Consider the following 55623-nt stretch of genomic DNA (forward strand, 5'->3'; position numbering starts at 1 on the left):
AACATTAACTACTGTCAAAAGTACAAAGATTTAATCAATAAAAAAACCACTCACTTTCGTGAATGGTTTTAATAAAATTTGAACTACTAAAAAATAAATTATTTTGCTTTTTTAGCGTATTTGCTGTTGAATTTATCAATACGTCCAGCAGTATCGATAAGTTTTGATTTACCTGTGTAAAATGGGTGAGATGTTCTAGAAATCTCCATTTTGTAAACTGGATATTCAACTCCTTCGTGAGTAATAGTTTCTTTTGTTTCTACTGTAGATTTAGTAATAAAAACATCTTCGTTTGACATGTCTTTAAAAGCAACTAATCTGTAATTTTCTGGGTGAATTCCTTTTTTCATGATAAATCTTTTATTTTATTGAAGTAGTTTGTTTTGAAGCTTTCTTTTTGAAAGGTGTAAACTAGCTACAACTTTTTGTTATTGTTCTTTTTTAATTTGAGAGTGCAAAAATACAACTTTTTTGCAATAATCAAAGCGAAGTGTAACTTTTTTTAAATAAAGCCAACTTACTGTTAAGTAATAATGGAATTACTATATTTGTTGTTTAATTTAAATCAAAACTAAAATGGATGCAATAATCAAGAAAAACGCTATTAACTTTGGAATAATCTCTGGTTTAATTGGAATTTTGTCAACTACAATCATGTATATAACTGATTTGAAGTTGTTTGTAAATATGTGGGTTGGATTTGGAATGTTGGCTATATGGATTATCATAGGCTGTGTTTTATTATCTAAAACAAAAAATGAGAAACAAGGTATTTTAAGTTTTAAAGAAGGTTTTACAGCTTACTTTGTTTCGGCTTTAGTTGGAATTTTAATGTCAACTGTTTTCAATATTTTTCTTTTTAACTTTTTTGATACAGCAGCAAGAGATACAGTAACTGAGCATTTAATAGAAATGCAAGTTGAGATGCTACAAAAGTTTAATACTCCACAAGAAAAGATTAATGAAGCAATTATTTCAATCAAAGAAAGTTCTCAGTTTTCAATAAAAGGTCAATTATTCGGAATTGCTCAAGCTTTAGTTGGTGCAATAATATTTGGGTTGATTTTAGCAGCATTCTTCAAAAGCAAACCAAAAGAACAGTTTTAATGAATTTATCCATAGTTATTCCGCTTTTAAACGAGCAGGAATCGTTACCCGAATTACACCAATGGATTGTCAAAGTAATGACAACTCATAACTATTCCTATGAAGTTATTTTTATTGATGATGGAAGTACTGATGATTCATGGGGAATAATCGAGCAGCTTTCCGCTGAAAATCCTAATGTAAAAGGAATTAAGTTTTTAAGAAATTATGGAAAATCCCAGGCGTTGCATGCTGGTTTTGCCAAAGCGCAAGGCGATGTTATCATCACGATGGACGCCGATTTGCAAGATAGTCCAGATGAAATTCCTGATTTGTACAACATGATTATAAACCAAAAATTTGATTTGGTTTCAGGATGGAAAAAGAAACGTTATGATAATGCCGTAACAAAAAATTTACCATCCAAATTATTCAATTGGGCTGCGAGAAAAACTTCGGGAGTTTATTTGAATGATTTTAATTGTGGATTAAAAGCTTATAAAAATGTTGTCATTAAGAATATCGAAGTTTCTGGAGAAATGCATCGTTATATTCCGGTTTTGGCAAAAAATGCTGGTTTTGGAAAAATTGGCGAAAAAGTAGTTATTCATCAAGCTCGAAAATATGGTGAATCAAAATTTGGTATTGACCGTTTTGTAAATGGTTTTTTGGATTTGATAACGATTTGGTTTTTATCAAAATATGGAAAAAGACCAATGCATTTGTTTGGAGCATTTGGTGTTTTGATGTTTTTAGTTGGATTTATTTCTACAGGAATCATCATTGCTTTGAAATTGATAAAATTGTATTCGGGTTATCAAACGATATTGGTTACCGATAATCCACTGTTTTATATCGCTTTAACAACAATGATTATTGGAACGCAGTTGTTTTTAGCTGGTTTTCTTGGCGAAATTATTTTGCGTACAAAGAATAATGAAGAACGTTATAAAGTTTCGGAAACGACGAATTGATGTTTTTTTAGTAAACAAAAAGAAACTAGTTTTAGTTTAAAAAAATAAGATTACTGATAAGTTTAGCCCTGATAGTAGCGGCATCCTTTTTATCTCGTTTTGAAAAACGAGATGAAAAGATAGAGCGAATAGCAGGATTAGCTTCTGAAAAAATAATAAGAATATGCATATTGAACAATCGATTTTAGATAAAGTAAACGAATGGTTAACGCCAACATTTGACGATAAAACGCAAGAAGCTATCAAGGAAATGATGACTTCTTCTCCGAAGGATTTGGAGGAAAGTTTTTATAAAAATCTGGAGTTTGGAACGGGAGGAATGCGAGGAATTATGGGCGTTGGAACCAATCGTATCAACAAATATACGTTAGGTAAAAACACGCAAGGTTTATCGGATTATTTAAAAAAATCATTCCCAAAGGAGCAACTAAAAGTAGCGATTGCTTATGATTGTCGTCACAACAGCGATACTTTGGGAAGAATTGTTGCTGATGTTTTTTCGGCAAATGGAATTACGGTTTATCTTTTTTCGGATATGCGACCAACGCCAGAGTTGTCTTTTGCGGTAAAACACTTGAATTGTCATGCTGGAATTGTATTAACAGCTTCACATAATCCGCCGGAATACAATGGATACAAAGTATATTGGCAAGATGGTGGACAATTAGTTCCGCCGCAAGATGGTGAAATTATTGAGGTAATTGAAAACTTGAATTACAGCGAAATTAAATTTGAAGCCAACGAAAGTTTGATACATTATGTTGATGAAGCTGTTGATGAAGCTTTTGCGGAATCGACAGTGAAAAATGCTTCGTTTAACACTTCGGCTTCGGCGAGAGAAAATCTACGAATTGCTTATACTTCACTTCACGGAACATCGATTAAAATGGTTCCAAAAGTGTTGGAAAAAGCTGGTTATACCGATGTGAATATCGTTCCTGAACAAGCGGAACCAAACGGAAATTTCCCAACGGTAAAATCTCCAAATCCGGAAGAACCAGAAGCGTTGACGATGGCTTTGGCTTTAGCTGATAAAATAAATGCGGATATTGTTTTTGGAACTGATCCTGATAGCGACCGACTTGGTGTTGCCGTTAGAAACAACGAAGGCAAAATGATTTTGTTGAATGGTAATCAAACGATGGTTGTCATGACGCATTTTTTATTGGAAGAATGGCGAAAAGCAGGAAAAATTACGGGTAAAGAATTTATTGGTTCGACTATTGTTTCTACGCCAATGATGCTTGAATTGGCATCGGGTTTTGATGTGGAATGCAAAGTAGGTTTGACAGGATTTAAATGGATTGCTAAATTCATCAAAGATTTCCCTGAGTTGAAATTTATTGGCGGTGGCGAAGAAAGTTTTGGGTTTATGGTTGGCGATGCTGTTCGTGATAAAGATGCTGTTGGCGCGATTTTACTAATGTGTGAAATTGCGGCGCAAGCCAAAGAAAACGGAAGTTCGGTTTATAATTATTTGCAACAAATGTATGTTGACTTTGGTTTTTACAAAGAATATCTAATTTCGTTGACCAAAAAAGGTATTGAAGGTGCAAATGAAATCAAGCAAATGATGATTGATATGCGCGATAATCCAGTTTCTGAAATTAATGGACAACGCGTGATAATGGTGGAAGATTATCAAAACTCAACTGCAAAAAATTTATTGAGTGGAGAAATTGAAAATCTGACTATTCCAAAATCGGATGTGTTGATTTATTATTTGGAAGATGGTTCTAAAATTTGTGCGCGACCAAGTGGAACCGAACCAAAAATTAAGTTTTATTTCAGTGTGAATTGTGCTATCGATAGTATTAATGATATTCCAGAAGCCGAAAAACAATTGGATCAAAAAATTAAAAATATCATAGCTGAAATGCAGTTGAACTAATGGATGAAAATTTAAAGAAAATAATTCCTTTTGCAAAAAAGTATAAGTCCAATGTTATTGGAAACATAACTTTCAACATACTTTATGCGCTTTTTGGAACTTTAGGAATGGTTTTTATTATGCCAGTTCTTTCGGTTTTGTTTGACGAAAGAAAAAAAGATGTTATAGAATTACCTGAATACACTGGTTTTATTGATGCTGTAGGAAATTGGCAAGATTACATCGCCTACTATGTAAAGCAATTTTCAACTGAATATGGTGTTCAATATGGCTTAATGTTTACTGTTGGAATAGTTTTGATTACTTTTTTACTGAAAAATTTATCCAATTATCTAGCGCTTCAGCATTTAACCAAAGTTAAAAATGGTGTTTTACGTGATTTGCGTGAAAAAATGTTTGCAAAAATTGTGTCATTACCTGTTTCGTATTACTCTGAAAAAAGAAAAGGTGATGTAATGGCAAGAATGCTTGGTGATGTGAACGAAGTTCAAAATTCATTTTTTATGATTTTGGAACTTATTGTTAAAGAACCGCTAACTATTGTGTTTTCGCTAATTGCAATGGTTTCAATTAGTTGGAAACTGACTGTTTTTGTATTTATTTTTATTCCAATTTCGGGTTTGGTTATTTCAAAAATAGGAAAATCATTAAAAGGAAAATCAACCAAAGCTCAACAAGAAAATGGCTATCTAATATCAATCACCGAAGAAACTTTAACGGGTTTGAAAGTGGTTAAAAGCTATAATGCCGAAAACTTTTTTTCCAAAACATTTAACGATTCTATTAATCGTTTGTACAAGTTAACCAATTCTATAGCCAAGAAAAACAACTTAGCTTCGCCATTGAGTGAATTTATGGGGATTTTGGTTATTGGTGTTTTATTGGTTTATGGTGGAAATCTAGTTTTAGTTGAAGGTTCATTAAAAGGTTCTGATTTTATTGCTTACATTGGATTAGCCTATAATATTTTAACGCCAGCAAAAGCCATTTCAAAAGCATCGTATCAAGTTAAAAATGGATTGGCTGCGGCAGAACGTGTTTTTGAAGTTTTAGAAGTAGAAAATTCGATTACCGATACTGAAAATGCAAAAAAATTAACATCATTTAATCAAAGTATTGAGTTAAAAAATATCACGTTTGCCTATAACGACGAAGCTGTTTTGAAGAATTTTTCTTTAACTATTCCAAAAGGAAAAACAGTTGCTTTAGTTGGACAATCGGGTTCAGGAAAAAGTACGATTGCTAATTTGCTAACGCGTTTTTACGAAGTAAATCAAGGCGAAATTTTAATAGACAATCATAATATAAAAGAGGTAACAATGAAGTCGCTGCGTTCTTTAACTGGTTTGGTTACTCAAGACAGCATCATGTTTAACGGAACGATTAAAGACAATATTCGATTAGGAAAATTAGACGCAAGCGATGACGAAATTATTGAAGCGTTGAAAGTTGCCAATGCTTATGAATTCGTAAAAGATTTGCCTAGTGGAATTGAAACCAATATTGGCGATAGCGGAAATAAGCTTTCTGGCGGACAAAAACAACGTCTTTCTATTGCGCGTGCGGTTTTAAAAAATCCACCGATTATGATTTTGGACGAAGCAACTTCCGCATTAGATACTGAAAGCGAAAAATTTGTACAAGTGGCGTTAGAAAATATGATGCAAAACCGAACTTCGGTTGTTATTGCGCATCGACTTTCAACTATTCAAAAAGCAGACGTAATTGTGGTGATGCAAAAAGGAGAAATCGTTGAACAAGGAAATCACGACGAACTTATTGCAAAAGACGGAATGTATGCGAGGTTAGTTTCTATGCAGAGTTTTGAGTAAAAATTACTGTTTTATCAATCTCTTTTTTGTCAATCTGACGAAGGAAGATTCTCCGTAAACTATTCAAACATATAATTGATAAAACTTAAATGAGGATTAAGTGATTTTATCAATGCTATTTTTTTATTTCTAGTCCAACCTTTTAATTCTTTTTCTCTAGCAATTGCTAATTGAATCCATGTGAATTTTTCATAATAGAGTAGGAAATGAACATTATATTTTGATGTAAAAGAAGTTGGGTTTAAATTCTCCGAATGTTGCTGAAGTCTAATTTTTAAATTGTTAGTAACTCCAATATAAAGAACAGTTTTTGCTTTATTAGTTAGAATATAAACGTAATATGTATGATAACCTTCTTGAAATTCTAACATATTTTTCTCAATAATATAGAGATGCTTCCTTCGTCAGCATGACAAAGATTGTTGATTAATTCACCTGAAATTCTTCAGCTTTCCATTCTTTGGAAGTTAAATTAACAAAGCTGTACACAATTTTATCATTGCTATCAAACTCGCCGTTTTTGTTTGTGTCTTCTACAGCTCTAAAATAAATTCCGTTTTTTGCAGAAACATATTTCCAGTCGATTAATTCCTGAAAATCTTCGGTTAGTTTGGTAAAGTTTTTACCGTCAATTGAACTAATGTATAAGGATTTAATGTCAGCATCATTAAGTTTTCCGTCTTTATTTGTATCCAAATCTTCCAACACATAAACCATCAATTGTTGTTTGGTTTTATCAGCATGGTTTTTCAAATAAGTTGCCGATTGTATCAAAACATTTTTATCAGTTAAAGCATAAATGGTGTCTTTGCCAATTTCCTGAAATTTCAAATTATCTAAATAACCCGTAATTTCATATTCGCCATAATTGGAAATGGCATAGCTTATGTTTTTATCACTTTTGCTTGAAGCATAACCTTGTTTTTTGAAAAAATTCAAATCGCCAATAGGAAAAATCAAAAAATTAGTTCCTTCCATATGAACTGGTAAGTCAGCAATATCAGCTTTTGACGTATCAACTTGAGGTTTTGCTTGCGATTTAGGTTGGGTTTCATAAATCACTTTTGGTTTTTCTTGTTCTTCTTTTTTACAAGAAACAAAAGCCAAACTTACTATCAGAAAGAAAAAAATGTTTTTCATAACAAATGAATTGGTATTCAAAAATAATGATTTATTTCTACAATTTCACACTCAACTTCAAATTGAAAACACGAGTTGTCATAAAATTTGGAATTCCGTATTGGTTTTTGGTATAAGCATCACGAACCCAAGTGTTAGTAATCGCATTTTGATTGTTGAAAATATTAAAAATTTCAAAGCCAAGAGACAAATCCTCAAAACGTTTTAACCAATGTCCATCAGGTCGTTCGTTGTTTTTTTCGGTTAAAACATACGAGAAACCAACATCAGCACGGCGATAATCTCTCAAACGACTTTGATACGTATAAACATCTGCATAAGAAGGCGAACCGCCAGGCAAACCAGTGTTGTAAACCAAATTCATGTATAATTTCATACTAGGCAAATTTGGCATATAATCTTGGAAAAGTATTCCAAATTTCAGTCGTTGATCGGTTGGACGAGCAATATTTCCTCTACCGTTTTGATTTTCTTCGGTTTTCATATAACCAAAACTCAACCACGATTCGGTTCCAGGAACGAATTCTCCATTCAAACGCATGTCTAAACCTTGCGCATAAGCAGTTGCATCATTATTTGCGCGATAACGAATTCTAACATTTTCTAATGTATAAGTATTGACATCAGTCATCGATTTATAGTACAATTCTGTAACCAATTTAAATGGACGATTGTTCATTTTGAAATTATAATCGTTGCTTGCTACAAAATGTATCGATTGTTGCGCTTTTACATTTGGATTAACCACACCATTCATATCTCTTAACTCGCGATAGAACGGCGGTTGATGATAAAATCCGGTCGCAAATCGGAATATCATATCTTTTTCCCAATTTGGTTTTAAAGTCAATTGCGCTCTTGGACTAACCGTAGTTTGGTTTTTTGAATTCGAAATATTATCGCCAGTTACTTTCCAATGATGAGCGCGAACTCCAAAATTGAACCAATAATCCGTTGAACCAATTTGGTCTTTAAAACTCCATTGCGCATAACCCGAAAGTCGATTAATGTCAATAAAATTGGTTGCTCTAACATTTTGATATGGAACTAACGGACCAATATAAGGATTGTAAGGTTGATCGTTTCCAGCGAAATTCAAATTTGGCGGATTGATTGAAAATCCTGCCGAATCAATTACTTCCCATTCTACAATTCGATCGCGAATATTTTCACGAGTGTATTTAAAACCCCAATCAATTTGGTGCTTTTTGTTGTTGAGTTGGTGAACACCTTTAATTTCTGCATTGACGATTAAAGCATCCAAATCATTTCGAGCATGATTTAATTGTGTTCCAATGCCTTGACTAAAAGTAACTTCGCCTAACGTTTCGGAACCAATATTGGTATCAACATCGCCTAAAAAATAAGCGGCAAAAATATCAAAATACTCTTGTTCTTTGGTATGATAAATTGAACTTATGAATTTATAGGTATTGTTTTCATCGGCATTAAAAACCGTTTTGAAAGCACCAAAAAGAGTTTCGTATTTGTCATTTTCTTGTCCTTCATAAAAAACTTGCAATGCAATGGGTTCGTCAATGGTTCCAAAATTAGTCTGACGTGTCAACGGTTGGTAGTTGTACACATTTCGAGATGCATTTCCTAAAAAACTGAAATTCCATTTGTCATTTGGAGTAAAATTCACAATCGATTGTACGTCCATAAACGTTGGACGATAGTTGGTTTGCGTTTCTTGACTATTAACCAAAAGTGAATTGTCTCGATAACGAACTCCTGTAATATTGGACCATTTTTTATTTTTGGAAACCAAATCGGCAGTTATACTTCCGCCAAGAAAACTAGCTTCGGCAGCCAATGCAAATTTTTTCGGTTGACGATAGGTAATGTCCAAAACCGAAGACAATTTATCGCCAAATTTAGCTTGAAAACCTCCAGCCGAAAAGTCCACATTTTGGACCATATCGGTATTGGTAAAACTCAAACCTTCTTGCTGACCAGAACGAATTAAAAACGGACGATAGACTTCGATTTCGTTTACATAAACCAGGTTTTCATCATAGTTTCCACCACGAACGTTATAACCAGAACTTAATTCGCTATTCGAATTTACACCAGGTAAAACCTTCAAAACACTTTCTATTCCAGGCATTGCACTAGGATTTTTTCTGATGACTTCGGGTTCGATACTTGTAATTCCTTGAACTCGTCTTCGGCTACTGGTAATCACCACGTCGCTTAGTTGTTCAGCTTTATCAGACATGACAATATGATATTCAAATTCCTCATTAGGTTTTAGTTGCAATGTTGCTGTTATGTTTTTTAGTGCAACGTGTGTAAAAACTAAAACTACTTTTTGATTTGCTGGAACGGTAATCGTGTAAAAACCATTTTTATCAGTAACGGATGATTTCGAAAGATAGCTAACGTTAACGTTTTCAATGGGTTTGCTATTTTCGTCTAGCACTATTCCAGCTACTTTTGCGGTTGCGTTTTGCGAAAATGATTTTATACAAAGGATAAAAAATAGGAACGAAAAGAATAAATGTTTTGTTTTCAAACTATAGTGTTATTGTTTTTGACTTCTATAAAAATGTGTTTCAAATATAGTAGAATTTCCAACATTATCGGTAACTACTACTTTTAAATCGTTTTTCCCTTCGGCAACAATTCCGTCAGAAAACTTATGAGTTAAACGTTTCAGTTTACTTTCATATTCCAATAGAATCCATTTTCCATTGAGGTAACCTTCATAACTTTTTATGCCAGATAAATCATCAGAAATGGTTAAATGAATTGTTTTTCGGTCGGAAATCCATTTTTCTGCTATATTTTTTGCCAAAATTATTTCGGGAGAAATAGTGTCTTTTACTAACCGATATTCGCCCAAAGTTTTGGTGTAAATTGAAAACGTATTTTTATAGCGTTTTGTTGTGTAGTGATTTATTTTTTTTCCGTCAAAAAGACCAATGAACATTTTTTCTCTATCTTTTTCTGATGAAATGCTGTCTTCAAACGCAATTTGAAAACTAGAATGCGCCGGAATAAAATCGCGATGTACTTTTACAGTGTTATTTTGGACTTCAAAATCCATATAAAAATCGTCATAAAATGTATTGGTTGGTATAGTTACGGTAACATTTTCTAATGAAAAAATATTATCACGTTTAGTTTTTACATGATATTTTGATGTTTTTGGTTTTTCTGCAACAACTGATGATGTATTTGAAAATGAAATTGGAATGCAAATTCTCGATTTGTTTCCATGAAAATCAGAAACTTCAATTTTGTAAAGTTTTGTTAAGTTATTAGTTACGTCAATAATTCCAGAATTAACATCGGTTTTAAGAATACTCAATGGATACAAATTTACAGCAAACAATTTTTGAATACGCTGTTTTTCATTTTTAAAACGTTCGTAATCAATCAAAGCATTAATGTATCGCGTTTCGTCAAATGAAAAAGTGTCAAAAGTATAACCAAAACTCAAGTTTCCGTTTAGAAACGTTTCCACTTTAAAAGCGCCATTTGTATTCCACGAAACATCATCATAATCGTTTACTACAATTCCAAAACCAATTTTTCCATTGGCAGCAATTTTTTCGGCTAAATAATCGCCATTAATTTGTTGATCATATGTTAAAAGCAAAGGTCTTTTTGACTGATTTACTATCGAGTTTTCATCGATTGGATACACATACAATCCCATGAAAAATGGTTTCTTGGTATCTTTTATTTCAGTGTCAAATCCAAAATACATCGGATTAATTATTTTTTCGGATGCTGTATCTCTAATTTCAAAATGCAAATGCGGACCATCTGAACCACCAGTATTTCCAGATATTGCAATGATTTCGCCTTTTTTTACCAATAAATCTGTTGGCTGCAAAAGCAATTCAATTTCATAAGATTTGGCTTTGTATTGTTCGTTAATAATAAATTTTTCAATTTCTCCAAAACCCGATTGCAAATGTCCATAAACGGTTGTGTAACCATTTGGATGCGTTATGTAGATTGCTTTTCCATAACCGCCATGCGTAATTTTTATTCTCGAAATATAACCTTCGGCTGCGGCATACACATTCAAACCTTCTTTTTGTTGTGTCTTAAAATCAAAACCAGCATGAAAATGATTGGAGCGCAATTCACCAAAATTTCCCGACAATTGCAACGGAATATCAAGCGGAGAGCAAAAATAATCTTTCGGATAATTATCTTGCGCATAAAAAGTTAGCGAATAGAAAAATAGGATTATAACATTTTTCATACTAAATGTTTTTGCTAATATAATAAAAAAGTACGTAATAAATTACATTAAAATAAAGAAACTAACTAATTAAGAAACAATTTCTTAAACAAGTTTTTAGAATAAACAATAAATAATGAAAAAAATTATTGCATTACTAAAATAGAATACTAACTTTGTGAATTAAGAAACGAAAATCCCATTTGGATGAGTGAAGTTGCAGAAATAATTGATTCTGTTGAAGGTAGAATTCAAAAGCTGTTCGAAAAAATGAATAGTTTACAAGTCTATACTTGTCAATTGGAAACAGAATTAAAGAAAGCTGTAACAACTATCGATACTCAATCACGAGAGATTGAGCAATTGAAAGGAGAAACAAAATCGTTAAAAATGGCAAATTCGTTACTTGGCAGTGAAGACAATAAGAGAGATACAAAACTGAAAATAAATTCATTAATTAAAGAAATCGATTATTGCATAGCGCAACTATCAGATTAATGCTATGAGTGAAAAGCTTAAGATAAAAATATCAATTGCCGACCGAGTTTATCCGCTAACTGTTGATCCGTCACAGGAAGAAGGTTTGCGAAGTGCTTCAAAGAAAATTGATACTATGATTAAGCAATTTGAAGAAAATTATGCTGTTCGTGATAAACAAGATGTGTTAGCTATGTGTGCTTTACAATTTGCATCACAAGTGGAACAAAAACAATTGAACAATGCAATTGATGGAACAGAAACAGCAGAACGATTGACAAAAATTAATGATTTATTATTGGAATATCTCAATAGAAAATAATACGTTCTTATACATAAAATTAAAACACTGCCTACATTAGATTTTAATTGGTAAACTCAACACTAACAAATTAGAATGAGCAAATCGTCGCTACTAAAGTATGCCTCTATATCGGGGAAACTTGAACAGCGAGTTAGCTCAAAACTTGTCTTTACGAGTTTATGCATTCACCTAATGTAGGCTTTTTTTATACCTAAAACACAAACAAAAAATGGAAATTACATTTATAATACTCGCCGCGATAGTTGGAATTGGTGGAGGATTTGGAATAGCAAAGTTTTTAGAAAAAAGCAATGTTTCTAACCTAATCAAAAATGCAAAAAAGGAAGCAGCATCAATTTTAAAAGATGCTAATCTTGAAGCAGAAAACATAAAAAAAGATAAATTACTTCAAGCAAAAGAAAAATTTTTAGAGCTAAAATCGGAACATGAAAAAGAGATTTTAGGCAAAGACAAAAAAATTGCTGAGGTAGAAAAAAGAATTCGCGACAAAGAGTCACAGGTTTCAAATGAATTGTCAAAAGCTAAAAAAGTAAATGACGATTATGAAAATAAAACCAAAGAATACGAAGCAAAAATTGAACTTCTTGATAAAAAACAACAAGAATTAGAAAAACTTCACAAAAGCCAAGTGGAGCAATTGGAAGTTATCTCTGGACTTTCGGCGGATGAAGCCAAAGAACAATTGGTTGAGAGCTTAAAAGCTGAGGCAAAAACCAAAGCGATGTCGCATATTCAAGATACCATTGAAGAAGCAAAATTAACAGCACAACAAGAAGCTAAAAAAGTTATCATCAACACCATTCAACGTGTTGGAACCGAAGAAGCAGTTGAAAACTGTGTTTCGGTTTTCAATATTGAATCGGATGATGTTAAAGGAAGAATTATTGGTCGTGAAGGAAGAAATATCCGTGCGCTTGAAGCTGCAACTGGAGTTGAAATTATTGTAGATGATACGCCAGAAGCTATTATTCTTTCTTGTTTTGATCCAGTTAGAAGAGAAATTGCTCGTTTATCATTACATAAATTAGTTACTGACGGAAGAATTCACCCGGCGAGAATTGAAGAGGTTGTTGCTAAAACAACAAAACAAATTGACGAAGAAATTGCCGAAGTTGGAAAACGTACTGTTATCGATTTAGGAATTCATGGTTTACATCCTGAGTTGATTAAAGTTGTGGGAAGAATGAAATACCGTTCATCTTATGGACAAAATTTACTGCAACACTCAAGAGAAGTTGCTAAACTTTGTGGAATTATGGCAGCCGAACTAGGCTTGAATGTAAAGCTAGCTAAACGTGCTGGACTTTTACACGATATTGGTAAAGTTCCAGATACAGAAAGCGATTTACCACACGCATTATTAGGTATGCAATGGGCAGAAAAATATGGTGAAAAAGAAGAAGTTTGCAACGCTATTGGTGCGCATCATGATGAAATTGAAATGAAATATTTAATTTCTCCAATTATTCAAGTTTGTGATGCTATTTCGGGGGCAAGACCTGGCGCAAGACGTCAAGTTCTAGATTCGTATATCCAACGTTTGAAAGATTTAGAAGGAATTGCTTTTGGTTTCCAAGGAGTGAAAAATGCTTATGCCATTCAAGCTGGACGTGAATTGAGAGTTATTGTAGAAAGTGAAAAAGTTTCTGATGAAATGGCTTCAAACCTTTCTTTTGAGATTTCTCAAAAAATCCAAACTGAGATGACTTATCCAGGTCAAGTAAAAATTACTGTTATTCGTGAAACTCGTGCAGTAAATATTGCTAAATAATAATATTACTATAATTACAAAAAAATAGCAACCTTTATGGTTGCTATTTTTTTTAGTTACTAAATATTTCTTTTAAATCGTCAGCGGTCATTGGTTTTAGATAATAATTTTTGACTTCGCTTTGATAATTTTTAGCTTTATTTTTATCAGTTGAATCGTCAGAAGAACTAACTATATAGATAATTATTTCTTTGGATAATTTATCTTTTATCGCTTTGAATTCTTCTAAAAATTGCCATCCATCTAGAATTGGCATGTTGATATCTAAAAGAATTAAATCGGGAGGATTTTCTCCTTTATTGAGTTTTGTTTTTATTCCTTCAATAGCTTGTAATCCGTTTTCAAAAAACTTTGGCGTTACGTTTATATTATTGTGTACTAGTAATTTTTTTATTATAAAGTGAAAAATTTTATCATCGTCAACTACAAAGACATCGTTAAATTTCATTATTAAAAAATATTTTAAAAGTTGTACCTATATTTTTTTTGCTCTCTACTTCTACCTTTCCTCCCATCGATTCTATTTGGTTTTTGGTAATGAATAATCCTATTCCTCTTGCATCTGGATTGTTGTGAAAAGTTTTATACATTCCAAAGAGTTTTTCTCCATGTCGGTCTAAATCTATACCTAATCCGTTATCCTTTATCTTTAGGACAAACTTATCGTTTTCTTTTTCTAAATCATAATATATTTCAGGAATTCTATCTGGATGCGAATATTTGATTGCGTTTGTAGTGAAATTCAAAAGAATACTTTCTAAATAAGAAGGATTGAAAGGTATGCTGTAATCTTTTGGAATTTTTTTATAAATCTTAACTTTATTACTATTGATTTCTTCTCCTAATATTGCTAAAACTTTGTTTAAATAAGAATCAAGATTAAGCTTTTCCTTTTTAAGCGACATGTTATTATTGATATCAACTAATTCTTTTAAATGCTCTATCGTTTGATGTAAAGCATTTGAGGAAGTTCTCAAATACTGAAAAATTTCAGCTATACTGTTCTGATCATTTTCTTCTTCAACTAAATCTAAAAGCATTTTAAAATTACTTGTATGAGAATTTAAGTTGTGAGAAACTATATGAGCAAAGTTTAATAATCGGCTGTTTTGCTCATTTATAATTTCTAAAGTTTTCTTAAGCGCTTTTTCCTCTTCTTTTTGTTGGGTAATATCAGTATGTGTACCAATAATTCTTAATGGATTACCATTTAAATCTCTCTCAATTACTTTTCCGCGACTCAATATCCATTTATATTTTCCTGATTTGGTGAGCATTCTTTTTACATTTTCATAATATGGAGTTTGATTATTAATGTGTAATTCAAATTCTTTTTGATAGTCATTAATATCATCTGGATGTATTCTATCATCCCATTTTTGATGAAAATCGACAACATCATTCTCTTCTAATTCTAACATTTTCATTGATTGTGAAGAGTAAAACACTTTGTTTGTTTTTAAGTTTAAGTCCCAAACTCCTTTGATTGAAGCTTCCATGGCAAACTGAAACCTTTGTTCAGAAACTTTCAAATCTACTTCTAACTGTTTTTCAACTGTTATGTCAGACATTCTACCTGTCATTAGTATAGTATCAAAGTCGCTATGTTCTACATTTGCTACTGCTTTGAACCACCTTAAGCCTTTGGATGGCAAAATTGCTCTAAATTCAAAAGACCAATTTGACTGGTTTTGGTTAAGTTTTTGTAAAGATATTAACATTGCATCAAAATCATCAGGATGAATTTTTTCGCGAAATACAGTAGTTATATTAAAGTTTCTAACTTGTTCTTTAGTTAACTCAAAATAATTTATAACAGCCTTATTGAAGAAAGTAAAAGTCAAAATTCCTGAGGAAGAATATGACAACTGAAAAACTAAATCAGGTAAATTGGATATCATTTTTTTAAAAAAATAATTATCGCGCTGATTTATTTCTCTTATAGGAGAAAAATTATTAATCATAGTTTATCGGTTAAGTTAATTTGCTTATAATTACCTACAATGATTTGGGAAAGAATTGTAGGTAATATTCAAATGTAGTAAAAAAATATCGATAAACTACGTTTTTCTCGGATGAAATGCGTTTATTATTTGTTCTAAATGTTTTTTATCGAGATGAATATAAATTTCTGTAGTTGTAATTGATTCGTGTCCAAGCATGATTTGAATGGAACGTAAATCGGCTCCATTTTCGAGTAAATGTGTTGCAAATGAATGCCTTAGAGTATGTGGACTTATTTTTTTTTGTAGATTAATTTTTGTGGCTAAGGTTCTAATTATTGTAAAAATCATTGCTCTTGTAAGCTGTTTACCATGTTGATTTAAAAAAAGTGTGTCTTCGTGATTTTTAGCAATTTGCAAATGGTTTCTTATAGTTCCTTTATATACTTGTATGTATTTTTGAGTTGATTTAGCTATTGGAACAAAACGTTGTTTGTTTCCTTTTCCTGAAACTTTTATAAAACCTTCGTCGAAAAAGAGGTCGGAGATTTTTAAATTTACTAGTTCTGAGACTCTTAGTCCGCAACCGTAAAGTGTTTCTATTATTGCGCGGTTTCTTTCGCCTTCTTTTTTTGATAAATCTATTGCTTTTACTAGATTATCTATTTCATCGATTGAAAGAGTATCTGGGAGTTTTCTTCCTATTCTTGGAGTTTCTATCAATTCCATTGGGTTGTTTGTTCGATAGTCTTCAAAGATTAGATAGTTGAAGAATGCTTTTAGTCCTGATAGTATTCTTGCTTGAGAACGTGCGTTGAGTTCTTTTGAAATGGTATAAATAAACTGTTGGACCGTTTCGTCTTGAATAGCGATTGGTGAAACGGAGATATTGTTTTGTTCTAAATAACTACAAAGTCGTTGTAAATCGAATGTATAGTTATCGATGGTGTTTTGAGATAAACCACGTTCTAGTTTTAAGTAGTGTTGAAAGCTTTTTATGTATTGGTTCCAGTTCATTATATCATGAGTAGCTTGTTTTTTAACTGTACTGTGTGGTTTTTGTTTATTTATTGTTGTTTAGTATCTGTTTGTAGATGTTTATTTCTTTTGAAAGTTCTGCTATTTGTTCTTGTTGCTGGATTATTGTATCGTGGAAAGTTGTATTGTTTGCGTTTTGAATGTTTTGGGGTAAGTATTGCATAATATCGGCAAAGAGGTTGTGCTCTATAGCGATGCTTATGTTAAATAGTACTTTGGTTTGTAGGCTTGATTGGTGAAAATAGTTACTAATTGTTGGTTGTGATACCTTCATTCTTCGGGCTACTTCTGAGAAGGATATTTTTTTTTCTATTATTCTTTTTTTTATGAGTTCTCCCATGTGTGGTAGTGTGTTCATAGTTTCTGATTTTTATACGATTTAATTAAAATGCATTTCAATTTTGATGCTTTTAGTTATAATAATATACAATATTAGTAAAAAGCTAATAAAATTTAGCATAAAGCTAATAAAACTTAGCTTAAAGCTAATTTTATATAGTTTAAAGCTAATTATATATAGTTTAAAGCTAATTATATATAGCTTAAAGCTAATGATGTATAGTTTAAAGCTAATGGGGTATAGTTTTAAGCTAATGATGTATAGTTTAAAGCTAACGGGGTATAGTTTAACTCTAATAGATATTAGCTTGAAGCTAAATAGTATTAAAAGAAATTGGTATTATTTTGATTTGATTTTATTGCATAAAAAAACCTCTCCGAATGGAGAGGTTTAATTTATTAATTAACTCTGGTTATTAGAATTTGTATGTAAGACCAAACATTACATTGCTAAAGTCTAAACCTAAATCAAAAGTATTTGTTTTGTCAACACCGTTTCCTCCGTTATCGTCAGAAGAGTATCCTAAAACACCGATTGAAGTTTCTAAAGCAAATTTGTCAGAAACAAAGTAGTGGAAACCTGGAGCAAAACCAATGTTAAATCCTTTGCTCTCTGTGTCTACAGCATTAACAGTACCATCTAATTCAACTTCGAATTCAGAATTGTTAGATGTAATGTCTACACCTAATTGTGCAAATAAAGAAAATTTAGAAGATGGAGTTACATAGTAACGACCGAAAGCACCAAAAGAAGTTTGAGTGTTAGTAGCAGAAGCACCATCATCAATTTTTTGAGTTTCGTAACCAATTGCTAAACCTAGAGCGATGTTGTCATCTACAAAGTAAGCAGCTCTTGGAGAGAAACTTAAGTTGTTTTCTTTGGAATCACCTGTTTTTGAAGATGAAATTCCTACTGAACCAGAAATAAATACATCTCCTTTAGCAAAACCTTCTGAAGCAGCTTTGTCTTGAGCGTTAGCAAATCCGAATGCGAAAATTGCCGCTACACTTAAAATAATTTTTTTCATGTTTGTTTAATTTTAAAATTTAAGTATACCAAATTTATATTTTTAATTTAATAAGAATTAAGGGGTGCTTTACAGTTATTAACAAGGTTATCAACAGTTTTTAACATTAAAATAGTTTGTTTACAATTGATTAGAAATAAATCAAGGTTTTTAACAAAAAAGGGATATTTTGAAAAAGTATGGTTTTTAGGGAAAATATACTAAAAGTACTATACAAAATTAGGATGTTTTACGTTTATATTTGTATCACTATAAATTTTGAAAAACATGAAGAAAATTTTGTTTGTTATGTTATTGTGTTTCGGGATGAACACGGTAAATGCTCAGATGTTAAAGTTTGGTTTAAAGGCTGGTGCTAACTTTTCTACTCTTGAAGGTGATGGAGTTGATGGTTCTACTTATACTAGCTTTCATTTTGGAGCTGTTGCAGAAATAAGTTTGCTTGAGAATTTATCGTTACAGCCAGAGCTTTTGTATTCTTCGCAAGGAACGAAAGTTGATGAGGCAGGAATTAAGGAGATTAATTATAACTATGTTACTGTTCCTGTTTTGGCTAAATTTTATTTAACGAGTAAGAAGTTGAGTTTAGAAGCTGGACCGCAGTTTTCGTTTTTAGTAGATCAAAATGTTGAAGATCAGTTTGAGGCAGAAAGTTTTGATTTTGCTGGAGCTGTAGGTTTGGGTTATAATATTACTGACAACTTTTTTGCGCAAGCGAGATATGTTATGGGTTTGACTGAGGCGAATAAAGATGCTGAAGTGACTAATAGAGTTATCCAATTATCGGTTGGGTATCGATTTTAAACTGATTTAGAAGTTATTTGTATAAACCGTTGTCCAATTGGCAGCGGTTTTTTATTTTTACTCAAAATACTTTATATGAAAATTATTATCATCAACGGTCCGAACTTAAACTTACTAGGAAAACGTGAGCCTGAAATTTATGGTAGTCAAACTTTTGAGGATTATTATAATCAATTGAAAGTTGAATTTCCTGCTGTTGAATTGGCGTATTTTCAGAGTAATATTGAAGGCGAATTGATTGATAAAATTCAGGAAGTTGGGTTTAGTTATGATGGTATTATCTTGAATGCTGCGGCTTATACACATACTTCTGTTGGGATAGCCGATGCCGTGAAAGCGATAACAACTCCAGTGATTGAAGTTCACATCAGTAATACTTTTGCTAGAGAAGAATTTAGGCATCATTCTTTTATTTCGCCAAATGTTAAAGGAATAATAATTGGTTTTGGAATGAAAAGTTATGAATTAGCTTTACAATCGTTTTTGTAAAAGTAATGCAACCCTTTTACATTTTTATTCGTCTATCAATTAAAATCTAAATTCTCTTTCATGAAAAAAAACTTTACGCTACTATTTTTATTCTTTGCCATTATTTCACAAGCCCAAATTAAAGGTGTTGTGAAAGATGTAAACGGAAAGCCACTGCCGTTTGTCAATATTTTTGAAGAAAACACTTATAATGCTACGACTTCAAATGAGTTAGGAAAATTTGAACTCAATATTAAAACGCCCGGAAAGCATGTTGTTATTTTTCAATATCTGGGTTATAAAACCGCTAAACAGGTTGTAGATGTTAATGAAAATTTACAGCCATTGGACATTGTTTTGCTGGAAGAAGAAATTTCGTTGAACGAAGTTGTTGTTAATATTAATGATAATCCGGCGAATGAAATTATTCGAAATGCTATCAAAAACAAAAAGGAAAATTCTAAAAAAACTGGTAAATACACGGCCGATTTTTACTCAAGAGGTATTTTTAGGGTGAAGAATTTACCGAAAACTATTTTGGGACAAAAGCTAGATTTTTTTGATGAAGTAATCGATTCAACTCGAAGTGGAATTTTATATTTATCTGAAACGGTTTCAAAAGTTACGTTCCAAAAACCTGATAAGTTGAAAGAAGTAATTCTAGCCTCAAAAGTTAGTGGCAATGATAGTGGGTTTAGTTTTAACAGCGCTTCATCGGCTAATTTTGATTTTTATGAAAACTATTTAGAATTTGATGCTAATGTAGTTTCGCCAATTGCTGATAATGCATTTAATTACTATAAATACAAATTTGAAGGTTCTTTTTTTACAGAAAATCGACAACAAGTTAATAAAATTAAAATCATACCTCGAAGAGAAACCGAGCCTGTAATGTCGGGTTATATCTATATTGTTGATGATACTTATGCTGTTTATGCTGTTGATGTATCCTTGACTGGAAAGCAAATGCAAAATCCTGCGTTGAATACGTTGAATTTAAAACAAAGTTTTAGCTACAATAATAACACTAAGATTTGGACAAAAAACACACAAACTCTTGATTTTGATGCTGGAATGTTTGGGGTAAATATGTCGGGCGGATTTACTTATGTATTTTCTAATTTTGAGTTTCCAGAGCAATTTGAGAAGAAAACGTTTACTGCCGAAGTTATCCGTTTTGAAGAAAATGCTAATAAAAAAGAAGATAGTTTTTGGCAAACCATTCGTCCAGTTCCATTAACTGATGAAGAAGTTAAGGATTATGCCAAAAAAGATGCGCTTCAAGAAAAGAAAAAGTCAAAAGTTTATCTAGATTCTATAGATGCCAAGAGAAATAAATTTGGTATAATGGATGTTTTGAATGGTTATTCTTATTCGAATTCCTATAAAAAATGGACTATCAATTATAATGGACCAGCTTTGAACACTAGTTTCAATACGGTTCAAGGTTGGAATACCAGCGTTGGTTTGTCTTTCTTCAAAAGAAATGAAGACAAAAACACCTATTATCAATTTGGAACTAATGTTGGTTATGGTTTTTCGGATGAAGCGTTTCGACCAACGGCTTATTTTTCGGCAAAATTGAGTAATAAATCAAAATCCTATCTTACGGTTTTTGGAGGGAATTCGGTTAATCAGTTCAATCCTGAAGAGCCAATTTCAAAATTAGTAAATACCGTAAGCACCTTGTTTTTCAAAGACAATTACATGAAATTGTATGAAAAGAATTTTGCAACGGCAAGTTTTTCGAGAGAAGTTTTCAATGGGTTGAACATGACTGCGGCTGTTGAATATGCAGAAAGAAAACCGCTTTTCAACACTACTGATTATACTTTGATTAAAAATGACGATTTATATACTTCCAATAATCCGTTATTGCCACTAGACGAAACTGTTGCAGCTATCGACAGACACAATTTAGTAAAACTGAATATTGCTGGTAGAATTAAATTTGGGCAAGAATACATCACGCGTCCTGATGGAAAATACAACCTTGGAAATGACAAATATCCAACACTTCTTTTTGGATATGAAAAAGGATTTGCTTCCAATAATGACAACTATAATTATGATAAAGTAACGGCAAGAATTACCCAAAACTTAACCCTTGGCAACAAAGGTGAAACTGGAATTAACATAAGAGCAGGAAAGTTTTTTAATGCGGAAAACATTTCATTTGTAGATTATAAACATTTTAATGGAAATGAAACGCACGTTTCGATTGGAACATCGTTTATCAATTCGTTTAACCTTTTGCCGTATTATGCTGCAAGTACAAATGACAGTTATTTAGAAACACATTTTGAACACAACGACAAAGGTTATATCATGAATAAAATTCCGTTGTTGAACAAACTGCAATCAAAATTGATGCTTGGGTTTAAAAACTTGGCAGTTCCAGACAGAAAGCCTTATCAAGAGTTTTCGGTTGGTTTGAGCAACCTTGGTTTTGGAAAAGTTAGGATATTCCGAGTGGATTATGTTCGCTCTTATCAAGGCGGATTTCAAGGCGATGGCGTAATGTTTGGAATTAATTTTTAAATAAAAAACACATCATATCCAAAACGGATTAACGTTAGGATTACTACAAAAAGGAAAAACTTTCTAATGAAGGCATTTCCTTTTTTTATTGCCAATTTTGCACCGATAAATCCGCCAAGTGCATTGCAGAACGCCATTGGAATAGCAATTGCCCAAATGATTTTTCCTTTTAAAACAAAAAGACAAATCGAGCCAAAATTAGTTGCCAGATTGACCATTTTGGCATTGGCAGAAGCATGAAGAAAATCAAAACCTAAAATAGTTACGAAACCTAGAACCAAAAAACTTCCTGTTCCTGGACCAATAAATCCATCGTAGAAACCAATAACTATACTAATAGCAATGGCTAGAAATAGTTGTTTTTTTTGACTAAAATCTTTTTCTTGATGTTGTCCAAAGTTCTTTTTGGCAAAAGTATAAATGGCTATACCAATCAAAACCACTAAGAGCAATGGTTTCATAAAATCGTTACTCACTTTGGTCAACAAATAAGAACCAAAAAATGCAGAACCAAAAGCAACTATTGCCATTGTGGCTAGTAATTTCCAGTTCATAGTTACTTTTTTTAAGTATTGAAAAGCGGCAAAACTTGTTCCGCTGAATGCTGGGATTTTTAGAGAACCAATAACATTCGCCACAGACAATTGTGGCAACAATATCATCGTTACTGGCGTTTGAATTAAACCGCCACCGCCTACGATAGCATCAACAAATCCTGCAAAAAATGAAGCAATACAAAGAATAACAATTATGTAGGTTTCTATGATCATGATAGTAAAAAACTAAAAACCATTAAGAAATTAAGAAGATTAAGAAAAACTTAATGAAACTTAACACCTTAATGGTTGATAACTATTTTTTTTTGGTTTTAAACTCTAACGATATTTGCGCCTAAAGCTCTTAATCGTTCGTCAATTCGTTCGTAACCTCTATCGATTTGTTCTATATTTTGAATGGTTGATGTTCCTTTAGCAGAAAGTGCTGCAATTAATAAGGAAATTCCAGCTCTAATATCTGGCGAACTCATTACTGTTGCTTTCAATTGTGATTGGAAATTATGTCCCATAACTACGGCACGATGCGGATCACAAAGCATAATTTTTGCGCCCATATCAATTAGTTTATCCACGAAGAACAAACGGCTTTCAAACATTTTTTGGTGAATTAACACATCGCCATTGGCTTGAGTAGCAGTAACGAGAACTATACTCAACAAATCGGGAGTAAATCCTGGCCAAGGCGCATCAGCGATAGTAAGAATAGAACCGTCAATATCTGTTTTTACTTCATAGTTTTCGTGTGTTGGAATATAAATATCATCACCTCTACGCTCAAGTGTAATTCCTAATTTTCTAAAAACACTTGGAATTACTCCAAGATTATCCCATGAAACATTTTTGATGGTGATTTCACTTCTTGTCATCGCCGCAAGACCAATCCAAGAACCGATTTCAATCATATCTGGAAGAATTCGGTGCTCACAACCGCCAAGACTTTCTACACCTTCAATCGTTAACAAGTTAGAACCAACTCCAGTAATTTTTGCACCCATTGAGTTCAACATTTTACACAACTGTTGCAAATAAGGTTCGCAAGCTGCGTTGTAAATTGTTGTTGTTCCTTCGGCTAAAACTGCAGCCATAACGATGTTTGCTGTTCCAGTTACCGATGCTTCGTCAAGCAGCATGTACGTTCCTTTTAGCTTTCCATCGGTTTCAACTCCATAAAAATGGTCTTCTCTTTCGTAACGGAATTTTGCTCCAAGATTAATAAAACCTTCAAAATGTGTATCCAAACGGCGACGACCGATTTTGTCACCACCAGGTTTTGGAATGTAACCACAACCAAAACGAGCCAAAAGCGGACCAACAATCATAATGGAACCTCTTAAACTTCCACCTTCTTTTTTGAAAGCTTCGGTTTTTAGGTAATCAATGTTTACTTCATCGGCTTGAAAAGTATAATCTCCTGGACCATTTTTTTGGATTTTTACACCAAGATTTCCAAGTAATGTAATTAATTTATTAACGTCCATAATATCAGGAATATTAGTAACTCTAACTTTTTCTGAAGTTAATAAAGCTGGACATAAAACTTGTAGTGCTTCGTTTTTTGCTCCTTGTGGCGTTACATCACCTTTTAATCGAATTCCGCCTTCTATTTTGAATGTTCCCATTTCTTTCTGTATAATGTATAATAGTAAATTGTATAAATGTAAGTTGTATACTGGAATGTGTATAATTTAATTATAGGATTACATTATACATTTCTACAGTATACAATTAAGACTTTGGATTTTTATTGTTATTTTTTACAAAAGGTTTTTTGCCGTTTTTGTTGTTTTTGATTTTTGCATTCTGCGGCATATTTTTGTTGGATGTTTTTTTGTTGGTTCGCATTATGTCTGTTGTGGTCAACAACTCTTCTGCGCTTTGCAACAAATTTAATTTTCCATCGGATAGTTCATATAAATGCTCAAAAATCACGGTATCAGTAACAGTATCTTTGTTCCAACTTAGGTAGGATTTTTTCATGTGATTGGCAATTACTTTTACCAATGCACTTTTCATTTCGCCTTCTTCCCAACTATTTGCTACATTAATCATGTATTTAATGTTATTACCGTAGAACCGATATTTTGGATTTTTTTGAGGATACGCTAATCGTTCTGGTTTTAAGTTGATAACTTCCCGAGTTGGAACTGGGTAAGGCGAATCGACATCCAATCTAAAATCGGACATGATGAAAATTTGATCCCAAAGCTTATGTTGAAAATCGGGAACATCGCGCAAATGTGGATTTAAACTTCCCATTACTTGAATGATGTATTTGGCGGCTTTGTTACGTTCGTCTCTATCAGCAATTTCGGTTGCTTGATCGATAAGTTTTTGTAAATGGCGACCATATTCTGGAATAATCAAATGCGTTCTTTCGGCATTATATTCTAGGTGATGTACCACATCATTTGCATTTTCTTTGATGTATTTTTCCATAATTTTTAAAGCGAAATTATCCCTTCAATATCAGAAACTTCAATATATTTTTCAATTACTTGTTCTGGGTTTTCCATAGTAACATTCACGGAAAGACTAGTGTATTTTCCGGTTTTTGATTGTGTAGTTTGAATAACAGCACCAAGATTGTCGAAAGCATTTTCGACTTCTTCAATCTTTTTTTTATCGGTTGGTACAATAAATTTATATAAATATTCACTCGGCCAAACGGAAGTATTGTTCAATTCTTCACGCAGTCTGCTATAAAATTCTTCGGTTTTTTTATCCATTGATAGTAAAAATAAAAGCAAATATACAATTATGATTTCATAAAAAATTATATTTATAAAAATGCTGTTAAAACAAAAACCTGACTTTAAAAAAAGTCAGGCTTAAATTTTATCTAAACAATTTTACTTCTGTTTAAATGCTTTCACACCAGGAAAATAAGCTGTATCTGCTAGTTCTTCTTCAATACGAAGTAATTGATTGTATTTTGCCATACGATCTGAACGCGAAGCTGAACCAGTTTTAATTTGACCACAGTTTAAAGCTACTGCTAAATCTGCAATTGTATTGTCTTCAGTTTCTCCTGAACGGTGCGACATTACTGAAGTATAACCAGCATTATGCGCCATATTTACAGCAGCAATTGTTTCAGTCAAAGTTCCAATTTGATTTACTTTTACTAAAATTGAATTGGCAATTCCTTTTTCAATTCCAGTAGAAAGACGTTCCACATTAGTTACAAACAAATCATCTCCAACCAATTGTACTTTATCGCCAACCAATTCTGTTAAATATTTCCAACCTTCCCAATCATCTTCATACATTCCGTCTTCGATAGAAATAATTGGATAATTAGTAGCTAGAGAAGCTAAATATTCAGCTTGTTCTTTTGACGTTCTCACTTTTCCTGTTTCTCCTTCAAATTTTGTGTAATCGTATTTTCCGTCAACATAAAACTCAGAAGCTGCACAATCAAGAGCAATCATAATTTCGTCGCCAAATTTATAACCTGCGTTTTCAACCGCTTTTTTAATTGTATCTAAAGCATCTTCTGTTCCACCAGCAAGATTTGGTGCAAAACCACCTTCGTCACCAACCGCTGTAGAAAGATGTCTATCGTGTAATACTTTTTTCAAATTATGGAAAATCTCCGTTCCCATTTGCATTGCGTGTGTAAAAGAAGTTGCATTTACCGGCATAATCATGAATTCTTGAAACGCGATTGGTGCATCAGAGTGTGAACCACCATTGATAATATTCATCATTGGAACTGGTAATGTATTGGCAGAAACTCCACCAATATAACGATATAAAGGCAATCCTAACTCATTAGCGGCTGCTTTTGCAACAGCTAACGAAACTCCCAAAATTGCGTTTGCTCCAAGACTTGATTTATTTGGCGTAGCATCCAATTCAATCATTAATTGATCGATATGGTTTTGTTCAAAAACTGAAACTCCTAACAACTCGGGAGCAATTTTAGTATTTACATTTTCAACCGCTTTCAAAACGCCTTTACCCATAAATGCTTTTCCGCCATCGCGCAATTCAACTGCTTCGTGTTCGCCTGTTGAAGCTCCAGATGGAACAGCAGCACGACCAAGAACGCCGTTTTCAGTTACCACATCAACTTCAATAGTAGGATTTCCTCTTGAATCCAAAATTTGTCTTGCATGTACTTTGATAATAATGCTCATATTTTATGATATTAGATTTTTATGGTTTGTTTTAAGAATAATTACAAATATATTCTATCTTTTTTTATCAATTTCACAATTTCCGCTAATGTTATTAACGCAAACGTTTTAGTGTAATTCAGTTTTTATGAAGCGAATGACTTGGTTAGTTTCAGTAATCCATTTTCCCGCTTTTCGTTTCAATCTGTCATTGCGAGGAACGAGGCAATCTCATCAAAAATTTAAAACGCAATGACAGGATTTCCACTTCAATCGGGTCTAATTGATAAATCTTAAACCGTTTGTAAACTATTGGCTTTTTTGATGTTGGCAACAAATTCATCAAAAAGATACGACGAATCGTGTGGTCCAGGACTTGCTTCTGGATGATATTGAACCGAGAAACACGACTTCGATTTCATTCGCATTCCGGCAACTGTATTGTCATTCAAATGATAATGTGTAATTTCTACATCGGCATGGTTTTCAAGTTCTTCTCTATTTACAGCAAAACCATGATTTTGAGAGGTGATTTCTCCTTTTCCGCTCAATACGTTCATAATTGGATGATTAATTCCTCGATGTCCATTGAACATTTTATAAGTAGAAATTCCATTTGCTAAACCAATAATTTGATGCCCAAGACAAATGCCAAAAACAGGTTTATCAGAATTAATGATTTGCTTTGCCACATTAATCACACCTTCTAAAGGCTCAGGATCGCCTGGACCATTTGACAAGAAATAACCATCTGGATTGAATGATTGCAACTCATCAAAAGTTGCGTTGTATGGAAAAACTTTTATGTAACAGTCTCTTTTAGCTAGATTTCTTAGAATGTTTCTTTTGATACCTAAATCCAATGCTGAGATTTTATAAGTAGCATTTTCATCACCAAAAAAATAAGGTTCTTTAACCGAAACTTTGGAAGCTAATTCCAAACCTTTCATATCTGGAACATTAATCAATAATTCTTTTAATTCGTCGATTGGAGTTCCATCGGTGCAAATAACAGCGTTTTGCGCACCATTATCGCGAATGTAACTTACCAAAGCTCGAGTATCAACATCAGAAATACAGATTAGATTTTGTTTTTCGAAATAGTCATATAGATTACTTTCTGAATTTGGACGAGAGTGATTGAAACTAAAATTTTTACAAACTAATCCAGAAATCATAATTTTTTCTGATTCTACTTCTTCGGCGTTGACTCCGTAATTTCCGATATGCGGATTGGTGGCAACCATTATTTGTCCAAAATAAGATGGATCGGTAAAGATTTCTTGATATCCTGTCATTCCAGTATTGAAACATACTTCTCCAAAAGTTTTTCCAGAAATTCCAATTGATTTTCCGTAAAAAATGGTTCCGTCAGCTAGTAGTAGTAGTGCTTGTGGTCGTGTTGTGTATTTCATTTGTAGTTAGTTGTTGTAGTTGCAAATTTAGAGTATTCGTATTTAATTATAAAATCGATTTATTAAAGTTTATAAACATTCCATTTGTTTCTTCTTTAGCCCCGATTGTAGTGGAAATCCTTGCCTTTTTAAGGCAAGATTGTAACGAAAAGCGGGAAAATGGTTTGCTGGTATTTCCAGAAGATTCGCTGCAAAAAAAAAAAGGATAAACAAAAATTTGTTTATCCTTTATATTTATGAATTTGTATTCATTATTCTGCACTTGGAGTTTCTTCTGAAGCAGTTTCTGGAGCAGATGGTGCTGGAGTTTCAGCAGCTGGAGCAGTTGTTTCTGCTTTTTTGCTTTTTCCACCACGACGGCTTTTAGATTTTTTCTCTTCTTTTTTACCACCATTGTAAAGTTCGTTGAAATCAACTAGCTCAATCATTGCCATATCAGCATTATCTCCAAGACGGTTTCCTAACTTGATGATACGAGTATAACCACCTGGACGATCGCCTACTTTTGCTGCTACTTCTCTAAAAAGCTCTGTAACTGCATATTTGTTACGTAGGTAAGCGAAAACAATACGACGATTATGAGTAGTGTCTTCTTTTGACTTTGTAACTAGCGGCTCTACGAATTGTTTTAGCGCTTTTGCTTTGGCAACAGTTGTATCAATACGTTTGTGTTCGATAAGTGAACAAGCCATATTAGCTAACATAGATTTTCTATGTCCAGTCTGTCTGCTTAAATGATTTACTTTTTTTCCGTGTCTCATGACGTTTTTTTTTAACCTTCATCTTGCTTCAATCCGCTATCGGAGCGCAAAATATGAAGTAATTTATTCTTTATCTAATTTGTATTTTCCTAAATCCATTCCGAAAGTTAAGTTCTTGTTGGCAACTAATTCGTCTAACTCAGTTAGCGATTTTTTACCAAAATTACGGAATTTCATAAGGTCATTTTTGTTGAAAGATACAAGATCTCCAAGTGTATCAACTTCGGCTGCTTTTAAACAGTTTAAAGCTCTTACTGATAAGTCCATGTCAACAAGTTTAGTTTTTAACAACTGACGCATGTGTAATGATTCTTCATCGTATGATTCTGTTTGAGCAATTTCATCAGCTTCTAAAGTAATTCTCTCATCTGAGAATAACATAAAGTGGTGAATTAGAACTTTGGCAGCTTCTGTTAAAGCATCTTTTGGATTGATTGAACCATCAGTTTTGATTTCGAAAACTAATTTTTCATAATCTGTTTTTTGCTCAACACGGAAATTTTCAATAGCATATTTTACATTTTTTACTGGTGTAAAAATTGAGTCTGTAAATATAGTACCAATTGCTGCGTTTTGTTTTTTGTTTTCCTCTGCAGGAACATAACCACGTCCTTTTTCTATAGTTAATTCCATGTTTAGGTTAACTTTACTATCAAGATTACAAATTACTAATTCTGGGTTTAATACTTGAAAACCAGAGATGAATTTTTGAAAATCACCAGCAGTAATTTGGTCTTTTCCTGAGATTGAGATAGAAACTGTTTCGTTATCTACATCTTCAATTTGACGTTTGAAACGTACTTGTTTAAGATTAAGGATAATTTCGGTAACATCTTCAACAACTCCTGAAATAGTAGAGAATTCATGCTCAACACCTTCGATACGAACCGAAGTGATTGCATAACCTTCTAGAGCAGAAAGTAAAACTCTTCTAAGTGCATTACCAACTGTCAATCCGTAACCAGGTTCTAAAGGTCTGAATTCAAACTTACCTTCAAAATCGGTTGAATCGATCATGATAACTTTATCGGGCTTCTGAAAATTAAATATTGCCATAATTTAGACTGATGTCAATTATTATTTGTTGTACAACTCAACGATTAATTGTTCTTTGATGTTTTCTGGGATTTGCAATCTTGCAGGAACTGAAACAAAAGTTCCTTCTTTCGTATCGTTGTTCCAAGTAATCCACTCATAAACGTGTGAAGAATTAGCTAATGAACGTTCAATAGCTTCAACTGATTTAGATTTTTCACGTACAGCAACTTTATCACCTGCTTTTAAGTGGTATGACGGGATGTTTACTAACTCTCCATTAACCGTAATGTGCCTGTGAGAAACGATTTGTCTTGCTGCTCTTCTTGAAGATGCAATACCCATTCTGTAAACTACATTATCTAAACGAGCTTCACATAATTGTAAAAGGATTTCACCTGTTACACCTTTAGAAGCTGCAGCTTTTTCGAACAAATTTCTGAATTGCTTTTCTAAAATACCATAAGTATATTTAGCTTTTTGCTTTTCCATTAACTGAACAGCATATTCAGATTTTTTACCTCTTTTTTTAGCCAACCCATGTTGTCCTGGAGGATAATTTCTTTTTTCGAAGGCTTTGTCTTCTCCGAATATTGCTTCGCCAAATTTACGAGCAATTTTTGTACTTGGACCAGTATATCTTGCCATTTTAAATTGTTTTTAGATAGAGATTATGAATTCAGGTCAAATCCTTCGATAATCTGATTTCTATCTTTGTTATACTATAATTATACTCTACGTCTTTTAGGAGGACGACATCCATTGTGTGGCATTGGAGTAACATCAATAATTTCTGTTACTTCAATTCCTGAGTTATGAATAGATCTGATAGCAGACTCACGTCCGTTACCTGGACCTTTTACATAAACTTTTACTTTTTTAAGACCAGCTTCTAAAGCAACTTTTCCACAATCTTCTGCTGCCATTTGAGCTGCGTATGGAGTGTTCTTTTTAGAACCTCTGAAGCCCATTTTACCAGCTGAAGACCAAGAGATAACTTCACCTTTTTTGTTTGTCAAAGAAATGATGATATTATTGAAAGTTGCATTAATATGAGCTTCACCCGTTGATTCAACGATAACTTTACGTTTTTTTGCAGTTGCTTTAGCCATATTACTTATTATTTAGTTGCTTTTTTCTTGTTAGCAACAGTTTTTCTTTTACCTTTTCTTGTTCTAGAGTTGTTCTTAGTTCTTTGACCTCTTAATGGAAGACCAACTCTATGACGAATTCCTCTATAACATCCAATGTCCATTAAACGTTTGATGTGTAATGAAACTTCTGAACGAAGTTCACCTTCAATTTTGTAATATGATACAGCATCACGGATTGCTCCAATTTGCTCATCATTCCAATCTTGAACTTTAGTATCTTGGCTTACATGAGCTTTTTCTAAAATCTCAATTGCTCTACTTTTACCAATTCCGAAGATGTAGGTTAAAGCGATAACTCCTCTTTTGTTTTTTGGGATGTCTACCCCTGCTATTCTTGCCATAACTATCCTTGTCTTTGTTTAAATCTAGGATTCTTTTTATTAATCACGTACAATCTTCCTTTGCGACGCACGATAATGCACTCGGCACTTCTTTTTTTAACTGATGCTCTTACTTTCATATTAGTAGCTTTAGTATCTATAAGTAATTCTTGCTTTTGACAAATCATAAGGGCTCATTTCTAATTTCACTTTATCACCAGGTAATAATTTGATGTAATGCATACGCATTTTTCCTGAAATATGAGCAATTACAATATGTCCATTTTCTAATTCTACACGGAACATAGCATTTGACAATGCTTCAATTATTGATCCGTCTTGTTCTATTGCTGATTGTTTTGCCATAAAAATTAAGCTACTGCTTTTCTATTTTTACCACTTTTCATCAATCCATCATAGTGTTTATTCAATAAATAAGAATTTATTTGTTGAATAGTATCGATAGCAACACCAACCATAATGATTAGCGAAGTACCTCCATAGAACATTGCCCAAGATTGTTGTACATCTAAGCTTACTACTATAGCTGGGAACACAGCAATTAAAGCAAGAAATAATGCACCAGGGAATGTTATTAATGACATAATTTTATCAAGAAAATCGGATGTTTCAACACCTGGTTTTACACCAGGAATAAAACCACCACTTCTTTTTAAATCATCGGCCATTTTGTTTGTTGGTACTGTAATTGCTGTATAGAAATAAGTAAATATTAATATTAACAATGCAAATACAAAATTGTACCAAAAACCAAACATATTACTAAACTCACCTGCTATAGACTGAGAAGTTTCAGATTTTGAAAGACCAGCTAAAGCCGCAGGAATAAACATAATTGCTTGAGCAAAAATGATTGGCATTACTCCTGATGCGTTTAATTTTAATGGAATCCATTGTCTGTTTCCACCTAACATATCTTGTTCAAAATCTCCTGCTGTCGTACGACGTGCATACTGTACAGGAATTTTTCTAACAGCCATTACTAAAAGTACACAAGCAATTATTACTAATAACCATACCACTATTTCAAAAACAAGAAGCATTGGACCACCATTATTGTTAGTCACTTTAGATGTAAACTCCTGAAGTAAAGCTTGAGGAAGTCTTGCTAAAATACCAACCATAATTAAAAGTGAAATACCGTTTCCAATACCTTTATCAGTAATTTTTTCACCTAACCACATGGCAAAAATTGTACCTGTAGTAAGAATTAAAACCGATGAAAACAAGAATGAAAAAGAATCAAAACCTAAAAGGAATGCACTACTAGGCAAAGTTCTGTACAAGTTATAGATATAACCTGGACCTTGAACTAAAGTAATAGCGATTGTTAACCACCTAGTGATTTGATTTATCTTTTTTCTTCCGCTTTCACCATCTTTCTGAAGCTTTTGTAGGTATGGAATAGCAATACCCATTAATTGTACTACAATTGAAGCCGAGATGTAAGGCATGATACCTAAGGCAAATACAGATGCTTTTGAGAAAGCTCCACCAGTAAACATATCAAGTATTGATCCAATACCTTGTTCTGTTTGTCCTGCTAAGCTATTCAATTGAGTCGCATCAATACCTGGTAAAGTAACATGTGCTCCAAATCGGTAAACTAATAACAAACCTAATGTAATTAGAATTCTATTTTTTAGTTCTTCTATTTTCCAAACATTATTTAATGATTCAAAAAACTTCTTCATTGTTTATAGAATTATAATGTTACAGCTTCACCTCCAGCAGCTTCGATAGCGGCTTTTGCAGTAGCAGTAAATTTATGAGCGGTTACTTTTAATTTTGCTTTTAACTCTCCTCTTCCTAATATTTTAACAACTTCATTTTTAGTAGCTAATCTATTTTCTACTAAAGCAGTAAAATCTACTGTATCTGTTACTAAACCATTATCTACTAAAGCTTGTAAAGTATCAAGATTTACACCTTGGTACTCAACACGATTAATATTTTTAAAACCAAACTTAGGTACACGTCTTTGAAGTGGCATTTGACCTCCTTCAAAACCAATCTTTTTAGAATAACCTGAACGAGATTTTGCTCCTTTGTGACCACGTGCAGCAGTACCACCTTTTCCAGAACCTTCTCCTCTACCTAGTCTTTTATTTTGATTGTGTGTTGAACCTTCAGCTGGTTGCAAGTTACTTAAATTCATAACTATAATTTGTTATTTAGTTTCTTCTACAGAAACCAAGTGTTTAACTTTATTTACCATTCCAAGGATAGCAGGATTTGAATCATGCTCAACAACTTGTCCTAACCTTTTAAGCCCAAGAGCTACTAAAGTTTTCTTTTGTGTCAACGGACAGTTGATTTGACTTCTTACTTGTTTTACTAATATCTTTGCCATAATTTCCTTGAATTAACCTTTAAATACTTTTTCTAAAGAAATACCTCTTTGTTTTGCAACAGTATAAGCACTTCTCATTTGTAATAAAGCATCAAAAGTAGCTTTAACCACATTGTGAGGGTTTGATGAACCTTGAGATTTTGATAATACATCGTGAATACCTACTGATTCAAGTACTGCACGAACAGCACCACCAGCAATAACTCCTGTACCATGAGATGCAGGCATTAAATATACCGCTGCTCCACCAAATTTACCTTTTTGTTCGTGAGGTACTGATTGACCACTTAAAGGAATTCTAACTAAATTCTTTTTTGCATCTTCAACTGCTTTTGCAATTGCTTCTGAAACATCTTTAGATTTTCCTAATCCGTGACCTACAACACCGTTTTCATCACCTACAACAACAATAGCAGAAAAGCCAAAAGCTCTACCTCCTTTAGTTACTTTGGTAACACGATTTACACTTACCAGACGATCTTTTAATTCAAGACCGCTAGGTTTTACTAATTCTACATTTTTGTATTTAGACATAATATATTAGAATTTAAGTCCAGCGGCTCTAGCGCCTTCTGCTAATGATTTAATACGACCGTGGTATAAATAACCTCCTCTGTCGAAAGTTACAGTATCAATCCCGGCTTTTAACGCTTTTTCTGCTGCAAGTTTTCCAACTGCAGCTGCAACTTCAACGTTTGTACCTTTGTTATCTATTCCTTTATCTCTCGATGAAGCTGCTAATAAAGTTACACCATTCACATCATCAATTAGTTGTGCATAGATTTCTTTATTACTTCTGAATACAGATAATCTTGGTTTAGCAGTAGTACCGCTAACAATCTTTCTGATTCTGAATTTAATTCTTTGTCTTCTTTCAGTTTTTGTTAATGACATAATGCTAATTTTTACGCTGATTTACCTGCTTTTCTTCTTAATACTTCACCAACAAACTTAACTCCTTTTCCTTTGTAAGGTTCTGGTTTACGGAAACCTCTGATTTTTGCAGCGATTTGTCCGATTAATTGTTTGTCATGAGAAGTTAACTTTACGATTGGATTTTTTCCTTTTTCTGAAATTGTTTCTAATTTTACTTCTGGAGCAACTTCTAAAACAATATTATGAGAAAAACCTAACGCTAAGTCTAATTTTTGACCTTGGTTTGAAGCTCTATAACCAACTCCAACCAATTCTAATTCTTTTGTAAAACCATCAGATACACCTACAATCATGTTATTGATTAAAGATCTGTATAATCCGTGTTTTGCTCTTTGTTCTTTATTATCAGAAGATCTTTCAACTGTTAATTGACCTTCTTCAACTTTAATAGTTACATCTGAGTAATCTTGTGAAAGTTGACCTAATTTTCCTTTTACAGTAACTGTGTTTTCGTTAACTTCAACAGTTACACCTGCAGGAATTGAAATTGGATTTTTACCTATTCTTGACATTGTTTAACTGTTTATTAGTATACGTAACAAATTACTTCTCCACCAACATTTAATTGCTTAGCTTGTTTCCCAGTCATAAGACCTTTTGAAGTTGAAACAATAGCAATTCCTAATCCGTTAAGGATTCTAGGTAATTTAGCAGCACCTGCATATTTACGTAAACCTGGTTTACTAATTCTTTGGATATCTCTAATTACTGGCTCTTTTGTATCTTTATCGTACTTCAAAGCAATTTTGATGGTACCTTGAACTGTGGTATCATCAAATTTGTAACTAAGGATATATCCTTGATCAAATAAAATTTTTGTGATTTCTTTTTTCAAGTTAGACGCTGGAATTTCAACCACTTTATGGTTTGCCATTACTGCATTTCTAACTCTCGTAAGATAATCTGCAATTGGATCTGTATACATATGTATAAATTTGCGGTTATGGTTTTCAAAAAGTACTCACTAAATGAACCTTTAACCAGTTAAATTATTTTTTGGTTTGCAAAAGTAATAACTTTTTACGAAACTACCAAGAAGCTTTTTTTACTCCTGGTATTAAACCTTGATTAGCCATTTCACGGAATGTTACACGTGAAATACCGAATTGACGCATATAACCTCTTGGTCTTCCTGTTAATTTACAACGATTGTGCATACGAACTGGTGAAGCATTTTTTGGTAATTTTTGTAACCCTTCGTAATCTCCAGCTTCTAATAAAGCTTTTCTTTTCTCAGCGTACTTAGCTACCGTTTTAGCTCTTTTAACCTCACGGGCTTTCATTGATTCTTTAGCCATGTCTTAATTCTTTTTAAAAGGTAAACCTAATTCAGCCAATAATGACTTTGCTTCTTTGTCTGTGTTTGCAGATGTTACAAATGTAATATCCAAACCTGAGATTTTGTTTACTTTATCAATATCAATTTCTGGGAAAATAATTTGTTCAGTAACTCCAAGGTTGTAATTACCTCTTCCGTCAAAACCAGTTGCCTTGATACCATTAAAATCTCTTACACGTGGTAAAGACGAAGTAATAAGTCTATCTAAAAACTCATACATTCTTTCGCCTCTAAGAGTAACTTTTGCACCAATTGGCATACCTTTTCTCAATTTGAAAGACGCAACGTCTTTTTTAGAAATAGTAGCCACTGCTTTTTGTCCAGTAACTTTCGTTAACTCATCAACTGCATAGTCAACTAATTTTTTATCAGATACTGCTGCTCCAACTCCACGGCTTAAAACGATTTTTTCCAATTTTGGAACTTGCATTACGTTTTTGTATCCGAACTCTTCTTTAAGGGCAGCAATTACTCTGTCCTTATATTCTTGTTTAAGTCTAGGTGTATATGCCATAACTATAATACTTGATTAGATTTTTTTGAAAATCTCACTTTCTTATCTCCTTCTACTTTGATACCCACTTTAGTAGCCTTTTTAGATTTTGGATCTATCAAAGCCAAGTTTGAAATATGAATAGGAGCTTCTTTCTTAACAATTCCTCCTTGAGGTTTTTTTGCACTTGGTTTTGTATGTTTTGAAACCATGTTTACACCTTCAACGATTGCTTTGTTTTTTTCACGGTCAACACTAACAACTTTACCTTCAGAACCTTTGTGGTCTCCTGCGATAACTGTTACAATGTCTCCTGATTTTATTTTTAGCTTTATCATCTTACTAACGAATTAAAGCACTTCTGGTGCTAATGATACAATTTTCATGAATTGTTTTTCACGAAGTTCTCTTGCAACCGGACCAAAAACACGAGTTCCTCTCATTTCTCCTGCAGCGTTCAAAAGAACACATGCATTGTCATCGAAACGAATATAAGAACCATCAGCTCTTCTCACTTCTTTTTTGGTACGTACAACAACTGCAGTAGAAACAGCACCTTTTTTAACGTTTCCGTTTGGTGTTGCATCTTTGATTGATACTACAATTTTATCTCCAACAGAGGCATAACGACGTTTCGTTCCTCCTAAAACACGGATAGTCAAAACTTCTTTTGCTCCTGTGTTATCTGCTACTTTTAATCTCGATTCTTGTTGTACCATAATTACTTAGCTCTTTCAATGATTTCAACTAATCTCCAACATTTTGTTTTAGATAAAGGTCGTGTTTCCATGATCTTTACTGTATCACCAATGTTACAGTCATTTTTTTCGTCGTGTGCATGATATTTTTTAGTTTTCAACACGAACTTACCATATAATGGATGTTTTACTCTTCTTTCTTCAGCAACAACAATAGATTTATCCATCTTGTTTGAAGTAACAACACCTATTCTTTCTTTTCTTAAATTTCTTTTTTCCATCTTTTCAGCTAGCATACAATTATTGTAACTCTCTTTTAGTTAGCTCAGTTGCTACTCTAGCAACGGCTCTTCTTGCACTTCTAATTTGAAGTGGATTAGCGATTGGAGAAATAGCGTGTGTAGATGTTAAATCTAAATAAGCTTTTCTCAACTCAGCAAGTTTTACTTGTAACTCAGCTGTAGATAGACTGATAATTTCTGATTGTTTCATAATATTTTTTGATTATGCTTCGAAATCTCTAGCAACTACAAACTTAGTTTTTACTGGAAGTTTTTGTGCTGCTAAACGCAAAGCTTCTTTAGCAACAGAAAGCGGAACTCCACCAACTTCAAACATGATTTTTCCTGGTTTAACAACAGCAGCCCAATATTCAACGGCTCCTTTTCCTTTACCCATACGAACCTCTAGAGGTTTTTTGGTAATTGGTTTATCTGGGAAAATTTTAATCCATAATTGTCCTTCTCTTTTCATAAAACGAGTTGCAGCGATACGCGCAGCTTCGATTTGACGTGAAGTTAAGAACATTCCGGTTTCATGTACTGATTTAATTCCAAACATTCCATTAGAAAGTTCGTGTCCTCTTTGAGAAACGCCCTTCATTCTACCTTTCTGTACCTTACGGTATTTTGTTCTTTTAGGCTGTAACATTTTTCTTTAGTTTAAAAATTACTTTCTTTTACGTGCATCTGGTTTACCACCTTTGTTGTAAGGTTTTCTATCTCCTTTAGAAGAATCGCCACCTTTTCCGCCAGAAGCTTGTTTTTTATCCATTCCAACTAGTGGAGATAAATCACGTTTTCCGTAAACCTCACCTTTCATGATCCATACTTTAATTCCCATTCTACCATAAGCAGTATGAGCTTCTCCTAAAGCATAATCAATATCGGCTCTGAAAGTTGATAGAGGAATTCTACCTTCTTTGAATTGTTCTGAACGTGCCATTTCAGCACCATTCAAACGACCCGAAATCAAAACTTTAATACCTTCTGCATTCATACGCATTGCTGCTGCGATAGCCATTTTTATAGCTCTTCTGTATGAAATACGGCTTTCGATTTGACGAGCAATACTTGTTGCAACTAAATAAGCATCTAACTCTGGTCTTTTAATTTCAAAGATGTTAATTTGAACCTCTTTGTCAGTAATTTTCTTAAGTTCTTCTTTCAACTTGTCTACCTCTTGTCCACCTTTCCCGATAATAATACCAGGTCTTGCAGTAGTGATAGTAACGGTTACAAGTTTCAAAGTTCTCTCAATAATTACTTTTGATACACTAGCTTTTGATAAACGAGCATGGATATACTTTCTGATTTTATAATCTTCGGCAATTTTATCACCGTAATCATTTCCACCATACCAGTTTGAATCCCATCCTCTGATGATCCCAAGTCTGTTTCCAATTGGATTTGTCTTTTGTCCCATCTTTATTAATTGCTTTGTGTGTTATCTAATTGTCCTAATACGATTGTTACGTGATTTGAACGTTTTCTAATTCTGTGTGCTCTTCCTTGTGGAGCTGGACGAAGTCTTTTCAACATCATTCCACCATCTACAGTGATTGTTTTAACAAATAAGCCTGCTTCAGCTACATTTCCTTCTGCATTTTTCTGCTCCCAATTGTTGATTGCAGATAACAAAAGTTTTTCTAACTTTCTTGAAGCTTCTTTTGAGCTAAATCTTAATATATTTAAAGCTCTTTCCACTTTTTGACCTCTTACCAAGTCTGCTACTAAGCGCATTTTTCTAGGTGAAGTAGGGCAATTGTTTAATTTAGCAAATGCTATAGACTTGTTAGCCTCTTTTCTTGCGTCTGCAGTTTCTCTTTTACGAACTCCCATTGCTTCTTATTTTTTACCTTTATTTTTTGCTCCAGCATGACCTCTAAAAGATCTTGTTGGTGAAAACTCTCCTAATTTGTGTCCTACCATGTTCTCAGTTACATAAACTGGAACAAATTGACGACCATTGTGAACTGCGATAGTTTGTCCAACGAAATCTGGTGTAATCATTGAAGCTCTAGACCATGTCTTAACAACTCCTTTATTTCCTCCAGCAATGTTTTCCTGAACTTTTTTATCTAATTTATAGTGAACAAATGGTCCTTTTTTTAATGAACGTGCCATGTCTATCTAATTATTTCTTTCTGCGTTCTACAATATACTTGTTGCTCGGGTTAACTTTAGAACGAGTTCTATAACCTTTAGCTGGTAAACCTTTTCTAGAACGTGGATGACCTCCAGACGAACGTCCTTCTCCACCACCCATTGGGTGATCAACCGGGTTCATAGCAACTGGTCTTGTTCTTGGTCTTCTTCCTAACCATCTGCTTCTACCTGCTTTTCCAGATACAATCAATTGGTGATCTGAGTTAGAAACTGCTCCAATTGTAGCTGAACAAGTCAACAAGATTAATCTTGTTTCACCTGATGGCATTTTTATTGTTGCATATTTTCCATCTCTTGCCATTAACTGAGCAAATGTTCCAGCCGAACGAGCTATCGTAGCACCTTGACCTGGACGTAATTCAATACAAGATATTACAGTTCCTAATGGAATTTTGCTCAAAGGCAAAGTATTTCCAATTTCAGGAGCTGCACCTTCACCAGAAACTACAGTTTGCCCAACTTGTAAACCATTTTGAGCAATAATATACGTTTTTTCTCCATCAGCATACCAAAGTAATGCGATAAAAGCCGTTCTGTTCGGATCATATTCAATTGATTTCACTGTAGCTGGAACTCCAACTTTAGTTCTTTTGAAATCAATGATACGATACCTTTGTTTGTGACCACCGCCAGTATAACGCATGGTCATTTTTCCTTGACTATTTCTACCACCTGAGTTTTTTATCGGTGCGATCAAAGATCTCTCCGGCTTATCAGTTGTGATGGCGTCAAAACCATTCACAACTCTAAAACGCTGACCAGGGGTAATAGGTTTTAATTTTCTAACTGACATTTTCTATTAGATATTATTATAAAAATCTATTGTTTCTCCTTCTTTTACTTGAACGACAGCTTTCTTGTAGCTATTCGTTTTTCCACTGATTAAACCACTTTTAGTATATTTAGTAGTTCTATCAGCTCTATAGTTCATCGTGTTAACTGAAACAACAGAAATTCCGTAGGTAGCTTCAACAGCTTTCTTAATTTGAACTTTGTTTGCTTTTTTGTCAACAACAAAACCAAAACGATTGAAAACCTCACCTTCTTTGGTGATTTTTTCAGTGATGATAGGCTTAATTATGATACTCATGGTCTAATTATTTGCTTAAATTTTCTTCAATTCCTTCTAAAGAACCCTCTAAAAGAACTAAGTTATTAGCATTTAAAATCTCGTAAGTACTTAATTCTGAATTAATTACAACACTAGAGGCTTTTAAATTACGTGACGACAAATATACATTTTTATTTGATTCACCCAACACAAATAAAGATTTTTTATTTTCTAACCCTAAAGCTTTCAAAACATTGATAAAATTTTTAGTGTTTGGTGTTTCAAAATTAAAGTCTTCAACAACTACTAAATTTGATTCTTTTACTTTTATAGAGAAAGCTGATTTACGAGCTAATCTTTTTACTGTTTTATTCAATTTGAATGAATAGCTTCTTGGTCTTGGACCGAATACTGTTCCTCCTCCTTTAAACAAAGGACTTTTCTTTGAACCTGCACGAGCAGTACCTGTACCTTTTTGTTTTTTAATCTTACGCGTAGAACCTGCAACTTCTGCTCTTTCTTTAGCTTTGTGCGTTCCTTGTCTTTGATTTGCTAAGTATTGCTTAACATCAAGATATACTGCGTGATTATTTGGCTCAATGCCGAATACTGAATCAGAAAGTTGTACTTTTCTTCCAGTATCTTTTCCGTTGATATCTAAAACTTTTACTTCCATTACTTCTGAATGATTACATAAGAGTTTTTGTGTCCAGGAATTGCTCCTTTAACTACTAGTAGATTCTTTTCAGCAACTACTTTTAAAACTCTAAGATTTTGTACTTTTACATTATCTCCTCCCATTCTTCCTGCCATACGCATTCCTTTAAATACACGTGATGGATAAGAAGATGCTCCTACAGAACCTGGTGCTCTTAAACGGTTATGTTGACCATGAGTTGCTTGTCCAACACCACCAAAACCGTGACGTTTTACAACCCCTTGAAAACCTTTACCTTTTGATACACCTTGTACATCAACAAACTCTCCTTCGCTGAATACTTCCACAGTGATGTTATCACCTAATTTGTAATTTTCTTCAAATCCTTGGAATTCAACGACTTTTTTCTTAGCAGAAGTTCCCGCTTTTTTAAAGTGACCTAAATCAGCTTTAGTAGCGTGTTTTTCTCCTTTGTCATCGAAACCAAGTTGAAGAGCTGAATACCCGTCAACCTCATTGGTTCTGACTTGGGTAACGACACAAGGTCCAGCTTCGATTACTGTACAAGGAATATTCTTCCCGTTTTCATCGAAAATGCTTGTCATGCCGATTTTTTTTCCAATTAACCCAGACATATTAATAATTATTTAATGTTTATTTTTATTTTTCAACAAAGAAATAAGTATCAGAAATTAAATTATCCCTGATACTCATTTCAGAAAATTGTATACTTAAACTTTGATTTCTACTTCAACACCACTTGGCAATTCAAGTTTCATTAAAGCATCGATAGTTTTCGAAGAAGAGCTATAGATATCTAGCAATCTCTTGTATGAACTTACTTCAAACTGCTCTCTCGCTTTTTTGTTAACGTGAGGAGAACGTAATACAGTAAATATTTTTTTGTGTGTAGGTAACGGAATTGGACCTGTTACAACAGCACCTGTACTTTTCACAGTTTTTACGATTTTCTCTGCTGATTTATCAACCAACATGTGATCGTAAGACTTTAATTTTATTCTAATTTTTTGACTCATCTTGATAAAAATTAAGCGTTACCTTTTGCTTTTTTGATTACTTCTTCAGATATGTTTGAAGGAGTTTGCTCGTAGTGTGAGAATTCCATTGTAGAAGTTGCTCTACCTGAAGATAATGTTCTCAATGTAGTTACATAACCAAACATTTCAGATAATGGAACATGAGCTTTGATAGTTTTAGCTCCATTTCTGTCACCCATATCATTTACTTGACCTCTTCTTCTATTCAAATCTCCAACTATATCACCCATGTTTTCTTCTGGAGTAATCACTTCAATTTTCATGATTGGCTCAAGAATAACAGCACCAGCAGCTTTTGCTACTTCTTTGTATCCCATTTTTGCTGCTAATTCAAAAGAAAGAGCATCAGAATCTACAGGGTGGAAAGATCCATCAGTCAAAGTAACTTTCAAGCTATCTACAGTATATCCAGCTAATGGACCTGTTTTCATAGCTTCTTTGAAACCTTTTTCAACTGCAGGAATATATTCTTTAGGAACGTTACCTCCTTTTACAGCGTTAACGAATTGTAATCCAACTGGAGCTTTTCCGTCAACTAATTCTGCTGGTTCAAGCGTGAAAACAATATCACCAAATTTACCACGACCTCCAGATTGTTTTTTATATGTTTCTCTGTGAGTTGCTGATTTTGTGAAAGCTTCTTTGTACTCAACTTGTGGTTCACCTTGATTTACCTCAACTTTGAACTCACGTTTCATACGATCTACAAGTATATCTAAGTGTAGCTCACCCATTCCTGAGATAATCGTTTGTCCCGAAGCTTCGTCAGTTCTAACTGTAAATGTTGGATCTTCTTCAGCTAATTTTGCTAAAGCCATACCCATCTTATCTACGTCTGCTTTTGTTTTAGGTTCAATAGCGATACCAATAACTGGATCAGGGAATTTCATCGACTCAAGAATGATTGGGTGTTTTTCATCACACATTGTATCTCCAGTCTTGATATCTTTAAATCCAACTGCTGCTCCAATATCACCTGCCTCAATATACTCGATTGGATTTTGTTTGTTAGCATGCATTTGGTAGATTCGAGAAATTCTTTCTTTGTTACCTGAACGAGTGTTCAAAATATACGAACCTGCATCTAAACGACCTGAATAGGCACGGAAGAAAGCTAAACGACCAACATAAGGATCTGTTGCAATTTTAAATGCTAAAGCTGCGAACGGCTCCTTTACATCAGGACGACGTAAGATTTTTGTTTGATCTTCTTCTAATAAATCAGCATCATCAGGATGAATACCTTCTATACCTTCTTTATCTAAAGGAGATGGCAGATATTTACATACAGCATCCAACATAAATTGAACACCTTTGTTTTTGAATGATGAACCAGCAATCATTGGAATGATAGCCATGTCAATTGTAGCAGCTCTTAAAGCGTTGTTGATTTCGTCTTCAGTGATAGATTCTGGATCTTCCATGTATTTATCAAGAAGATTTTCATCGTAATCAGCAACAGCTTCAATAAGTATATCTCTGTATTCTTTAACTTCTGCAACCATGTCAGCTGGAATTTCAACTACGTCAAAAGTCGCACCTTGTGTAGCATCATGCCAAACAATAGCTTGATTTTTTACTAAATCAACAACACCTTTGAAATCATTTTCTTCACCTATTGGCAAAGTGATCGCAACTGCGTTTGATTTTAGCATATCTCTAACTTGTTGACATACATTTAAGAAGTTAGAACCTTGACGGTCCATTTTGTTTACGAATCCCATACGTGGAACTCTATATTGATCAGCAAGTCTCCAGTTAGTTTCTGACTGTGGCTCAACACCATCAACAGCACTAAATAAGAAAACTAACCCATCCAATACACGTAATGAACGATTTACCTCTACAGTAAAGTCTACGTGTCCTGGAGTATCAATAATATTAAAGTGGTAAGGTTTAGACTCAGGAGTCGTTTTACCTTGCACAGTTGGAAAACTCCATTCACAAGTTGTAGCCGCTGAAGTAATTGTGATACCTCTTTCTTGCTCTTGTGCCATCCAGTCCATTGTTGCAGCACCATCATGCACTTCACCAATTTTGTGTGATTTTCCAGTATAAAATAATATACGCTCAGTTGTTGTTGTTTTACCAGCATCAATATGAGCCGCAATACCAATGTTTCTTGTAAATTTTAAATCTCTAGCCATTTCTTAAATATTAAAATCTGAAGTGAGAGAATGCTTTGTTTGCTTCTGCCATTTTGTGAGTATCCATTCTCTTTTTAACAGCAGCGCCTTCTTCTTTAGCCGCAGCTAAAATTTCAGAAGCTAATTTTCCAGCCATAGATTTTTCATTTCTTCTTCTGGCATAAAGTATCATCCACTTCATTGCCATTGAGATTTTTCTATCTGGTCTAATTTGCATTGGAATTTGAAATGTAGCTCCACCCACTCTACGACTACGTACTTCTACGTGAGGCATAACATTAGTTAACGCATCTTTCCAAATCTCTAATGATGTTTTTTCATCATTGTTTTTCTTTGATTCTACGATATCAATTGCATCATAAAATACTTTAAAAGCTGTAGATTTTTTACCATCCCACATTAAGTTATTCACAAAACGTGTTACCAATTGGTCGTTAAACCTTGGATCTGGTAAAAGAGGTCTTTTCTTTGCTGCTCTTTTTCTCATGTCTTTTTCTTTTGAGTTTTAAAAATTACTTTTTCGCCTCTTTTGGACGTTTTGCACCATACTTAGATCTACGTTGCGTTCTTCCAGCTACACCTGATGTATCAAGCGCACCACGAACGATGTGGTATCTAACTCCTGGTAAATCTTTTACTCTTCCGCCTCGCACTAATACTATCGAGTGCTCTTGTAGATTATGTCCTTCTCCTGGGATGTAAGCATTCACTTCATTTCCATTTGTCAAACGCACACGCGCTACTTTACGCATTGCAGAGTTTGGTTTTTTTGGAGTAGTAGTGTAAACACGCGTACAAACACCTCTTCTTTGAGGACAAGAATCTAAAGCAACCGATTTACTCTTCTTAGTGATTTGAGTTCTTCCTGTTCTTACTAATTGTTGAATTGTTGGCATAATTAATACTAAAAATTTCTTATGTTTTAAATTTACCCTATTTTTAGGGGTTGCAAATGTAGTAATTATTTTCATCAAAACAAATCTTAATTCATTAATTTTCAAATAGATTATTTTTAGATTATTTTTAGATTGTTTTCTAATACTAAAGTTTATTTTTTTACGTTAATTTGAAACCTGACAATTATCAAAAATTGAAAAGATTATTTTTTATACTCCTTTTTATTCTTTGTAGCCAAAATCACTTTGGTCAAAATTTCTATTTGAAAATAACTTCCGACAAAGAAAATGAAGTTAAAACAATTGATTCTATTGGATACAAAACAAAACACTCGAGTGTAAAAAGCATTCTAGATGAAAATACTCTGTTTACAAAAAAACTCATGCAGCTTGGTTTTTATCATTTTCAAGAATTGGAAAACAAAAAAGAAAACGACTCGGTTTTTAGATTTCATTACAGCATTGGAAAACAAATAAAATCATTACATATATATATAGGTAGCAAAAATGAATTTAACGAATTGCTTCCTGACGAGAATCCAATTAAAATTCAAGTAGCCGAAAGCGAAGCTTTTCTGAATACGATTATAAAAAAACTAGAAGTCAAAGGATATTCCACGAGCAAAGTTTCGTTAGAAAACATCGAACGCGAAAATAACTTTATTAAAGCCAATCTAAAAATCGATACCGGTAAAAAAAGACAAGTCAACAACATAGTGATTAATGGCGTTGATAAATTTCCGGAAAGTCACAAAAAGTATTTAATTCGATTATACAAAAACAAAGTTTTCAATCAACAAACACTTGAAAAAATCAACAACGACATCGAAAAATACCGTTTTGTAAAACAAACCAAATATCCTGAAATTTTATTTACTCAAGATTCTACTAAAATATATGTTTATTTAGAAAAAGCCAAAGCAAATTCTTTTGACGGCTATATTGGTTTTACTAATGATGAGCAAGATAAAGTGGTTTTCAGCGGTTATGTCGACCTTATTTTAAACAACGTTCTTAATTCGGGCGAAAAACTTTCGCTATTTTGGAAAAGTGATGGTCAAGAACAACGAACCTTTAACCTTGGTGCCGAAATTCCATATATTTTCAAAAGTCCTTTTGGAATAAAAGCCAATTTAAATATTTTCAAACAAGACAGTACTTTTCAAAATACGCGAACAGCTTTGGATTTAGGTTACTATTTCAACTACACCACCAAAGTTTATATTGGTTATCAGTCCAATGAATCGAGCGATATTCAAAACGCAAACACCTTCTCGTTAAGCGATTTTGAAAGCACATTTTACACCACAGGATTTGAATACACCAACTTCAAAATTGATGATTTTATTTTTCCTGAAAAAACTTTTTTCGAAATCAAATTTGGAACAGGAAAACGAGAATCAAACATCGAAAACACCAATCAGTTTTTTGGAAATCTACTTTTTAGGCATAATCTCTATTTAAACGATAAAAACATCATTAATATTAAATCGCAGAATTTCTATTTGCAAAGCAATACCTATCTAGTCAACGAACTTTTTAGATTTGGCGGTATCAATTCCATTCGCGGATTCAACGAAAACTCACTTCAAGGAAATCTATTGACTTCCATTTTAACCGAATATCGCTATGTGCTTTCGCCTAGTCTTTATGCACATTCCATCGTTGATTATGGTTATTATAAAGACAACACTTCGAATACCGGCGACACTTTATTAGGACTTGGATTTGGCATTGGACTTCAAACCAAAAACGGATTATTCAACCTAATTTATGCCAACGGAAGCACCAAAGAACAAACCGCAAAACTATCTAATTCGATTGTTCATATCAGCTTAAAAGCAAACTTTTAAACTCTTAAACACATAACCTTTTATACTTCTTAAAAAAGTTTACCTTTGCCGCATGGAAAAAGAAAACCAAATCTTCGGAATTAGAGCAATAATTGAAGCCATTTCGGCTGGAAAAGAAATCGACAAAGTCTTTATTCAAAGCGATGCACAAGGCGAATTGATGCAAGAATTAATGAAAACGATGAAAAAAAACAGCATCAATTTCAGTTACGTTCCTGTAGAAAAATTAAACCGATTAACACCAAATAATCACCAAGGTGCAGTGGCAACCATTGCTCCTATATCATTTATAAAACTGGAAACTTTAGTTGACAGCGTTGTCGAGAGCGGAAAAATGCCATTGTTTTTAATCCTTGACCAACTAAGCGATGCTCGAAATTTTGGTGCCATCATCAGAACAGCAGAATGTACAGGAGTTGATGGAATTATAGTTCAAAAAACAGGTTCGGCTCCAGTAAATGGTGATACCGTAAAAACCTCTGCAGGAGCAGTTTTCAATGTGCCAATTTGCAAAGTTGACCACATCAAAGACGCCATTTTTTACCTCCAAGGAAGCGGAATCAAAACCGTTGCTGCCACCGAAAAAACAGAAGATAGTATTTACAATATTTCATTAAACGAACCCGTTGCCATCATCATGGGAAGTGAAGATCGAGGCATCAATCCATCAGTTTTAAAAATTGTAGATGCCAAAGGAAAATTACCAATGTTCGGCACAATCGGTTCGCTCAATGTTTCCGTAGCTTGCGGCGCGTTTTTGTATGAAACCGTTCGTCAAAGAAGTTAAAATTTAAAGATAATTTGAAGCGAATCGCTCGGGTTTTATCAATAAACTTTTTTCCCGCTTTTCGTTACAATAAAAAATGCTTCCAAACCATGGAAGCATTTTTTATTTTCTCTTCAATCGGGGCTAAAAAAAAACAACTATTCTGCTTTTTTGTTATCGTCTGTGGTTTGTTTAAAAACATAAATATAATTTACTTTTGGCGGAAAAACTTCTTCCTCAATAACCTCAAGTTCTTCTGGTTTTGGTGGATTTACAAAGTTTCCATTTTCGTCAAATCGTTTCATGAATGCATCTTCCATTGGATTGAAATCGGGTTTTTCCCATTCGTATTTTATGGATTCTTTATAATCGGGTGTTTTGAACAAAACCGCAAAAGCAAAACCAGTTAAAAACCCAGCCAAATGTCCTTCCCAAGAAATAGATTTTCCCAACGATAGTTCTTCGCTTGGAAAAACATACCAAACCATTCCGCCATAAATCATTACAACTGTCAACGACAAAGCCATCAATCGGAAATATTGCGTCATCATTCCTTTAAAGAAAATGAAGGAAACCAATACATAAATTAATCCGCTAGCGCCAATATGATACGAACTTCTACCAATAATCCAAGTGATTAATCCCGAAAACAATATGCCATAAAAAAGCACTTTCAACGAAATATCGCGATAGAAATAAATCAAAGCTGCCGTTAAAATAAATAGAGGAAAACTGTTATTGGCAATATGTGATAAATCGCCATGCAAAAACGGACTGAACAAAACACCTTGTAATCCTGAGAACGTTCTCGGGAAAATTCCGTGTTGTACTAAATTGATATTAAATTTATGTTCAATAAAAAACACCAACCAAATTAGTAGCAACAAAAATGTTGGTACTATCCAAACCGAAGGTGTAAATTTAAAATGGTTGATTTCGTTATTATGCATTATGTTAAAACACTTAGACTAGTTTGGTGCGTTTATGGTTTATCAAAAATACAACCAAAAATTATTTAATGCTATTTTGTCAGTTGACTTTGATTTTTAACCACAAAGTTCACAAAGAAAGCGCAAATTTCACAAAGTTTAAAAAGTAGCCAAAAGTTTGGATCTAGCCGCGATGGAAGTGGAAATCCTTTTATGAATTGCCACGGGTTTAAACCCGTGGCAATTCATAAAAGATTGAAACGAACAGCGGGAAAATGATTTAAAAAATGCCTTAATGTTTCGCTCCAAAAAAAATTAAAAACCTTATTTTTACGCCATGGAAGCACCACTTGCAGAACGCATCAGACCGCAACGATTGGAAGATTACATTAGTCAGCTACATTTAGTTGGCGAAAATGGCTCGTTAACGCAACAGATTTCGAGAGGAATTATTCCGTCAATGATTTTTTGGGGTTCGCCAGGAACGGGAAAAACGACTTTAGCTCAGATTATTGCGAAGCAAAGCAATCGTCCGTTTTATGAATTGAGTGCGATAAATTCAGGAGTTAAGGACATTCGTGATGTGATTGAAAAAGCCAAACAAAGTGGTGGATTATTCACAGCAAAAAATCCGATTTTGTTTATTGATGAGATTCATCGTTTTAGTAAATCGCAACAAGATTCACTTTTGGCAGCGGTGGAAAAAGGTTGGGTTACTTTGATTGGTGCCACGACCGAAAACCCAAGTTTTGAGGTTATTCCGGCGTTATTGTCACGTTGTCAGGTGTATGTTTTAAATCCGTTTTCTAAAGACGATTTGCTGGCTTTGTTGGACCGAGCAATGAAAATTGACAGTGTTTTGGCGAAAAAAAAAATAGAAATCGAAGAATCCGAAGCGTTATTAAGACTTTCTGGTGGCGATGGACGCAAACTATTAAATATTTTTGAACTGGTTGTAAACGCAAGCGCTGAGGACGAAATTTTGATTACCAATCAAAAAGTGTTGGATTTGGTGCAGCAAAATACCGTTTTATATGACAAAACCGGCGAGCAACATTATGATATTGTTTCGGCGTTTATCAAATCGATTCGCGGTAGTGATCCAAACGGTGCAGTTTATTGGTTGGCTCGAATGATTGAAGGTGGCGAAGATGTAAAATTCATTGCGAGACGAATGTTGATTTTGTCTAGCGAAGATATTGGAAATGCCAATCCAACAGCTTTTATTATGGCAAATAATACGTTTCAAGCGGTTTCGACCATTGGAAATCCTGAAAGTAGAATTATTTTGAGCCAATGCGCTATTTATTTGGCAACTTCGCCTAAAAGTAATGCAAGTTATATGGCCATTGGCGAAGCACAAGCTATTGTAAAACAAACTGGAGATTTATCGGTTCCGATTCATTTAAGAAATGCGCCAACTAAATTGATGAAAGAATTGGGTTATGGTGAAGAATACCAATATTCGCATAATTATCCGAACAATTTTTCGGAACAGGAATATTTACCCGATGAACTTAAACAAACTGCTTTTTACAAACCAGGAAACAATGCTCGTGAGAATGAGTTACGTACTTTTTTGAAAAATCGCTGGAAGGATAAGTATGGGTATTAAAAAAGTTGCGGGTTTCGAGTTTAAAGTTTCAAGTTAAAACCTAATATTTATGGGTTCTGAAACTAATTTTCCATCGACATAGTTTTCAAAAAACCATTTGCCGTTTTTGGTTATTACTATTCCTTTTTCGTCTCCTCTAACTGCAATAAAAACACCTTTTTGTGAAGTATTGAACAATCGCATGATTACTCGTGGATCACTATTTACAATTTGAAAACCGTTGATAATAGGTTGTGCAAAAAAGAAAAGTTCAGGATTTTCTGGATTGGTTTCAAGGCTGTAAATTTTGTTTTCTTGCTTTGGCTCTGATTTTTCTTCTGTACTATTTGAAAGTTCATTACCGCCATTGTATTTGTAATTTAAGGTTTCAAATGATTTTGAAGCATCTCTAAATGCTTGTGTATACGATTTTTGAAAATCTTTTTCTTTGCTTTTTCCAATAGCAGATTCATAAACCACATTGTCTTTGCAATCTTTCAAAACGATTTTAAGTTTAGTCACTAACATCCCATTGTCTTCAACAACATCAGCAAAAAGTGCTTTACATCTATTATTAGCAATTTCTGTTGGCAATGCATCATCCATCATGAAAACTTCAAAACCATATTTTTGAAATAACATTTTCGTTAAAGTATTCATGTTATACTTGTTTGGTTCTTTTAAAAAATCGAATTTTGAAGGGACTACAACATATTTATAGTCGTTAACACTTTGTGCAATAGTCGTACTGAAAACAAAAAAGGCAATCAATAAAAGGTATTTTTTCATAATTATATTATTTTTTTTAGTTCCAAAAGATGGTTGATTTTTTCAACATTATTTGAAGTATTTGTATTTTTTTCGTCAAATAAAATCGCTCGCATTCCAAAGTTGATTGCGCCTTGAACATCGGCTTCGATACAATCGCCAATCATAATCGAGTTTTCTTTATTTGTTTTAGCCAAAGATAGGGCAAATTCAAATATATTTCGATGCGGTTTTTTAACTCCAGCTTTTTCGGAGTTGGTAATGGTTTTAAAATAGCTTTCAATACCTGAGTTTTTAAGCTTTCGGGATTGAACCTCGGCAAAACCATTGGTTATGATATGCAAATTGTATTTGGAAAATAAATACTCCAAAAGTTCTTTTGCTCCATCGAAAAGCAAATTGTTATCTGGCAAAAACTCAATGTAATCAACTGAAATTTGGTCGATTTCTTCATTTGAAATGGTATAATTCAACACGTCAAATGTTTGCTTTAATCTTTGATAACGTAGTTCTTCGTGAGTAATTTTATCGACTTGATACAACTTCCAACAAGCTTGATTTATTGGTGCATAAATTTCTACAAATTGGTTGGTATCAATCGTTGGATGATTGGCTTTAAAAATTTTATCAAATGCTAAAACAGAATTTTTATCAAAATCCCAAAGCGTATGATCGAGGTCAAAAAATATATCGGTAATGGTATTCATATTTTAAAAAATTCCTTCGTCTTGAAAACTGTAAAATCCAATTTCTGTGATAATAATATGGTCAAGTACTCTAATATCAAGTTGCTCACCTGCCAATTTTAATTTCTTGGTGATTTCTTTATCGGCATCACTGGCTTGTAACTTTCCAGAAGGATGATTGTGTGTTAAAATTATGGAAGTGGCATTATTCTCTAAAGCGGTTTTAAAAATTAATCGAACATCAACAATAGTTCCTGTAATTCCGCCTTTGGACAGTTGTGATTTATAGATTACTTTATTGGAATTATTGAGATACAATACCCAAAATTCTTCGTGTGGCAATTCGCCAATTATGGGTTGCATAATTTCGAAAACAGCCTTACTTGAAGTTATTTTGCTAAGTTCAACTGTTTCTTCTGCTCTACGTCTTCGTCCTAATTCTAATGCTGCAGCGATAGAAATGGCTTTTGCTTCGCCTATTCCTTTAAACTCCATCAATTGTTTTAACGATAGTTTGCCTAGAGCATTTAGATTGTTATCAACGCTTGCGAGGATTCTTTTGCTCAGTGAAACGGCACTTTCGTTTCGACTTCCTGAACCAATAAGAATAGCTACCAACTCAGCATCGCTCAAAGCTTGTTTGCCTTTAAGCATTAGCTTTTCACGTGGCTTATCGTCTTCAGCCCAGTTTTTTATGGAGAAATTTTGTTCCAAATGTTATACTAAAAAAGTGATTATTACGTTTTGTAAATAAAAAGCTAAATATATGAAACGATTTTATTTTTTGCTAATTGGATTGGCGTTTTTTACATGCAGTCAAAATCAAAAAGAAGTTAAAACGATAGCTAATCCAAAAATATTTGAAGAAAAACTTTCCAATGCTGCCATTTCCATCATTGATGAAAGTATTGTTTACACACCAGATTATGTTTCGATAAAATATCCAAATGGTGATGTTCCTTCAAAAACCGGAGTTTGTAGTGATGTTGTCATTCGTGCTTATCGAAAACTTAGTATTGATTTGCAAAAAGAAGTTCACGAAGATATGAAAGCTAATTTTTCAAAATATCCAACCAAATGGGGTTTGAAAAAAACAGATACGAATATTGACCACAGAAGAGTTCCAAATCTTGAAGTTTTTTTTGAACGAAAAGGTAAAAAGTTACCTATTTCTAAAAATGCTTCAGATTATAAAACTGGCGAAATGGTTACTTGGATGATTGGCGGAAAATTACCTCACATTGGAATTGTTACTCATAAAAAATCTTCTGATGGAAAACGACCACTTTTAGTTCACAATGTTGGTGGCGGACAAGTGCTTGAAGATTGTTTGTTTAATTATGAAATTGTTGGGCATTTTCTATATAAGAATTAAGATTAGCGATTTTCTAATGATTTAAAAAACTTTCATCCAATCTAAAACAATTGTAAAAGACACAAACAATAGAAAGGCAATAATTACCAAACAAATTACTAAAATAGTAACAGCTACTAATCTGTTTAAATGGCTTTCATTTAAATTTATAAATGTTAACCACTTTTCTTTTAAATACCTTATACTCGTTTTTATTTCTATTATAAAAATAATTAAAGCTAGTATGCTGATAATTTTCTCAAACATCTTTACTTCATTAATCCTTTAACGTCATCAAAATTCAATCCGCCGTAATTTCCAGAACTCATTAATAATAATGCTGAATTATCAAAGTTTTGACTAAATAAAAACTCTTTAAAATCAGCTGGATTGGTGTAAATAATTAAGTCTTCTCTTTGGAAAGATTGCGCAATTTGATCGTAAGTTACTTCTTCTAATTGTTTGATTTTTACAGCATCGGGCGAATAAAAAACTACAGCAACATCGGCTGCGTCAAGTGCGTTTTGATATTCTTTTAGAAATTCTGCGTTCAAACTACTATAAGTATGTAATTCTAAACATGCAATCAAAGTTCTATCTGGATATTGATTCTTAACTGCTTTGGTAGTTGCAGAAACTTTACTTGGTGAATGAGCAAAATCTTTGTAAGCTACTTTTCCTTTTCCTTCGGCAATTTTTTCTAGACGTTTGCTTGCGCCTTTAAAACTGGCAATGGCTTCGTAGAAATCAGCTTCGTCAACACCCATATTTTGGCAAATCCATTTTGCTCCAGCAAGATTGTTTAAATTGTGCGCGCCAAAAACTTCTATTGGCATTGGTCCTTCTGGAGTTTCTAGCAATGTTGTTCCGTCTTCAACGGAATAATTAGGTGTTGCATACGGTAAACGTCTTATGGTATTTGTAGTTTCTTCGGCAACCTTTTTAACGGTTTCGTCTTCTTCATTATAAACCAGAATTCCACCTTTCGTTATTTGATTTACAAAAATTTCAAATTGTTCTACGTAGTTTTCAAAGGTTGGAAACACGTTAATATGATCCCAAGCAATTCCAGAAAGTAATGCGATATTTGGTTGATACAAATGAAATTTAGGTCGTCTGTCTATTGGAGAGGACAAATATTCATCGCCTTCAAGAACAATAAAATCGTTGGTTTCTGTAAGATGAACCATTGTATCAAAACCTTCAAGTTGCGCTCCAACCATATAATCTACTTCGATATTATGGTAATGCATTACGTGCAAAATCATTGAAGTTATGGTAGTCTTTCCGTGCGAACCACCGATTACTACTCGGGTTTTATTTTTAGATTGTTCGTATAAAAATTCGGGATAAGAGTAGATTTTCAAACCTAATTCTTTTGCTTTCAATAATTCGGGATTGTCTGCTTTGGCGTGCATTCCTAAAATAATGGCTTCAATATCTTGAGTTATTTTTTCGGGAAACCAACCCATTTCAACTGGCAATAAACCTTTCTTCTCTAAACGTGATTTTGATGGTTCAAATATCGCGTCGTCGCTTCCTGTAACTTGGTATCCTTTATTGTGTAATGCTAGTGCTAGATTGTGCATGGCTGCTCCGCCAATGGCTATGAAATGTGTTCTCATTTGTAAAGTTTATGAGTTTATGAGTTTATGAGTTTATGAATTTTAGACACAATGCCTTGTAAACTTATAAACCCATAACCTTTTAACCTACTTTTCGAATTGTTCTTTTAACTTAGTAGCTTTGGTTTTGTCTTTTAATTTGTTCAAATATAAATTATATAATTTTTGAAACGTGGTTTTAGAGTTACCAATTTCGTGTGCTTTTATGTAACTTATTTCAGCTTTTTTATTTCTATCGAAGTATTCATCAATATAACCTTGTGACAAATAGCCATCGACTTTTGAAAGTGACATTAATTCATCAGAATACTTTTGTGCTTTACGCTCGCTACCACCAAAAATCCCTGGTAATCGTAGATATAAAGTTACTAAAGCATGGCGAGCATCAATATGTTTTTTATTTAATTCTATGGCTTTTTCAAATGCTTCTTGCGCTTTGTAAACCATTCGAAGCGATTCCATATTTTTCTTTAGAGAAGCCTTCATACCTAGTCCGCCACCATATTTATACCAATAATTTGCTTCTGATGGTTTAAGTGTTTTTAACTTATTATAGTAGTAGATACAGTTGTCCCAATTTTGTAAATGTCCAGCAATATCGCCAAGATATTCTATAGTTTTTAGATCGCTTGGACTAATTTTTAAATGGATTTCAAACAATGGTTTAGCTTGCTCCCATTTTTTTTGGTCGAATAATTTTTCGGCCTTTTCAAAGTCCGATTGTGCT

Annotated in this window: 68 protein-coding genes (1 of these 68 only partly in view); 14 read left to right on the forward strand and 54 right to left on the reverse strand. The window is 33.3% G+C overall.

Features of this window, described 5'->3' with window-relative positions:
- Positions 1-98 precede the first annotated feature (98 nt).
- The gene (locus tag IAI56_RS01840; RefSeq protein WP_169523122.1) at positions 99-350 is read right to left on the reverse strand and encodes a type B 50S ribosomal protein L31; all 252 of its coding nucleotides are present in this window, start codon (positions 348-350) and stop codon (positions 99-101) included.
- A gap of 226 nt (positions 351-576) precedes the next feature.
- Here IAI56_RS01840 and IAI56_RS01845 point away from each other — a divergent pair, with 226 nt between their 5' ends.
- The 4 genes from IAI56_RS01845 (at position 577) to IAI56_RS01860 (ending at position 5783) form a co-directional block, all read left to right on the forward strand.
- A complete protein-coding gene (locus IAI56_RS01845) occupies positions 577-1107 on the forward strand; it encodes a DUF4199 domain-containing protein (protein WP_187656257.1) in 531 nt (176 codons plus the stop codon).
- Entirely contained in the window at positions 1107-2060 is a 954-nt protein-coding gene (locus tag IAI56_RS01850; protein ID WP_187656258.1) for a glycosyltransferase family 2 protein, read from the forward strand. The genes IAI56_RS01845 and IAI56_RS01850 overlap by 1 nt, the downstream gene beginning before the upstream one ends.
- Positions 2061-2223: 163 nt before the next feature.
- On the forward strand, positions 2224-3951 hold the full coding sequence (locus IAI56_RS01855) for a phospho-sugar mutase (protein WP_187656259.1): 1728 nt from the start codon (positions 2224-2226) through the stop codon (positions 3949-3951).
- Entirely contained in the window at positions 3951-5783 is a 1833-nt protein-coding gene (locus IAI56_RS01860; RefSeq protein ID WP_187656260.1) for an ABC transporter ATP-binding protein, read from the forward strand. Before IAI56_RS01855 ends, IAI56_RS01860 begins: the two co-directional genes overlap by 1 nt.
- A gap of 59 nt (positions 5784-5842) precedes the next feature.
- On the opposite strand, the gene IAI56_RS01865 is transcribed toward IAI56_RS01860, so the two are convergent.
- From IAI56_RS01865 to IAI56_RS01880, 4 genes are read right to left on the reverse strand one after another with little or no spacing between them, the layout of a single operon-like run.
- Positions 5843-6154, reverse strand: a complete 312-nt coding sequence (locus IAI56_RS01865) for a GIY-YIG nuclease family protein (RefSeq protein WP_187656261.1) — start codon at positions 6152-6154, stop codon at positions 5843-5845.
- Positions 6155-6209: 55 nt separating this feature from the next.
- The gene (locus tag IAI56_RS01870; protein WP_187656262.1) at positions 6210-6923 is read right to left on the reverse strand and encodes a hypothetical protein; all 714 of its coding nucleotides are present in this window, start codon (positions 6921-6923) and stop codon (positions 6210-6212) included.
- A gap of 37 nt (positions 6924-6960) precedes the next feature.
- Complete coding sequence (locus tag IAI56_RS01875) at positions 6961-9441, reverse strand: TonB-dependent receptor (RefSeq protein ID WP_187656263.1); 2481 nt, start codon at positions 9439-9441, stop codon at positions 6961-6963.
- Positions 9442-9450: 9 nt separating this feature from the next.
- Positions 9451-11148 (reverse strand): M23 family metallopeptidase, encoded by a 1698-nt coding sequence (locus IAI56_RS01880; RefSeq protein WP_187656264.1) that lies wholly within the window; start codon positions 11146-11148, stop codon positions 9451-9453.
- A gap of 186 nt (positions 11149-11334) precedes the next feature.
- On the opposite strand from IAI56_RS01880, the gene IAI56_RS01885 reads away from it, so the two are divergent.
- From IAI56_RS01885 to rny, 3 genes are all read left to right on the forward strand, one after another.
- Positions 11335-11625 (forward strand): hypothetical protein, encoded by a 291-nt coding sequence (locus IAI56_RS01885; RefSeq protein WP_187656265.1) that lies wholly within the window; start codon positions 11335-11337, stop codon positions 11623-11625.
- Between the two features lie 4 nt (positions 11626-11629).
- A complete protein-coding gene (locus IAI56_RS01890; protein ID WP_187656266.1) occupies positions 11630-11926 on the forward strand; it encodes a cell division protein ZapA in 297 nt (98 codons plus the stop codon).
- Between the two features lie 211 nt (positions 11927-12137).
- Positions 12138-13700, forward strand: a complete 1563-nt coding sequence (gene rny, locus IAI56_RS01900) for a ribonuclease Y (RefSeq protein ID WP_187656267.1) — start codon at positions 12138-12140, stop codon at positions 13698-13700.
- Positions 13701-13752: 52 nt separating this feature from the next.
- Here the strand turns inward: rny and IAI56_RS01905 are convergent, their stop codons facing one another.
- The 5 genes from IAI56_RS01905 to IAI56_RS01925 all read right to left on the reverse strand — a co-directional run bounded on the left by IAI56_RS01905 (position 13753) and on the right by IAI56_RS01925 (position 18048).
- Positions 13753-14148 carry a response regulator gene (locus tag IAI56_RS01905; protein WP_187656268.1) on the reverse strand — a complete coding sequence of 132 codons (396 nt, stop codon included), beginning with the start codon at positions 14146-14148 and terminating at the stop codon, positions 13753-13755.
- Entirely contained in the window at positions 14138-15601 is a 1464-nt protein-coding gene (locus IAI56_RS01910; RefSeq protein WP_239106999.1) for a sensor histidine kinase, read from the reverse strand. Before IAI56_RS01910 ends, IAI56_RS01905 begins: the two co-directional genes overlap by 11 nt.
- Positions 15602-15760: 159 nt before the next feature.
- Entirely contained in the window at positions 15761-16660 is a 900-nt protein-coding gene (xerD, locus tag IAI56_RS01915) for a site-specific tyrosine recombinase XerD (RefSeq protein ID WP_187656270.1), read from the reverse strand.
- Positions 16661-16706: 46 nt separating this feature from the next.
- Positions 16707-17039: a hypothetical protein gene (locus tag IAI56_RS01920; RefSeq protein ID WP_187656271.1), complete on the reverse strand. Its 333-nt coding sequence runs from the start codon at positions 17037-17039 to the stop codon at positions 16707-16709.
- Positions 17040-17436: 397 nt separating this feature from the next.
- On the reverse strand, positions 17437-18048 hold the full coding sequence (locus IAI56_RS01925) for an outer membrane protein (RefSeq protein WP_187656272.1): 612 nt from the start codon (positions 18046-18048) through the stop codon (positions 17437-17439).
- Positions 18049-18315: 267 nt separating this feature from the next.
- On the opposite strand from IAI56_RS01925, the gene IAI56_RS01930 reads away from it, so the two are divergent.
- The 3 genes from IAI56_RS01930 (at position 18316) to IAI56_RS01940 (ending at position 21861) form a co-directional block, all read left to right on the forward strand.
- Positions 18316-18852 (forward strand): porin family protein, encoded by a 537-nt coding sequence (locus IAI56_RS01930; protein WP_187656273.1) that lies wholly within the window; start codon positions 18316-18318, stop codon positions 18850-18852.
- A gap of 75 nt (positions 18853-18927) precedes the next feature.
- The gene (aroQ, locus tag IAI56_RS01935; RefSeq protein WP_187656274.1) at positions 18928-19341 is read left to right on the forward strand and encodes a type II 3-dehydroquinate dehydratase; all 414 of its coding nucleotides are present in this window, start codon (positions 18928-18930) and stop codon (positions 19339-19341) included.
- Positions 19342-19401: 60 nt separating this feature from the next.
- Positions 19402-21861, forward strand: coding sequence for a DUF5686 and carboxypeptidase regulatory-like domain-containing protein (locus tag IAI56_RS01940; RefSeq protein ID WP_187656275.1), 2460 nt, complete (start codon positions 19402-19404; stop codon positions 21859-21861).
- On the opposite strand, the gene IAI56_RS01945 is transcribed toward IAI56_RS01940, so the two are convergent.
- The 38 genes from IAI56_RS01945 to rpsL all read right to left on the reverse strand — a co-directional run bounded on the left by IAI56_RS01945 (position 21858) and on the right by rpsL (position 45321).
- On the reverse strand, positions 21858-22625 hold the full coding sequence (locus IAI56_RS01945) for a sulfite exporter TauE/SafE family protein (RefSeq protein WP_187656320.1): 768 nt from the start codon (positions 22623-22625) through the stop codon (positions 21858-21860). The genes IAI56_RS01940 and IAI56_RS01945 overlap by 4 nt on opposite strands.
- Positions 22626-22729: 104 nt before the next feature.
- Positions 22730-24037, reverse strand: a complete 1308-nt coding sequence (gene murA / locus IAI56_RS01950) for a UDP-N-acetylglucosamine 1-carboxyvinyltransferase (protein WP_187656276.1) — start codon at positions 24035-24037, stop codon at positions 22730-22732.
- Positions 24038-24143: 106 nt separating this feature from the next.
- The gene (locus IAI56_RS01955; RefSeq protein WP_187656321.1) at positions 24144-24857 is read right to left on the reverse strand and encodes a DUF4290 domain-containing protein; all 714 of its coding nucleotides are present in this window, start codon (positions 24855-24857) and stop codon (positions 24144-24146) included.
- Positions 24858-24859: 2 nt separating this feature from the next.
- A complete protein-coding gene (locus tag IAI56_RS01960; RefSeq protein WP_187656277.1) occupies positions 24860-25144 on the reverse strand; it encodes a DUF493 family protein in 285 nt (94 codons plus the stop codon).
- Between the two features lie 123 nt (positions 25145-25267).
- On the reverse strand, positions 25268-26560 hold the full coding sequence (gene eno / locus IAI56_RS01965; protein WP_187656278.1) for a phosphopyruvate hydratase: 1293 nt from the start codon (positions 26558-26560) through the stop codon (positions 25268-25270).
- Between the two features lie 272 nt (positions 26561-26832).
- A complete protein-coding gene (gene carA / locus IAI56_RS01970) occupies positions 26833-27954 on the reverse strand; it encodes a glutamine-hydrolyzing carbamoyl-phosphate synthase small subunit (RefSeq protein WP_187656279.1) in 1122 nt (373 codons plus the stop codon).
- 251 nt (positions 27955-28205) lie between these two features.
- A complete protein-coding gene (gene rplQ, locus IAI56_RS01975) occupies positions 28206-28715 on the reverse strand; it encodes a 50S ribosomal protein L17 (RefSeq protein ID WP_187656280.1) in 510 nt (169 codons plus the stop codon).
- 63 nt (positions 28716-28778) lie between these two features.
- Entirely contained in the window at positions 28779-29771 is a 993-nt protein-coding gene (locus IAI56_RS01980) for a DNA-directed RNA polymerase subunit alpha (RefSeq protein WP_121312871.1), read from the reverse strand.
- A gap of 21 nt (positions 29772-29792) precedes the next feature.
- Positions 29793-30398, reverse strand: coding sequence for a 30S ribosomal protein S4 (rpsD, locus tag IAI56_RS01985; protein WP_187656281.1), 606 nt, complete (start codon positions 30396-30398; stop codon positions 29793-29795).
- Positions 30399-30478: 80 nt separating this feature from the next.
- Positions 30479-30862, reverse strand: coding sequence for a 30S ribosomal protein S11 (gene rpsK, locus IAI56_RS01990; protein ID WP_121312869.1), 384 nt, complete (start codon positions 30860-30862; stop codon positions 30479-30481).
- 8 nt (positions 30863-30870) lie between these two features.
- Positions 30871-31245: a 30S ribosomal protein S13 gene (gene rpsM / locus IAI56_RS01995; protein WP_187656282.1), complete on the reverse strand. Its 375-nt coding sequence runs from the start codon at positions 31243-31245 to the stop codon at positions 30871-30873.
- Positions 31246-31247: 2 nt separating this feature from the next.
- The gene (gene ykgO / locus IAI56_RS02000; RefSeq protein WP_002987490.1) at positions 31248-31364 is read right to left on the reverse strand and encodes a type B 50S ribosomal protein L36; all 117 of its coding nucleotides are present in this window, start codon (positions 31362-31364) and stop codon (positions 31248-31250) included.
- A gap of 10 nt (positions 31365-31374) precedes the next feature.
- Positions 31375-31590: a translation initiation factor IF-1 gene (infA, locus tag IAI56_RS02005; protein WP_007136545.1), complete on the reverse strand. Its 216-nt coding sequence runs from the start codon at positions 31588-31590 to the stop codon at positions 31375-31377.
- A 5-nt stretch (positions 31591-31595) separates the two neighbouring features.
- Complete coding sequence (secY, locus tag IAI56_RS02010) at positions 31596-32939, reverse strand: preprotein translocase subunit SecY (protein WP_187656283.1); 1344 nt, start codon at positions 32937-32939, stop codon at positions 31596-31598.
- 11 nt (positions 32940-32950) lie between these two features.
- Positions 32951-33403: a 50S ribosomal protein L15 gene (gene rplO / locus IAI56_RS02015; protein ID WP_187656284.1), complete on the reverse strand. Its 453-nt coding sequence runs from the start codon at positions 33401-33403 to the stop codon at positions 32951-32953.
- A gap of 12 nt (positions 33404-33415) precedes the next feature.
- Positions 33416-33598, reverse strand: a complete 183-nt coding sequence (rpmD, locus tag IAI56_RS02020) for a 50S ribosomal protein L30 (RefSeq protein WP_169523140.1) — start codon at positions 33596-33598, stop codon at positions 33416-33418.
- A gap of 12 nt (positions 33599-33610) precedes the next feature.
- The gene (gene rpsE / locus IAI56_RS02025) at positions 33611-34135 is read right to left on the reverse strand and encodes a 30S ribosomal protein S5 (protein WP_169523170.1); all 525 of its coding nucleotides are present in this window, start codon (positions 34133-34135) and stop codon (positions 33611-33613) included.
- A 3-nt stretch (positions 34136-34138) separates the two neighbouring features.
- On the reverse strand, positions 34139-34492 hold the full coding sequence (gene rplR / locus IAI56_RS02030; RefSeq protein ID WP_187656285.1) for a 50S ribosomal protein L18: 354 nt from the start codon (positions 34490-34492) through the stop codon (positions 34139-34141).
- 11 nt (positions 34493-34503) lie between these two features.
- On the reverse strand, positions 34504-35046 hold the full coding sequence (rplF, locus tag IAI56_RS02035) for a 50S ribosomal protein L6 (RefSeq protein WP_187656286.1): 543 nt from the start codon (positions 35044-35046) through the stop codon (positions 34504-34506).
- Positions 35047-35060: 14 nt separating this feature from the next.
- Complete coding sequence (gene rpsH / locus IAI56_RS02040) at positions 35061-35459, reverse strand: 30S ribosomal protein S8 (RefSeq protein WP_169523143.1); 399 nt, start codon at positions 35457-35459, stop codon at positions 35061-35063.
- A gap of 103 nt (positions 35460-35562) precedes the next feature.
- Positions 35563-35832 (reverse strand): 30S ribosomal protein S14, encoded by a 270-nt coding sequence (rpsN, locus tag IAI56_RS02045; RefSeq protein WP_169523144.1) that lies wholly within the window; start codon positions 35830-35832, stop codon positions 35563-35565.
- A 3-nt stretch (positions 35833-35835) separates the two neighbouring features.
- On the reverse strand, positions 35836-36387 hold the full coding sequence (rplE, locus tag IAI56_RS02050; protein ID WP_169523145.1) for a 50S ribosomal protein L5: 552 nt from the start codon (positions 36385-36387) through the stop codon (positions 35836-35838).
- 2 nt (positions 36388-36389) lie between these two features.
- Entirely contained in the window at positions 36390-36704 is a 315-nt protein-coding gene (gene rplX / locus IAI56_RS02055) for a 50S ribosomal protein L24 (RefSeq protein ID WP_187656287.1), read from the reverse strand.
- A gap of 12 nt (positions 36705-36716) precedes the next feature.
- Positions 36717-37085, reverse strand: coding sequence for a 50S ribosomal protein L14 (rplN, locus tag IAI56_RS02060; protein WP_007803649.1), 369 nt, complete (start codon positions 37083-37085; stop codon positions 36717-36719).
- Positions 37086-37087: 2 nt separating this feature from the next.
- The gene (gene rpsQ / locus IAI56_RS02065; RefSeq protein ID WP_169523147.1) at positions 37088-37345 is read right to left on the reverse strand and encodes a 30S ribosomal protein S17; all 258 of its coding nucleotides are present in this window, start codon (positions 37343-37345) and stop codon (positions 37088-37090) included.
- Positions 37346-37364: 19 nt separating this feature from the next.
- Entirely contained in the window at positions 37365-37556 is a 192-nt protein-coding gene (gene rpmC / locus IAI56_RS02070) for a 50S ribosomal protein L29 (protein ID WP_187656288.1), read from the reverse strand.
- 12 nt (positions 37557-37568) lie between these two features.
- Positions 37569-37994, reverse strand: a complete 426-nt coding sequence (rplP, locus tag IAI56_RS02075) for a 50S ribosomal protein L16 (protein ID WP_131476292.1) — start codon at positions 37992-37994, stop codon at positions 37569-37571.
- A gap of 18 nt (positions 37995-38012) precedes the next feature.
- Positions 38013-38768, reverse strand: a complete 756-nt coding sequence (gene rpsC, locus IAI56_RS02080) for a 30S ribosomal protein S3 (protein WP_187656289.1) — start codon at positions 38766-38768, stop codon at positions 38013-38015.
- 5 nt (positions 38769-38773) lie between these two features.
- The gene (rplV, locus tag IAI56_RS02085; protein ID WP_169523150.1) at positions 38774-39184 is read right to left on the reverse strand and encodes a 50S ribosomal protein L22; all 411 of its coding nucleotides are present in this window, start codon (positions 39182-39184) and stop codon (positions 38774-38776) included.
- A 6-nt stretch (positions 39185-39190) separates the two neighbouring features.
- Entirely contained in the window at positions 39191-39469 is a 279-nt protein-coding gene (rpsS, locus tag IAI56_RS02090; protein WP_007136562.1) for a 30S ribosomal protein S19, read from the reverse strand.
- Positions 39470-39479: 10 nt separating this feature from the next.
- On the reverse strand, positions 39480-40304 hold the full coding sequence (gene rplB, locus IAI56_RS02095; protein ID WP_169523151.1) for a 50S ribosomal protein L2: 825 nt from the start codon (positions 40302-40304) through the stop codon (positions 39480-39482).
- A 6-nt stretch (positions 40305-40310) separates the two neighbouring features.
- Complete coding sequence (gene rplW, locus IAI56_RS02100; RefSeq protein ID WP_187656290.1) at positions 40311-40601, reverse strand: 50S ribosomal protein L23; 291 nt, start codon at positions 40599-40601, stop codon at positions 40311-40313.
- A 7-nt stretch (positions 40602-40608) separates the two neighbouring features.
- Positions 40609-41238 carry a 50S ribosomal protein L4 gene (rplD, locus tag IAI56_RS02105; RefSeq protein ID WP_187656291.1) on the reverse strand — a complete coding sequence of 210 codons (630 nt, stop codon included), beginning with the start codon at positions 41236-41238 and terminating at the stop codon, positions 40609-40611.
- Positions 41238-41855, reverse strand: coding sequence for a 50S ribosomal protein L3 (gene rplC, locus IAI56_RS02110; RefSeq protein ID WP_162126315.1), 618 nt, complete (start codon positions 41853-41855; stop codon positions 41238-41240). Before rplC ends, rplD begins: the two co-directional genes overlap by 1 nt.
- 96 nt (positions 41856-41951) lie before the next feature.
- The gene (gene rpsJ / locus IAI56_RS02115; RefSeq protein WP_026710316.1) at positions 41952-42257 is read right to left on the reverse strand and encodes a 30S ribosomal protein S10; all 306 of its coding nucleotides are present in this window, start codon (positions 42255-42257) and stop codon (positions 41952-41954) included.
- An 11-nt stretch (positions 42258-42268) separates the two neighbouring features.
- Positions 42269-44425 (reverse strand): elongation factor G, encoded by a 2157-nt coding sequence (gene fusA, locus IAI56_RS02120; protein WP_187656292.1) that lies wholly within the window; start codon positions 44423-44425, stop codon positions 42269-42271.
- Between the two features lie 10 nt (positions 44426-44435).
- Positions 44436-44912, reverse strand: coding sequence for a 30S ribosomal protein S7 (gene rpsG / locus IAI56_RS02125; RefSeq protein ID WP_187656293.1), 477 nt, complete (start codon positions 44910-44912; stop codon positions 44436-44438).
- A gap of 25 nt (positions 44913-44937) precedes the next feature.
- Positions 44938-45321, reverse strand: coding sequence for a 30S ribosomal protein S12 (rpsL, locus tag IAI56_RS02130; protein ID WP_007136570.1), 384 nt, complete (start codon positions 45319-45321; stop codon positions 44938-44940).
- 263 nt (positions 45322-45584) lie between these two features.
- Between rpsL and IAI56_RS02135 the strand changes: the two genes are divergently transcribed.
- Both IAI56_RS02135 and rlmB read left to right on the forward strand, forming a co-directional pair.
- Complete coding sequence (locus IAI56_RS02135; protein ID WP_239107000.1) at positions 45585-47174, forward strand: BamA/TamA family outer membrane protein; 1590 nt, start codon at positions 45585-45587, stop codon at positions 47172-47174.
- Between the two features lie 52 nt (positions 47175-47226).
- A complete protein-coding gene (gene rlmB, locus IAI56_RS02140) occupies positions 47227-47961 on the forward strand; it encodes a 23S rRNA (guanosine(2251)-2'-O)-methyltransferase RlmB (RefSeq protein ID WP_187656294.1) in 735 nt (244 codons plus the stop codon).
- A 137-nt stretch (positions 47962-48098) separates the two neighbouring features.
- Here the strand turns inward: rlmB and IAI56_RS02145 are convergent, their stop codons facing one another.
- A complete protein-coding gene (locus tag IAI56_RS02145) occupies positions 48099-48890 on the reverse strand; it encodes a rhomboid family intramembrane serine protease (protein ID WP_187656295.1) in 792 nt (263 codons plus the stop codon).
- A 316-nt stretch (positions 48891-49206) separates the two neighbouring features.
- Here IAI56_RS02145 and IAI56_RS02150 point away from each other — a divergent pair, with 316 nt between their 5' ends.
- The gene (locus IAI56_RS02150; RefSeq protein ID WP_187656296.1) at positions 49207-50484 is read left to right on the forward strand and encodes a replication-associated recombination protein A; all 1278 of its coding nucleotides are present in this window, start codon (positions 49207-49209) and stop codon (positions 50482-50484) included.
- Positions 50485-50517: 33 nt separating this feature from the next.
- On the opposite strand, the gene IAI56_RS02155 is transcribed toward IAI56_RS02150, so the two are convergent.
- Genes IAI56_RS02155 through radC form a run of 3 tightly spaced genes read right to left on the reverse strand, consistent with a single transcriptional unit; the run spans position 50518 to position 52631 of the window.
- A complete protein-coding gene (locus IAI56_RS02155; protein WP_187656297.1) occupies positions 50518-51252 on the reverse strand; it encodes a hypothetical protein in 735 nt (244 codons plus the stop codon).
- Between the two features lie 2 nt (positions 51253-51254).
- Positions 51255-51938 (reverse strand): YjjG family noncanonical pyrimidine nucleotidase, encoded by a 684-nt coding sequence (locus tag IAI56_RS02160; RefSeq protein WP_187656298.1) that lies wholly within the window; start codon positions 51936-51938, stop codon positions 51255-51257.
- Between the two features lie 3 nt (positions 51939-51941).
- Complete coding sequence (gene radC, locus IAI56_RS02165; protein ID WP_187656299.1) at positions 51942-52631, reverse strand: RadC family protein; 690 nt, start codon at positions 52629-52631, stop codon at positions 51942-51944.
- Between the two features lie 52 nt (positions 52632-52683).
- On the opposite strand from radC, the gene IAI56_RS02170 reads away from it, so the two are divergent.
- Positions 52684-53292, forward strand: coding sequence for a DUF1287 domain-containing protein (locus IAI56_RS02170; protein ID WP_187656300.1), 609 nt, complete (start codon positions 52684-52686; stop codon positions 53290-53292).
- A gap of 248 nt (positions 53293-53540) precedes the next feature.
- On the opposite strand, the gene IAI56_RS02175 is transcribed toward IAI56_RS02170, so the two are convergent.
- Positions 53541-54896, reverse strand: coding sequence for a UDP-N-acetylmuramate--L-alanine ligase (locus IAI56_RS02175; RefSeq protein WP_187656301.1), 1356 nt, complete (start codon positions 54894-54896; stop codon positions 53541-53543).
- A gap of 87 nt (positions 54897-54983) precedes the next feature.
- Positions 54984-55623: the 3' portion of a tetratricopeptide repeat protein gene (locus IAI56_RS02180; protein ID WP_239107001.1), read on the reverse strand. 5 nt of this gene lie beyond the right edge of the window; 640 of the gene's 645 nt are visible here — the last part of the coding sequence; its start codon lies beyond the right edge, outside the window; it ends in the stop codon at positions 54984-54986.

Origin of the sequence: Flavobacterium macrobrachii (assembly GCF_014486675.1) — a bacterium.
Taxonomy (GTDB): domain Bacteria; phylum Bacteroidota; class Bacteroidia; order Flavobacteriales; family Flavobacteriaceae; genus Flavobacterium; species Flavobacterium macrobrachii.

What these genes read in the sequence shown, in the direction of transcription:
- IAI56_RS01840 (WP_169523122.1), bottom strand. Translation starts at nt 350, where the DNA reads ATGAAAAAAGGAATTCACCCAGAAAATTACAGATTAGTTGCTTTTAAA.
- IAI56_RS01845 (WP_187656257.1), top strand. Translation starts at nt 577, where the DNA reads ATGGATGCAATAATCAAGAAAAACGCTATTAACTTTGGAATAATCTCT.
- IAI56_RS01850 (WP_187656258.1), top strand. Translation starts at nt 1,107, where the DNA reads ATGAATTTATCCATAGTTATTCCGCTTTTAAACGAGCAGGAATCGTTA.
- IAI56_RS01855 (WP_187656259.1), top strand. Translation starts at nt 2,224, where the DNA reads ATGCATATTGAACAATCGATTTTAGATAAAGTAAACGAATGGTTAACG.
- IAI56_RS01860 (WP_187656260.1), top strand. Translation starts at nt 3,951, where the DNA reads ATGGATGAAAATTTAAAGAAAATAATTCCTTTTGCAAAAAAGTATAAG.
- IAI56_RS01865 (WP_187656261.1), bottom strand. Translation starts at nt 6,154, where the DNA reads ATGTTAGAATTTCAAGAAGGTTATCATACATATTACGTTTATATTCTA.
- IAI56_RS01870 (WP_187656262.1), bottom strand. Translation starts at nt 6,923, where the DNA reads ATGAAAAACATTTTTTTCTTTCTGATAGTAAGTTTGGCTTTTGTTTCT.
- IAI56_RS01880 (WP_187656264.1), bottom strand. Translation starts at nt 11,148, where the DNA reads ATGAAAAATGTTATAATCCTATTTTTCTATTCGCTAACTTTTTATGCG.
- IAI56_RS01885 (WP_187656265.1), top strand. Translation starts at nt 11,335, where the DNA reads ATGAGTGAAGTTGCAGAAATAATTGATTCTGTTGAAGGTAGAATTCAA.
- IAI56_RS01890 (WP_187656266.1), top strand. Translation starts at nt 11,630, where the DNA reads ATGAGTGAAAAGCTTAAGATAAAAATATCAATTGCCGACCGAGTTTAT.
- rny (WP_187656267.1), top strand. Translation starts at nt 12,138, where the DNA reads ATGGAAATTACATTTATAATACTCGCCGCGATAGTTGGAATTGGTGGA.
- IAI56_RS01905 (WP_187656268.1), bottom strand. Translation starts at nt 14,148, where the DNA reads ATGAAATTTAACGATGTCTTTGTAGTTGACGATGATAAAATTTTTCAC.
- IAI56_RS01910 (WP_239106999.1), bottom strand. Translation starts at nt 15,601, where the DNA reads ATGATATCCAATTTACCTGATTTAGTTTTTCAGTTGTCATATTCTTCC.
- xerD (WP_187656270.1), bottom strand. Translation starts at nt 16,660, where the DNA reads ATGAACTGGAACCAATACATAAAAAGCTTTCAACACTACTTAAAACTA.
- IAI56_RS01920 (WP_187656271.1), bottom strand. Translation starts at nt 17,039, where the DNA reads ATGAACACACTACCACACATGGGAGAACTCATAAAAAAAAGAATAATA.
- IAI56_RS01925 (WP_187656272.1), bottom strand. Translation starts at nt 18,048, where the DNA reads ATGAAAAAAATTATTTTAAGTGTAGCGGCAATTTTCGCATTCGGATTT.
- IAI56_RS01930 (WP_187656273.1), top strand. Translation starts at nt 18,316, where the DNA reads ATGAAGAAAATTTTGTTTGTTATGTTATTGTGTTTCGGGATGAACACG.
- aroQ (WP_187656274.1), top strand. Translation starts at nt 18,928, where the DNA reads ATGAAAATTATTATCATCAACGGTCCGAACTTAAACTTACTAGGAAAA.
- IAI56_RS01940 (WP_187656275.1), top strand. Translation starts at nt 19,402, where the DNA reads ATGAAAAAAAACTTTACGCTACTATTTTTATTCTTTGCCATTATTTCA.
- murA (WP_187656276.1), bottom strand. Translation starts at nt 24,037, where the DNA reads ATGGGAACATTCAAAATAGAAGGCGGAATTCGATTAAAAGGTGATGTA.
- IAI56_RS01960 (WP_187656277.1), bottom strand. Translation starts at nt 25,144, where the DNA reads ATGGATAAAAAAACCGAAGAATTTTATAGCAGACTGCGTGAAGAATTG.
- eno (WP_187656278.1), bottom strand. Translation starts at nt 26,560, where the DNA reads ATGAGCATTATTATCAAAGTACATGCAAGACAAATTTTGGATTCAAGA.
- carA (WP_187656279.1), bottom strand. Translation starts at nt 27,954, where the DNA reads ATGAAATACACAACACGACCACAAGCACTACTACTACTAGCTGACGGA.
- rplQ (WP_187656280.1), bottom strand. Translation starts at nt 28,715, where the DNA reads ATGAGACACGGAAAAAAAGTAAATCATTTAAGCAGACAGACTGGACAT.
- IAI56_RS01980 (WP_121312871.1), bottom strand. Translation starts at nt 29,771, where the DNA reads ATGGCAATATTTAATTTTCAGAAGCCCGATAAAGTTATCATGATCGAT.
- rpsD (WP_187656281.1), bottom strand. Translation starts at nt 30,398, where the DNA reads ATGGCAAGATATACTGGTCCAAGTACAAAAATTGCTCGTAAATTTGGC.
- rpsK (WP_121312869.1), bottom strand. Translation starts at nt 30,862, where the DNA reads ATGGCTAAAGCAACTGCAAAAAAACGTAAAGTTATCGTTGAATCAACG.
- rpsM (WP_187656282.1), bottom strand. Translation starts at nt 31,245, where the DNA reads ATGGCAAGAATAGCAGGGGTAGACATCCCAAAAAACAAAAGAGGAGTT.
- ykgO (WP_002987490.1), bottom strand. Translation starts at nt 31,364, where the DNA reads ATGAAAGTAAGAGCATCAGTTAAAAAAAGAAGTGCCGAGTGCATTATC.
- infA (WP_007136545.1), bottom strand. Translation starts at nt 31,590, where the DNA reads ATGGCAAAACAATCAGCAATAGAACAAGACGGATCAATAATTGAAGCA.
- secY (WP_187656283.1), bottom strand. Translation starts at nt 32,939, where the DNA reads ATGAAGAAGTTTTTTGAATCATTAAATAATGTTTGGAAAATAGAAGAA.
- rplO (WP_187656284.1), bottom strand. Translation starts at nt 33,403, where the DNA reads ATGAATTTAAGTAACTTGCAACCAGCTGAAGGTTCAACACACAATCAA.
- rpmD (WP_169523140.1), bottom strand. Translation starts at nt 33,598, where the DNA reads ATGGCAAAGATATTAGTAAAACAAGTAAGAAGTCAAATCAACTGTCCG.
- rplR (WP_187656285.1), bottom strand. Translation starts at nt 34,492, where the DNA reads ATGTCATTAACAAAAACTGAAAGAAGACAAAGAATTAAATTCAGAATC.
- rplF (WP_187656286.1), bottom strand. Translation starts at nt 35,046, where the DNA reads ATGTCAAGAATAGGTAAAAATCCAATTTCAATTCCTGCAGGTGTAACT.
- rpsH (WP_169523143.1), bottom strand. Translation starts at nt 35,459, where the DNA reads ATGTATACAGATCCAATTGCAGATTATCTTACGAGAGTTAGAAATGCA.
- rpsN (WP_169523144.1), bottom strand. Translation starts at nt 35,832, where the DNA reads ATGGCTAAAGAATCAATGAAAGCCCGTGAGGTTAAAAGAGCTAAAACG.
- rplE (WP_169523145.1), bottom strand. Translation starts at nt 36,387, where the DNA reads ATGGCATATACACCTAGACTTAAACAAGAATATAAGGACAGAGTAATT.
- rplX (WP_187656287.1), bottom strand. Translation starts at nt 36,704, where the DNA reads ATGATAAAGCTAAAAATAAAATCAGGAGACATTGTAACAGTTATCGCA.
- rplN (WP_007803649.1), bottom strand. Translation starts at nt 37,085, where the DNA reads ATGGTACAACAAGAATCGAGATTAAAAGTAGCAGATAACACAGGAGCA.
- rpsQ (WP_169523147.1), bottom strand. Translation starts at nt 37,345, where the DNA reads ATGGAAAAAAGAAATTTAAGAAAAGAAAGAATAGGTGTTGTTACTTCA.
- rpmC (WP_187656288.1), bottom strand. Translation starts at nt 37,556, where the DNA reads ATGAAACAATCAGAAATTATCAGTCTATCTACAGCTGAGTTACAAGTA.
- rplP (WP_131476292.1), bottom strand. Translation starts at nt 37,994, where the DNA reads ATGTTACAGCCTAAAAGAACAAAATACCGTAAGGTACAGAAAGGTAGA.
- rpsC (WP_187656289.1), bottom strand. Translation starts at nt 38,768, where the DNA reads ATGGGACAAAAGACAAATCCAATTGGAAACAGACTTGGGATCATCAGA.
- rplV (WP_169523150.1), bottom strand. Translation starts at nt 39,184, where the DNA reads ATGGGAGTTCGTAAAAGAGAAACTGCAGACGCAAGAAAAGAGGCTAAC.
- rpsS (WP_007136562.1), bottom strand. Translation starts at nt 39,469, where the DNA reads ATGGCACGTTCATTAAAAAAAGGACCATTTGTTCACTATAAATTAGAT.
- rplB (WP_169523151.1), bottom strand. Translation starts at nt 40,304, where the DNA reads ATGTCAGTTAGAAAATTAAAACCTATTACCCCTGGTCAGCGTTTTAGA.
- rplW (WP_187656290.1), bottom strand. Translation starts at nt 40,601, where the DNA reads ATGAGTATCATAATTAAGCCTATCATCACTGAAAAAATCACCAAAGAA.
- rplD (WP_187656291.1), bottom strand. Translation starts at nt 41,238, where the DNA reads ATGGAAGTAAAAGTTTTAGATATCAACGGAAAAGATACTGGAAGAAAA.
- rplC (WP_162126315.1), bottom strand. Translation starts at nt 41,855, where the DNA reads ATGTCTGGGTTAATTGGAAAAAAAATCGGCATGACAAGCATTTTCGAT.
- rpsJ (WP_026710316.1), bottom strand. Translation starts at nt 42,257, where the DNA reads ATGAGTCAAAAAATTAGAATAAAATTAAAGTCTTACGATCACATGTTG.
- fusA (WP_187656292.1), bottom strand. Translation starts at nt 44,425, where the DNA reads ATGGCTAGAGATTTAAAATTTACAAGAAACATTGGTATTGCGGCTCAT.
- rpsG (WP_187656293.1), bottom strand. Translation starts at nt 44,912, where the DNA reads ATGAGAAAAAGAGCAGCAAAGAAAAGACCTCTTTTACCAGATCCAAGG.
- rpsL (WP_007136570.1), bottom strand. Translation starts at nt 45,321, where the DNA reads ATGCCAACAATTCAACAATTAGTAAGAACAGGAAGAACTCAAATCACT.
- rlmB (WP_187656294.1), top strand. Translation starts at nt 47,227, where the DNA reads ATGGAAAAAGAAAACCAAATCTTCGGAATTAGAGCAATAATTGAAGCC.
- IAI56_RS02145 (WP_187656295.1), bottom strand. Translation starts at nt 48,890, where the DNA reads ATGCATAATAACGAAATCAACCATTTTAAATTTACACCTTCGGTTTGG.
- IAI56_RS02150 (WP_187656296.1), top strand. Translation starts at nt 49,207, where the DNA reads ATGGAAGCACCACTTGCAGAACGCATCAGACCGCAACGATTGGAAGAT.
- IAI56_RS02155 (WP_187656297.1), bottom strand. Translation starts at nt 51,252, where the DNA reads ATGAAAAAATACCTTTTATTGATTGCCTTTTTTGTTTTCAGTACGACT.
- IAI56_RS02160 (WP_187656298.1), bottom strand. Translation starts at nt 51,938, where the DNA reads ATGAATACCATTACCGATATATTTTTTGACCTCGATCATACGCTTTGG.
- IAI56_RS02170 (WP_187656300.1), top strand. Translation starts at nt 52,684, where the DNA reads ATGAAACGATTTTATTTTTTGCTAATTGGATTGGCGTTTTTTACATGC.
- IAI56_RS02175 (WP_187656301.1), bottom strand. Translation starts at nt 54,896, where the DNA reads ATGAGAACACATTTCATAGCCATTGGCGGAGCAGCCATGCACAATCTA.